The sequence below is a fragment of the Sediminispirochaeta bajacaliforniensis DSM 16054 genome (assembly GCF_000378205.1).
GTDB classification, from domain to species: Bacteria; Spirochaetota; Spirochaetia; order DSM-16054; family Sediminispirochaetaceae; genus Sediminispirochaeta; species Sediminispirochaeta bajacaliforniensis.
Map to the genome: position 1 here is coordinate 56811 of NZ_KB899408.1, position 57671 is coordinate 114481.

Genomic DNA, 57671 nt, shown 5'->3' on the forward strand with positions numbered 1-57671 from the left:
ACCTACCTCATCGAGAAAGACGCTCCCCCCATTTGAAGCTTCAAAATAACCGATCTTTCTCCGATCCGCTCCGGTGAAGGCCCCTTTTTCGTAGCCGAACAACTCACTTTCCATGAGGCTTTCGGGTATTCCTCCAAGATTGACCGCCTGAAAATTGTTCTTGCTGCGATCGGAATGATTATGGAGAAAACGGGCCATTACCTCTTTTCCCGTGCCGCTTTCACCGGTAATGAGAACATTTGAAGCCGTGGGCGCCACCTTTTTTGCCAGAGAAAAAAGCTGTCGCATGGCAGGACTCTCCCCTGTGTAATCATCGCTGTCGATGGACAGCTTGGTAAGGCTTTGAAGCTTCCGTCGTTCCAACTCTCTTCTCAACCGCAGGATAAGTTCTTCGGGATCGAAGGGCTTTACTACATAGTCGACGGCCCCCTTTTTCATCGCCTGGACGGCATCTTCCACCTCTCCAAAGGCGGAGATCATAAAAACAGGAATATCGGGGCCGCTTTCGCCAATCCACTCAAGGAGTTCGAGTCCGTTCATCCCTGGCATTTTCAGATCGGTGATGACCGCGTCAAAGTGGTGTTTCATGAGAAGCTGCTGAGCGGCAAGACCGTTGCTGGCCTCTTCGGTTTCTATGCCTTCAAGGGAAAAAAAGTGCGCTATTGATGTCCTCAGGTTTTTTTCGTCATCAACAAGAAGTATGCTATACATAGCTCGTTATCCTTTCTGGTACAGGGGAAGTGTGAGACGAAAGATGGTACCCCCCGTCTCTCGATTCCTGCATTCTATCGATCCCCCTGCGTTCTCCGCGAAGCTCTTTACCAACGATAATCCCACCCCGAAGCCGTTTTGCTTGGTGGTGAAAAAGGGATGGAAAACCTTATCTTTATCGTCGTAGGGAATCCCTTTTCCAGCGTCTGCAAAGGAGATCACGACACTGTTGCGAAGAAGCGATACATCGACGCTGAGAGGGGGCGTGTCACTGCCCTGAGCCTCCCTGCCGTTTCTGAGGATGTTTTCTACGGCGGAGACAAAAAGCGTTTTGTCGCAGAATATCCTGGGTGACCTATCTTGTGTATTGTCATGGATTGTAACGGGAAAGGGTAGCCTTTGTGAACGCTCCTCAAGAAGAGGAACGGGTTCTATCGGTTCCGGCCTGCCTTTCGGTTGCTTAAGAAGCAGACGCACTCGATCGATCATATCGGAAATTCGTTCGGTTTCCTCTCCGATGATATCGAGAGAGGCGGTGAGGTCCTTATCCTTGCCGAACTGACGGCGAAGGATTTTTTCCTGCATGCTGATGACCGCAAGGGGGTTTTTCAGTTCGTGAGTCAAGGTCCTTGCCGCAGACCCTAGTTCGGTGAGGATCTTTTTCTCTTCGAGTTCCCGTTCATAGGAACGTACTCTCCGATAGAAAATCCAGCTGCTTGCAGATGCACCGATAAAAAGCAGGGCCCCGAAGAGAAGCAAAAACACACGCGCCCTGGATTGGAAGAGAAAGACTCCGGTGTCGTAATCCAAATAAAGGAACAGACGCCCCTGCGATTGCATGCCGGCTCTTGCTCCCCGCCCCTGGCGATTGCCTGCTCCGTTCATACCGGCTCCCCCCAGGGCCCGGAGAAGCAGAAGGGATCCCTGTTTTTCCCGTATCCACCGTTCCTGCGGTATTCCACTCGTCCTTCCGTGGAGGGGAGGGATGAAACGTGTTGTATCCAATTCGGATGGATATATTCCCCGGCCGGTCACTGCACGGCCGTTGCTCCCGTATAGGGCAAAGCCTCTCACATGATCCGGAAGCGGCGGTGTGTCGGATACCGAGGATGTGAGCATCTGTTCCGTCAGAAAGGAAGCGACTTTTCCGACCTCTGATTCTACCAAAAGCCTGTCGTGGCGTATGCTTTGTCTGATGAGAAAACCAAAGCTTCCAAGTGCCAGGATCAGGGCGACAGCGGTGGTTAGTATCGGTATGATAAATCGTTGCTGTTTCATCGTGGGAACATAAAGTTGGGTTCGCTCACTACTCCTCGTTCGTTTTCGCTTTCTATAATAGCACGGAAAAGCTGCTGGTCGATGTGTTTCGGAATATACCGTTTGCCTATTTGATGAAGTTGGGCGTTGAAGCTTCTCAGGTGGTTACGGCTTCCCTTATTGAGATTCTGATAGACTATCCTGATGTCTTTGTTATCACTCTCCTGAAGCAGTCGTTCAAGATCGAAGATATCAAGATCTTCGACGGTGGCACCGACCTCAAATGCAGAGGCAAGGGATAGCTTTCCTGCCTCGAGCAATTCCTCATAGAGCTGCTTGAGCTGTGTGTTGCCGAATTCTCCCGGAGCCTCTGAGCCGGGTTCCTCAAGAGCGTAGCGTGTGATAAGTAGCTCCACCCATTCCATATGACTTGCCTCGCTTTGAGCGATATTTGCAAAAATGGGGATATTCCATACTTCATACAAGGCTACGTAGAGATCATGAGCCAGCTTCTCCTCTTCGCGCATCAGTAAGATTCCCTCTCTTTCCGACTGGCTTAAAGGGGCTGTTTCAATCGTTCCGAGAAGCTGCGGAAGTAGGGGGCCCGCTTGAGAAGGTCCCCCTCGTTGTGCGTGGAGGAGTGGTGGAAATAGTGTGATAGCGATGCAAAGTAAGATCCCTGCAAGGTTTGATGATCGTTGCTTCATTAATTGCCTCCCTTCTGAACGTTGTCGACCTTCTCCTGAAGCAGGGCCTTGTACTGGGAGAATTCAAGGCCTTCAGCCTCAAGATGGTCTTTGATCGCCTGGTCGCGGTTGCCTACCTTGATACCGATAACCTCTTCAATAGTTGCAGCGGTTAGTCCCGCATCAAATAGCTGTCCATAGGTGGTGTTCCCTTTTATTTCCAGTATGCTTCCGCTCTCACTGGTGGGTGCCTCGGACATTCCACTTGGGCTCCCCATTTCGACGCCGTAACGATCTTTCAGTTCGGCCCATCGTTCCTCGTCAATCTTGCCTTCACGCCTGAGAAGAGCAAGCGCGGAATAGGGAAGCCTGGTATCCTCTTCAGCCTCATAGGGGATGGATGTGTAGAGACTTACAAAGAGGCGTATGCTGTCTGTTCCCACTTCTCCTTCGACCGGTTGTGGATAGGCCTCGAAGCTTTTCGGCTGAGTCGTTTCGGGTTCTCCACTCACCGCAAAGGCGAAGGCCTCCGCCAATTGTGTCACGGGTATCTTGAAAGCCGATTCAATGTCTTTGAACGTATATGATCCTTTGATTGCTGCCGGATCATAGGCTCCTGCGAAGGGGCCGCCTTCTATTCTTGTCGGGATCTTACTGCTTTCTGTTCGCCAGTAGCCGATAATCATGGAACCGCCGATACTGAGGCCGAATAAAAGGACGATCGATAGGGCGAGAATTTTTCCCGATATGTTGAACTGCCTCATGCTTCTTTTCCCCCTCCTGCAAATTCTACCGTCCGGGGAACCGGGCAGGATGCCTCGCTTGTGCATTTCAGACAGCTGATACACTGATGATTGCGCACACTTTCCGCCGTTGAGACGGTGATGTTCATGGGACAGGCCTTGTCGCAGGCCTTACAGTTTATACAACTTGAATTACGCCGCCGTATTCCGAAAATCCTTACAAGGTTGAAGAGGCCCAAAAGCGCTCCATAGGGGCAGGCGTACTTGCAGAAGGGGCGTTCAACCAAAAACGACAGGAGCAAAACAATGAGTAGAATGATTATTCCGCTCATGGCGACTTCTCCGCTCCAGAAATTAAAAAGTGCATAGTAGGGATCGTAATCGGCAAATATCAGTTTACCTGTCACCGTTGTGCTATAGAGAACCCAGAGAAGAACAACATAGCGAAGAAAACGAAAGGGTCGATCGATTTTCGAAGACAGGATCCTGTTGTACCTATTCCCAAAAATCTTCTTTCCCATCTTCCCCACGAACTCCTGAACGGTTCCGAATGGACAGACCCAGCCGCAAAAGGCAGGTCCGAAAAGAATGGCGATAAGAAAAGCGGCGATCATCAGTACAATCGACGATTCATGAATCTTGGAGACAAAGGTCCCACTTGTGAAAAGCTGTCCCAGGGTGACTACCCCGCCGAATGGACAGACCGCATGGGTGGATGCCGAGGCAAACAGGGGGATGGTGGCTATCCCCTTCTCTTCAAGAGCATGATTAACAGTAATAAGGGCGATCACAATAAAGAAAAAGATTTGGATGAGTACCCGCACACTTTTTTTTCTCTTTTTGACCTGCTTCATCCTGTTTCTCCTTTTTGAAGATGGTTATGACCTGAACAAGGAAAGGCGGCCCCCTCGTAGCCGGGCCGCCCCCTGAGCTTCTGTTTCTTCGCTCTAGTTTGCCCGGTACATTCCGTAACCCCTACCGCTTCGACCATAACCTCCGGATCGGCCTCTTGATGGACCAACCCAGCGAGAAGCTGTCATAAGGTCATATTCCCTCCCATCTACCGTTGCTTTCCGTACTATCAGGTGACCGTCACTTGCCACAGGGCAGATATCAAGAGGGGCGTAAAGATCAGCCTCTATCTCCATTGTCGTTCCTTCTTTGGGTAAAAATCCACTACGGGGATAACCGGGAGCACTAATCGTGTAAAGTTTTCCTCCTGATCGAAAGAGATATTGCCCATCCTCTATGACCAAGGTTCCTTCGACGTCGAGTTGCTCGAGCGGGGCTGCAAAACGTAAGCCGCTGCCTGGGACGCCTCTCACGGGAACGGTCTCTCTGGTTCCGTTTGCGAACAGTGCCACCGACATGAAAAGTAAGCCGACGGTGATGATTGCCATTCTTCCGAATATCTTCATGATTCCTCCTTGCCGCATTGCGGCTTCGTATGATTTCCACAATTGTATAAGCAGGAAACATGCCAATATTGATGTTGCTTTCTGGTAAAATTCCGAGAAAATTGGGGGTTCATATGGGAAAAAATTTCCCATCGCAAAAAAGTGGGAAATTTTTTCCCGGTGAGTTCGTCAACCGAGGATATGAGAGGCGGTTTGCTCCAAGGCGTCGGCCATTGCCGTTATTTCTGCTTTTTCGATAATTAATGGAGGCTGGAAGGCAAGCACGTTCCTGTTGACTCCGTTCTTGCCGATGAGGAACCCCTTTTCCTTCATAGCCTCAAGGATGTCGTCGGTTATATCCGCGGCGGCTTTGCCTTGATAATCCCTTACCTCCATACCCACCATCAGGCCCAATCCCCTTGGGGCGTTCAGAAAGGGGGCAGTCTTTGCCACCTGACGAAGTTCGCTCATGAGCAGGTCTCCGTATTCCGCAGCCCGGGACACAAGGTTTTCCGATTTGATGAAATCAAGTACGGCAAGACCTGCCGTGCATGATACGGGATTTCCTCCGAGGGTGGATGCCGAGGGCTTTGTAAAGGCGTTGGCGATTTCCGGCCTTGCAGCGAAGAATCCGATGGGAAAGCCGTTGCCGAGGGCCTTGGCCCCGGTAATCATGTCCGGCTCCACCGGGTAGTGTTCTATGGCAAACATCTTACCGCTTCTTCCAAAGCCGCTTTGAATCTCGTCGCTGATCAGGAGTACCCCCTGGCGTTTTAATTCGACAGCTATGCGGTCGAAAAAGGATGGGGGAAGCGGTCTGATCCCTCCGTTGCCCTGAATGGGTTCGACGATTAGGGCGGCCGTTTCCGCTCCCTCATTGCGGAGCAGTTCCATCACCGCCGCCTCATCTGAGGCGAAACTGACGGGTACCTCGTCTACAAAGGGATCGGTTCTCCACATGGGGATTGCCGTTACCCCTGTTGTGAGAAAGGTACGACCGTGAAGGGATCCCTCCATGGCGATGAATTTTCGTTTCTGGGTAAACAATCGTGCCGCCAGCAGGGCGCTTTCGTTGGCCTCTGATCCGGAATTGCAGAAAAAGCTTCGACTTATAGTTCCCGGAAGTATTTCTGCGAGACGACGGGCAAGCTCGACAACCGGTTGGGTAAGGTAGATGGAGGTGGTATGCTGAAGGGTGTTCAGCTGCTGTATAACACGATTGTTGATCTGCGGATTGCAGTGTCCGCAGCTCATGACCGAAACCCCGGCGAAGAAATCGGTGTAAACCTTGCCGGTGCTGTCGTAGACCTTGGTCCCTGAAGCCTGCACGATTTGGGGCGGCCTTCGGTAGAAATGATAGGAACAGGGAATCAAGTATTCTTGCTTCAACCCGATAATCTTTTCCGGACCAAGATACTCACTGTTTTTGTCAGAATTGATATGCGCCATAGGTATATCCTTTCGATTGAGTTTGTAATGATTCCAGAATGAGATCTCCCTTTTCGGGATGATCCATACAGGTGAGGGCGGCTTTCATGATACTGCTTGTCTCTTCCGGCCCATAGGCCTGCAACTCCAACCTCAGCAAGTCGTATCCCGACTTCATGAAGATATCCGTAAGGGGCATCAGCGTCAGTTCCTTTACCGGTAACAGGTGATAATGGTTCCAGCAATCTCTCTTGATCCGGAGTCTTCCGGCCTCTGTCTCCAAGAACCAGGAGTCCGCTTTACGACCGCTAACGTCATGATCAAGATACATGACGTCGGGTAATCCGTGATAGATAAGTTCGGCCTCACCTGTGCAACCGGCTGCGGCAGCCTGGGTCGGCAAGCGTATCAGGGAAAGGGCGGGCAGCTCTATCGAAGAGGTCCAGCCCTTCGCTCCCGCTTTTTCATAAAAGGCGACAGCCTGTGGGTTGTATATATTCATCGAACTGTCACAGGTTAGATGATACTCTTCTCCTTCGAAAAGGCGGAAGAGCCCAAGATTGCTCAAAAGAAAACCATCGGCCGAAGGCTTTTGGGCAAGATAGGCTCTGAAAAGAGAGAACTGGCTATCTGTTACCATTCTGGGAAAGGCAAGAAAAAGCGTGATGTCACTCTTTCCGCACTCCTTGCGAAAGCCGTCAAGTTCGGCTAGGGTAAAGGGCATCGCCGGTGCAAAGGGCTCACTCGAGAGGTAGATCCTTCTTATCCCGCTCCCCGATTTGAGAACACGTCGTCCCTGTTCGATAGAATTGACCCGCACCGATAACCCCGGCTGCTCCGGGGAGGGCTTTAGAGCCCCACGTATTTCGAGGAGCCGTGCACGGAGTTTTTCGGTTTGTATCGCATCTACCTCCCGCTCCTTTGTCGGGGTACTGAACATCTTTTTTGTAGAGTAGAAATCTCCTGTGCCTTCTCCCCTTGTATTGATATTCTCCAAACCCGGAACCCCGAAAGCATAGCCTGTGGAAAAATCCCGCTTTTTAAAGGGCTCGACAGCGGAGCTTTTCGGCCGCATCTGCCCAAGAGGATCGGCAAGAAATGCATCAAGGGCCCTGCCGTAGACATCGACGAGCCCCGTAATAAACTCCTTTGAACGCATCCTTCCTTCTATTTTAAAGGATACGACTCCGGCATCCAGAAGCTCCCACAGATGGGCGTAGAGGTTCATATCCTTAACCGCAAGAGGGAAAGGATGGCCGGAGGAGGTCCCTTGTGACTGTGCAGGCTGTGCATAGGGCCATCGACAAGGCTTGAGGCAACGGCCCCTGTTACTCGACATCCCGAAGAGATAGGAGCTGTAGTAGCACAGTGAGCCATGTGCAACACACATATCACCATGGGTAAAATATTCGAGTTCCACATTTGTCTGCCCGGCTATGGACTTGACCTCGAAGAGCGGCATCTCCCTGGAGAGCACAACCCGTTTGATGCCATGTGCTTCAAGAACATTAATCATTTCGGTGTTGTGGACATTCATCATCACCGATGCATGGAGTGGTATACTAAGCTTCAGGCGTTTGATAAGTGAGAGAATCGCCGTGTCCTGAATGATAATGGCATCGGGGTCGATCTCTTCCAGAAAAACCAGATATTCTTCTGCCTCGGCCAGTTCGCTTTCATCAAGTAAGCTGTTTACCGTGATGTATATGTTTTTACCGGCTTCCCGTGCCAAAAAGACGGCCTCTCTTAATTCTTCCCTGGAAAGGTTGTAGCCCTTCCGTATCATTCTCATATTCAGCTGACTTCCCCCGCAATAGACGGCATCGCAGGAAGTGTGAATGATTTCCTTGAAAATATCGAAGGTTCCGGCCGGTGCAAGAAGCTCTATCTGTTTGTTGTTATACACTCTGCTCATAGCGGTAGTATACCGAATCGAAGCGGTTTCTTCTTCCCCTCCCTAAGGGAGAGGCAACCAGCCGACGATAACCGCCCATGTATGGAGAAAAGGCCTGCTTTATCAGTAACGGAGGTATCCGATCGGCGGATACCTCCTATCTGTTCAATGCAATCTGATTATTGTAGCGAGGGCGGTGTAAAGGGGATAATCCACCCTTCGGCGTCCTGGGCCAGAGCCGGGAAGGAGAGCAAAAACATCTCTCCTTTTTCCTTGATATGAAAACTGAGCTTTTTAGCGGCTATCTCATTGTACTGCTTATCGTAGATGGTAACCGTTGCCTTATGACCTTTCCCCGGAACAAGGACCATATCACGATCCCGGGGATAAAGCTCGACAGGCTCGTGATGGTCTATCCGGACCGTTACCATCTCCAGTGCCTGATAGCTGATACCGTCGATCTCCATATCTTTATTATCGAGCAGGAGGGTGTAGCCTTTGCCGTTTGTATACAGCAATACGGCAATAAGTACGACTATGATGAGCCCCGCCGAGCGGACGAGAAGTTTTCGTTTTATCACGCTTCTGCCTCCTCTGTAGGGCTGTCGCCTCCTTGCAGGCCTGCCCTTGCCCGTTCCTGCTCTTTCAGCCGTTTCCATGCGTGCAGTACCAGGGCTATGGAGATGACACCGTAAGAGATAAATACCCTGAAATACTCACCGAGCATTGCGGAACCGATGAGGTTCTTACCTGCCATGGGACTGACGATGAACATCAGGTGGAAAAGAATAACGCCGAGAAAGACGTTTCCGATTTTCGCTTTGCTCACCGTTGCCCCGCCGATAAGAATGGCTGCGATGGAAAACATGCCGATCTGCTCATGGCTGTTATAGGTATTCATGGTTCCGATGTTTTGCAGATAAATGACCTGCCCGATCCCCGCCAATACGGTTGAGATGATAATAGCGGTGATTCTCGTCTTTTCCACGGCGATTCCCGCGGCATCGGCCACGGCCATATCCTGACCGATGGCCCTCATGTCCTGGCCAAGTTTTGTCTTCTTGAACCAGAGGATGAAAAGACAAAGCAGGGTTATAAACATGAAGGTTGCAAGCGGAACATTAATGCCAAATATCTTAAGGGGAATGAGATTATCCATTACCTGCCGCACATTGATCAGGTTTACGGCATTTCTGATACCGTAGCCCCTGCTGAGCACTAAGGCATTACTTCCGATCTTAATGACACTTCCCATGCCGTAGAGGACGATCAGCTGATAAATGCCGTTTGCAAAGAAAGCAAGAATGAAACTGGTGACCATCTCCCGACCTTTTGCCTTGTTCAGGATTTGTCCCGTGGCATAACCGAAGATAAGGGACATGGGGATCGAGAGAATCATAGCCAGGAAAAGTCCGTTTAGGCCGATGATGTTCCAATCTGTGACGAAGATCAGGGCGATCTGGCCTGCCATGGCCCCGAGGGTCATCCCGAAATTGAGCCCCATACCGGCCATAATGGGAATGATCAGGCTCAAAACAAGGAAGCTGTTACGAACCAGTCTGGTTATCAGTTCCTGGATAAGATATCCTGCGGAGAATCCTGAAGCCGGAATGGCCAGTATACTGATGATAATAAAGAGTGTGGGAACCGGATATTCGGAAATGAGAAGCTTCGCCTGTTTGAGGAGAGATCCTTTGGGAGCGCTTGTCGTTTTTCTTTCTTTCATCATCTACCCCCTGCTTCCGCTTCGAGTGACTCTGGTGAGAGCGTAGAGGATCATGCCGTTTGATACGATGATCCTGATTACTTCCGACATATCGGTGTTGATGATGCTGTTCATGACCGACGGCGTCATGGTAAGTATCCCCTGAAAGAGAAAGGTTCCGATCAGGACATTGTAGATGGATGCCTTATGGACGCTGGCTCCGCCGATGAGGATGGCGGCCACAGCCGGAAATGCCATATAGAAGGGGCCCATGTAGAGCTGAATGAATCCGAAGCTTTGCTGGTAAACCAGGATGCCGACGCCTCCGAGCCAGGTGGACATCATGACGCTTATGGTCCGCATTTTATCCACGCTGATGCCGGCTGCCCGTGCATAATCGGGATTGGAACCGACGGCTGTCATCGCGGTACCGGTTTTTGTATGAAAAAAGGCCCAGACAAGAAGACATATTACGGCAAGAAAGAGGATCATGCCTGTGGGAAAAGAAAAGTCCTGTCCGATATGAACGGCAAGGAAGTTATTGAGAACGTGAAGGTAGAATCCCTCGGTGCTGATGGTGGTACGAAGACCTTCTCCTCCGTAGCCCCACACCATGGTGGGACTTTTGAGCGGCAAAAGAAGCCACATCATGCACATAAATGCGACCGAGGAAAAGCCGACGTAGGTGGCGATAACCATTTCGTTCCCCTTAACGCGGTTGAGGAGTTTGCCATAACCAAAACCGAACAGCAGGGCAAAGGGGGTTGTAATGGCTATAGCCGTCAGAAAAGCGGGAAACCCGGTTATCCCGAGCTCGATGGTGAGGACCGCACCGAGTAGGCCGCTGATAATTCCTAAAGGAAGGCCGAAGTTGAGGCCGCAGCCCGACTGTACCATGGGAACCATGGCGAGAACCATAACCCCGTTCATGCCGAAACGGATCAGCGTGTCGCTGATAGAGGTCGATACCTTGACCTCTACAAAGGGAGCGGCAATAAAAAGGGTAAACAAAAAGATTGCAATAATGATGCGTGGCCATCCGACCCGCTCTATAAATGTTCGTATCGATTCCATAGTGCTATACCTCGGCTTGTGCGCGTCGACTGCGGCCGATCATCATCAGCCCGAACTCTGTCGATTTCTCGGTAGCCGGCTTGATTCCTCCGATCCGTCCTTCATCGACAATGGCAATACGGTCGCAGAGGCTCCGAAGCTCTTCGAGCTCCGAAGATACCATGACAACGGTTATTCCGTTTTCCCTGTTGTAGCGGCGAATGGTGTCGAGAACCAATTTTTTCGCTCCGACATCGATGCCTCTGGTGGGTTCTGATACAAAAAGCAGCTTCGGTTTCACTGCAAAGGCCTTTGCAAGGCAGACTTTTTGTTGATTCCCACCGGATAATTCCACCGCATGTTGCCATGGGCCTGTACAGCGAATCTGGAGTGACTCTATGTATTCCTGGGCAAGATCTTCGATTGCCTTGTCGTCACGCCATTTTATGAGCCCCCCCAGGATCGGTTTGATGAAGCGATCCTGGGTCTGCATTGCCGTAAAGGCAATATTCCAGTCCAGCGGCTCTTCGAGCAGTAAGCCGACTCCTCGTCTGTCTTCACTGACGAAGCTCATCCCCGCCATCAAAGCCGCGTTGGGATCGTTGAGAACTACCGGCTTCCCTTCGAATGTAACGATACCGCCGGCTTTGTAGAGGCCCATGATCCCGTTCGGGATGCCGAGTTTTCCCTGACCTGCCAGGCCTCCTATTCCGAATATTTCACCGCTTCGTACCGAAAAGCTCACATCCCGGACCGTTTCTCCCGGCATGTCGACCCAGAGGTGCTTCACCTCCAGGACCGCTTCTTCCTTGAGTTCCGACTCGCGCGACACCGGTGCATAACCTTCGAGACTTCTGCCTACCATTGCCTCGGCAATCTGTTCGACACTTGTTTCTGTTACATGTTTCTCTTCTACGATTTCTCCGTCCCGCAGGATCACGACTTTATCACAAAGGGCGATGATTTCATCCAGCCTGTGGCTGATGAAGATGACTGAAATTCCTCGTTTTGCAAGGTTGCGTACCGCCGAGATCAGAATTTCGGCCTCCGATTCGGTGAGGACAGCCGTAGGCTCGTCAAGTACCAGAAGTTTAATCTGCTTACGTGCGAGTTCTCTGGCGATTTCGGTAAATTGTTTGTGTCCGACAGGCATTTCGCTCACAGGCATATCTTCGTCGAGGTCGATTCCCAGAAGCCTGATAGCTTCCAGTGCCCGTTTTTGCATATCCTCTCTGTCCAGAGTCCTCATCCTGTCGTTAAAGATTTCAACAAGAAAATTGTATCGGGTTGATTCTCGATTAAGCAGAATGTTTTCCGTTGCGCTGAAGCCGGGAATGAGGCTGAACTCCTGGTGTACCATACCAATTCCCGCCTTGAGGGCGTCAAAAGGGCTCTGGAAGGAAACCTCTTCACCTTCAAGAAGTATTTTCCCACCGTAGCCACCGGTTTCACGGATGACACCCATTCCGAAGATAATCTTCATCAACGTGGTTTTTCCTGCCCCGTTTTCTCCAACCAGCCCGAGGATTTCTCCCCTTTCAAGATTGAAGCTGACATCGGTGAGCACTTGGTTACCGAAAAAATCTTTCGTTATCGAGCGCAGCTCAAGAAGCGGCGTAGTGTTCATTGGATTGCTCCTATAGGAAGAAGCGATATCCCGCCGAAGCCGACGAGATATCGCATTGCATTGTTCCACATGCAAGAAAGAGAACTTACTTTACTGTAAAGTATTTTTCCGGAACCTTGATATCGGTCGTATGCATGTAACCCCTTCCCATGACGTAGGTGTCCTGGTAGATGAGAACATGGTTTTTGGCCCGAACCCCGGTGTTTGCGTCGGTGTAAAAGGAACCGTTCCACTGTGCGTCGGGTGTATACTTATTATAAGCACTCATCAGATCGGGGAGACTCGTGAGCTTGGCATCGCCTTCGATGACGCGCTTTGCCAGTTCGCCGAGGCCTGCGGTCGTCGTATAGCCGTAGGAGTAAGCCCACGTTCCGAAGCGGCCGGCTCCTCCCTTCTCGACGATGGTCTGTTCAACCTTTTTGAGAATGGCGGGGAAATCACCCTGTTCGGCGGAAAGGTCGATTCCGAGGGCTCCGGGATAACCCATCAGGGGACTCGGGAGGTCTGCCTCGACGAAGTACCCGCCGTACTCGATCAGCTGCTTAAGCAAAGGTTCGGTATGGGCATCGTTTGTACAGAAAAAGGCGGTGTCCTTTCCGTATTTATCAACCCAGGCCGGAACTTTTTCAAGAATGAACTGCTGCGCACCCGCAACACCGACGTCGCTGGTCGGATCGGGAGCGGTCTCAAAGACGAATTTCAGACCGAGATCGTTACAGGCCACTTCCATGATGGCCCGGCGACGTGCCAGGGTCTCATAGCTCATGTGGCGGGGAAAGGAAATGTGGACGAAGGTTTTCGCACCCATCTCCTTGGCCGTGTGGATAATGAGGTATCCACGGGCGACAAAGTCGTTGTTTACCGCAAGGTCTGCAGCACTCTCGATAACAAGAGGGTCTTCGTGGGCTTCACCTGCGATCAAAAGGATATCGGATCGCTTTTCCTTTACCCGGCGGAAAGCCTCGGTGGTTCCAGGGATGGCCTGGTTAACCACGATTGCTTTCATGAGCGGATCATCCGCCAATCCCACGATCTGGGTGATGGTGGTTTCCATTTCCTGCATGAAATTGTCGGGGTAGGTGATGTGCTGAATCATTCCGCCGTCGGCGACGGCACCGTACTCCTCGATGAGCCGTTCGGCCCCGCGCAGGTCGTCCTCTGACTGGGAAACCGTTCCCGTTACAACGCCGATATGAAATGCGGCGCCTTCGCTGCCTGTTGCGGCAGCCTGCTCCTGGTTCCCGCCGGCAAATAGCATACCGGTCGCCAGAAGTAAGCAGGCAAGGATAATAAGACTTTTCTTCATCCTCTCCTCTCTCCTTTTTCTATTCTTTGATATCTGCGTCGAACCGACGCACCTTCGTAAAACGAAGTAATACGCAGACTTAAGGTTCATTTTACCACGGGAGTAGTGTCCGTCAAGAAAAAGGAGAATATTATGAGCACCGTGGCTATGTGCAGTTTGTCCTTACTTCGTCCCAAATTGTATGCACTTGTACATTGAGAAATCATTTTTATGCAGATAAAATGAATCAATATACAATTTTATTTGCAAGGTTGGCAGGAATGTTGATTCGACAAATCACGGAGCTCTTCGATATTCTCGATGCTCCAAGTGCTTCTGGTGAAAGGGTTAAGGCTCTTTTTTTAGATCACGGAGCCCAAGATGTTAATGTGCGCCGGGTCCAGGGCGAAAAGGGACATACTGACTGTATTTTAATTACAATACAAGGCCATAGGGGAAAGAGCCGAGGGGGAAATATCCCCACATTGGGTATAATAGGCCGCTTGGGAGGGCTTGGCGCTCGCCCGGATATGACCGGCTTTGTGTCCGATGGCGACGGAGCTTTGGCTGTTTTGGCTTGTGCTCTCAAATTGGTTGAGATGAAAAGAAATGGTGATGGCCTTGCCGGAGATGTTATGATCTCCACTCATATCTGTCCCAATGCGCCAACGCTTGAACATTTTCCCGTTCCCTTTATGGATTCTCCCATCAATATGGATCAGATGAACGATGCCGAAGTGAATGAACAGATGGATATGATCATTTCTGTCGACACTACCAAGGGCAATGAGATTGTAAACCATACCGGCATTGCACTATCTCCCACGGTAAAGGAGGGCTACATCTTGCCGGTCAGTAACGATCTCCTTCAGGTCTACAAACGTGTTACAGGCCATCTTCCGGTGATACTGCCGCTCTCTATTCAGGATATTACTCCGTATGCGAATAATCTTTCCCACATAAACAGTATCTTGCAGCCGTCTACTGTTACGAAAGCACCTGTTGTAGGGTTGGCTATAACCTCACAAACAGCGATTGCCGGCTGTGCAACCGGAGCATCGCATGTTTCCAGCGTCGAACAAGCGGCCCGTTTTTCTGTTGAGGTGGCAAAAGATATCGGTAAGGGAATATGTCACTTTTATTCAGAGGAAAATTTTCTGAGCTTGCATGAAAGGTATGGCAGCCTGAGCAGGTTTCAAACAAGTGGTGATAGTCATGATTGAAAGTCCGTAAAGGCTTGCAAATAAAAGGAGGAAGAACAAATGAAGAAAAGGTTTTGGCTGGCTTTGTGTATTCTTATGCTTATGGGTGTGCACCTGCTTCTGGCACAGGGCAACGGGGAACATGCGAATACCGAAACACAACCCCCCAAAGGTTCATCGATTTCCAGAGGAGATAGAGGGAATGTCTTAACTATTGCCCTTTCTGCTTCTCCCAAGAATCTTGATCCAATAAAGTATACAGGAGTGTATGAGGGCAACATCATTCGTAATGTTGCCGATACCGTTGTACGGTACAATAAAGACTTGTCTGCAATCGTACCTTCGCTGGCCACCGAGTGGTCGGTGAGCGATGACGGTACCGTGTATACCTTCAAACTTAGAGACGATGTCTATTTCCAGCCTGGTACCTATCAGGATGGGAAAAAGATGACCGCTGCCGATGTGAAGTTTTCTTTGGAACGATCGGCCGAGAAATCGGCGATGAACCGCCTGGGGATGCTCAAATCTGTCGAAATCGTAAACGATTATGAGATCAAATGCCACCTCGACCACCCTAATGCCGCTTTTCTGACCGTACTGACGGATGCGGGAAACGTTATCGTTTCTCCTGAAGATGCCAAGGGCTGGGGAGAAAGCTTTGGTGCTCATCTTGTAGGTACAGGGGCATTTTCCCTTTCTGAGTTTAAGCCTGATCAGGAAGCAATTCTCAACAGATTCGATCATTATTGGGGGCCTAAACCGAACCTCGACGGTGCTATTTTCAAATTCATTACCGATGCCGCTCAGATGACCAACGCCTTACGGAGCGGTGAAATCGATGTTGCGACCGATCTCGGCGGTGAGAATGTGAAGGTCGTTTCCGATGACCCCAATTTGGTGCTTGATGCTGTTCCGGGACTCCACGTTGCATATGTTTACATGAATCTGATGCATGGACCTACCGCCGATAAGAGGGTCAGGGAGGCCATCATAAAGGCCATCGATATTAATGCATTGATTAAGGGGGTATACCCCTACAATGAGGCTCAGCGTGCCTATCTGCCGCTGCCTCCTGGATCCTGGGGATACGATGCTTCTCTGGAAAAATTGATTCCTTCCTATGACCCCGAAGGGGCAAAGAGCTTATTGAAAGATGCCGGTTATCCCGATGGTTTTCATATCGATGTTTATGTTGCCAACAAGCCTGCCAGGGTGAAGATGTGTACCATTCTTCAGGCCTATCTAAAAAAGAACCTGAACGTTGATTTGGAGATAAAGACTGCTGAATGGGGAACGTTTAGTGAAGTTGCATCCAGTGGAAAGGCCGGGATGTACGCCATGTCATGGACCTGGTATCCTGATCCCTTTTTCTTCCTTAACAAGATGTTCCACAGTTCGGAAATCGGAGCGTTAGGGAATGGACAGGGATTCAACAACCCCGAGGTCGATATGCTCCTCGATAAGGCCCTCACGGTGCCGGATCTTGAATCACGAAAGGTTCTGTATCAGAAGGCCCTGAAACTGATCGTCTCCGAATATCCACGGATAGATTACTCCAACGAGAAGGTTATCTATGGTTTCAATCCGTCGGTTAAGGGCTTTGTTGTAACGGCTGACAATTCAATTGATCTTGTTTCACCTGAGGTGAACGTCTATCTGGAAGATTAGTACATCATGATCGGAATAGTTTTAAAAACTTTCGTTCGGCGTTTGTGGCAGCTCATTCCGATCCTTCTTATTGTTGCTACCATTATCTTTGTTATTACAAGGATGATTCCCGGAGATCCTGCGGTTACCATGTTGGGACCGCAGGCCTCCGCGGAAGCTGTACAAAATCTTAGAGAAGAACTTGGTTTGGATCAGAATATTTTTGTTCAGTATGCAATCTATTTGAAGGATGTTGTACAAGGTGATTTTGGGACCTCGTATGCATATAATGAGCCTGTTACCACACTTATTTGGAAGCGATTTCCCAATACCGTATTGCTGAGTCTTTTTGCCCTGGTATTGGCATTGCTTATCGGTATCCCTGTGGGAGTAGTTTCTGCTACGCGACAGTATTCGATTTTTGATTATGTATCGATGGTTCTCGCCCTTGTGGGGGTATCGATGCCGATATTTTGGCTTGGTTTGATGCTTGTTCTTGTATTCAGCGTCAACCTCGGATGGCTACCTTCTTTGGGGATGGGAAGCCTCGCAAAAGGCCTCGGTGATGTTTTTCGGCATCTGCTTCTTCCTGGGTTGTGCATTGCGACGATTCCCATGGCAACCTTTGCAAGGATTACTCGTGCGAGCATGCTGGAGGTGGTGAACCAAGAGTATATCAAGGCTCTCAGGGCGAGGGGTATCCGTGAATATTTGGTTATCTGGAAGCATGGCCTCAAGAATGCCTTACCACCAATCATCACCGTCATTGGACTCCAGGTTTCCTACTTGCTGGCTGGTGCAATCTTGACTGAAACGATTTTCAGCTGGCCGGGTATGGGAAGGTTGATCTATGACGCAATAGAAAATCGGGATTATCTCCTTATCCAGGGCACCGTTCTCTTTGTTGCTTTCATTTATGTAATGATCAACCTGTTCGTTGATATTGTGTACATCATCGTAAATCCAAAGATCTCTTATGCGAAACAAGGCTGACCTGCTATGAAAAAGAGTATGAAAAGGAAAGAAGGCAATGCAAACAGTGTATGGAAGATGCTTTCTAGAAACAAAACGGCCCTGATCGGACTTGTCATAGTTTTGATGGTAGTTGCAATGGCCCTGTTTGCTCCATGTATCAGCCCTTATGACCCCGATGCGATGGACCTTTCCTATATGTTTTCCAAGCCGGGAACGGCTGGCCATCTTCTTGGTACCGATGAGTTTGGACGTGACCTTCTCAGTCGTATGATTTACGGAGCCAGAGTTTCCATCGCCGTTGCGTTTGGCGGGACCATAGTGGGAGGGGGGCTTGGCATTATTCTGGGGCTCATATCCGGTTTTAAGGGAGGGGTAGTCGATTCTGTGATTATGCGTTTTATCGACGGTATGTTTGCCTTCCCCTTTGTCCTTCTTGCGATTGTACTTATGACGGTCTTGGGAAGCGGACTGCGCAATGTGATACTGGCCATCGGAATTGCCAATATCCCGGGTTGTGCAAGGCTTGTCAGAGGACAGGTCCATGTGGTTAAAAACGAGGAATACTGTAAAGCGATTGAAGCCCTCGGCGGATCGGAATGGCGATTATTGTTTCACCATATCCTTCCCAATATTCTTTCTCCCGTTATTGTTTTCATCACCTTAAATATTGCCAGTGCCATTATTTCCGAAGCGGCTTTAAGTTTTCTTGGGCTTGGTATCCAGCCTCCGCAGGCCTCCTGGGGAAATATATTGAGAGCGGGGAAAGATTATCTTAATACGGCCCCCCATATTGCCACGATTTCCGGGCTTTTTATCCTGCTGAGTGTGCTTGGATTCAACCTTTTAGGGGATGGAATTCGTGATGTGCTCGATCCGAGAATGAAGAGGTAGGGTATGGAGACAAACGAGAAAGATCCGTCGGTCGTTTTATCCGTAGAGGAGCTCCGTACCTACTTTTTTATGATGGCCGGCGTTGTAAAAGCGGTAGATGGCGTGAGTTTTTCTTTGCGAAAGGGTGAAACTCTCGGCATTGTAGGAGAGTCCGGTTCCGGAAAGAGTATGACGGCTCTCTCCATCATGAACTTGATCCCAAAGCCTTCTGCAAAAGTTGTGGGCGGACGGATCATGTTCGAAGAAAAGAATCTACTTGAACTTAAACAAAAAGAGATGGAAAAAATCAGAGGAAAAGATATTTCCATGATTTTTCAAGATCCTATGACCTCCATCGATCCTGTTTTTCCGATCGGTAAGCAGATGATCGAGGTGATTCGATCGCATATGAATCTCACTCCTGCACAAGCCAAGGAGCGTGCATTGCATGCTCTCCGGCTGGTGGGTATCCCCGATGTCGAAAAGCGTTTTTATTCGTATGCCCATGAATTTTCGGGAGGAATGCGACAAAGGGTTATCATTGCTATGGCGATTGTATGTGAATCAAAGCTTATCATCGCCGATGAGCCCACTACCGCTTTGGATGTGACGGTCCAGGCACAGGTTCTTAATCTATTGAAGGAACTTCAAAAGCGGCTGGGAACTCCGATGATTCTCATCACCCATAACATCTGTGTGATATGGGAGATGTGCGATACCGTTATGGTGATGTACGCCGGCAAGACCGTGGAGCATGCCTCCGTTGCTTCCCTCTATGAGACTCCCCTTCATCCATATACCTGGGGGCTATTGGATTCGGTCCCGCGGCTAAATCAGGATACAAGTAAGCCGCTGGCAGTCATAGAAGCCATTCCCTCTGAAGAAGAAAGTACAGGTGATTCCTGCTGCTTCTATGATCGATGCCCGTACAGAAAAAAAATCTGTCTTGAGAAAAGTCCACGTCTGAAAGAGCTTTCGAAAGGACATTTTGTGGCTTGTCATTTACAGGAATCTCAAGAGGTGATGCTGAAAAGAGAAGGAGGCTCGAATTGAGAGATGCACTGTTACATATCGAGCATCTAACTACCGCATATACGTTAACAAGTAAAAATCTTTTTGAAAAGAAAAAGGTGCTGAAGGCTGTTAACGATGTTACTTTCCAGATTTTTAAGGGGGAAACCTTAGGGGTGATCGGAGAATCCGGTTGCGGAAAATCCACCCTTGGGAAGACTATTTTACATATCGTCAAACCGGCTTCCGGGACCGTGTCGTTTCGTGATGAGAATATTACGGCCAAGACAACGGCCGAGATGAAGCCCTTCCGAAAGAAGATGCAGATTATTTTCCAAGACCCCTATTCTTCCCTTGATCCCAGAAAAACGGCCTTTCAGTTGATAGAAGAACCGATGATCATTCACCGGATGTATAATAAAGCGGCTAGGAAAGAACGGGTTTTTGGGCTCCTGGAAGATGTCGGCCTTAAAAAAGAGCATGCTTTCCGTTATCCCCACGAATTCTCCGGGGGCCAGCGGCAGAGGATTAATGTGGCCAGGGCCCTTGCTCTTGAGCCTGAATTTATTGTCTGTGACGAACCTGTATCGGCCCTTGATGTTTCTGTTCAGGCCCAAGTCCTGAATTTATTAAAAAATATTCAGCAAAAGTATCATTTTACCTATTTGTTTATATCTCACGATCTTAGTGTCGTGAAGTACCTAAGCGATAGGCTCCTCATTATGTATTTAGGATATATCGTGGAAGAGGGGACCGCGAGGGCCATCTATCAGGAGCCTTGCCATCCCTATACCAAGGCCCTTTTCGCCTCGATTCCTCCGGAAAGTCCTTTTGAAAAGAAAAAAGAGGCTGCCCTTTCTGGAGAGCTTCCCAGTCCCTTAAACCTTCCCGCTGGCTGCCCACTGTCGACGCGTTGCCCGCTCAGTAGGGATATTTGTCGCGAGAAAAAGCCTGAATTGCTTGCCATTGATGAGGAGCATCGAGTGGCCTGTCATTTTCCAGAGGAGGGAAAAGTATTATGGGCATAGAAGATCAAAAGAAAGCTGTATGGATGCTTGTGCAGGAAAGGAAAGAGGAGCTTATCGGCCTTTGTTCTGACCTGCTTCAGATCCCCAGCGAGAATCCACCGGGAAATGTAGCCGCTATTGTATCGTATATAACGGCCTATCTCGAGAAAAGTGGAATATCGTTTCAGATTGTTGGCCCCGATGAAGGTCATCCCATTGTGATTGCCCATATCGGAGATACGGCAGGAAATGAGCTTGTATTTAATGGCCATTGCGATGTCGTCCCGGCCGGTGATCGAAGCCAGTGGGATTTCGATCCCTATAGTGGCGAGGTGACGGAGAAAAGGATACGTGGACGAGGTGCCTCGGACATGAAATGCGGTCTTGGTGGGGCCCTGTTTATCATGAGACTTCTGGCGGAAAAGAATACCAAGCTGAAGGGGACATTAACTCTCCATATTGTTCCCGATGAGGAATCTGGCGGACGATTGGGTACAAAATGGCTTGTGGATCAGGGCTTTACTCAAGATACCTTTGCCTGTGTCGTGGCAGAGCCGACCTCTTCCGACAATTGCGAGGTGGGACAGAAGGGGTCTCTGCAAATACGTATCAAGATAAAAGGCAAATCTGCCCATGGAAGTCTGGGGAAATACAAGGGTGATAATGCGATACGCAGAATGGCCGACCTTGTTACAAGACTCGGTGTCCTTGAAGAGATGACAGGACGATACACTGAGGAACAGCTACCGGTCCTCGCCGATTCAAAGCGGATTGCTTTTACGGCCCAGGGAGGAAGCCCTGGTGTTGAAAATATTATCGACCACGTTACCGTTAACCTTGGTACCATTAAGGGTGGGACAAAAACAAATATGGTTGCCGATTATTGCGAGGCCGAGATAGATGTTCGAGTCCCCATCGGCCTTCCCGTGCAGGAAGTTCTGCACACATTCTATTCCATTGTAGAGGAGATCGGAATTCCTGAGATCGGATATGATATCAATTGGAATTCTGAAGCAAATTACACAGATGTTAACGAACCACTTATTCAAAAGGTAGTTGATAACGCCAACGCTGTGTGGGAAAGTTCCATTACTCCTGCCTACCAGTGGGCATCCAGCGATGCCCGCTATTACCGAGAGGCCGGTATCCCGACTGTCCAGTATGGTCCTGCAAATACCGTTGGAATCCATTCTTATAATGAAGATGTAGATATTGAGGATGTGGTGAATTCGGCTAAGGTTTATGCAGGAGTGATCCTTGATTTGATTGGCTGTGAGGAATAGAAAATGGATACGGTAATCGAGGGCGGGCTTGTTTTTGACGCCGAGCATGGGAGCTATGCTAAGCAAGACCTGGTAATACGGGAAGGGCGTATTGCTTCGCTTTTGCCTGAGGGAGAGGGGCCATCCTCCCTTGACGGAAAAGCGGTCAGGATTGTAGACGCCAGGGACCGGTTTGTCCTTCCCGGACTGATTGATGCCCATAGTCATATGGGCATGTGGGTCTCTCGTCCCCTTGGAAATGATTGCAATGAGTGTTCCAATCCCATGACACCTGGGGTACGTGCCATCGACGGGATTAATCCCAGAGATCCCGATTTTCAAAAGGCTCTGCAGGCCGGTTTTACCACCATGATGCTCACTCCCGGAAGCGGTAACCTGATCGGGGGGCAGGCGGCCACCCTTCGGCTCTGCGGAAAGACGGTCAGGGATATGACATGGCAGCCCTACAGTGCTTTGAAGGCGGCCCTTGGAGAGAACCCTATATCCGTTTACGGCCCTGTTGGAAAAAGTCCTGCAAGTAGAATGGCCAATGCCGCTCTTCTGGAAGAAACCTTGGCTTGTGCCTGGGAATATAGCAAAATATCCGAGGCGGACCAAAATGATGCCTATTGGGATATATTTCTTCCGCTTTTTCAGAAGCTTGTCCCTTTAAAGATACATGCCCACAGGGCAGACGACATTCTGACAGCCATACGAATCGTGGAGAAGTTTCCCATCCGGTATACCCTCGATCATTGTACCGAAGGCTACCTGATTGCCGATGAATTGGCAGCCCGGAATGTCCCGCTTCTTGTCGGACCTCTTTTTATGTTCAAAACAAAGGATGAGTTGAAGAACAAATCTGAATATAATCCCGTCAGCCTTGTCGAGCGGGGATGCTCTGTCTCTCTTATCTCCGATCATCCTTTTGCAGGGACCATGTTTCTTCCTGCTCAGGCCGGACTGCTTGTAAAAGCGGGACTTCCTGAACAGGAGGCGTTAAAGTTGTTGACCATTAATCCGGCACGGGCCTTGGGGCTGGATCATGAAATCGGAAGTCTGACTCCTGGAAAGCGGGCCGATGTCGTTCTCTATCAAGGGAATCCCCTGGAGATCAGGTCTTGTTGTACCATGACCATGATGGATGGCGTTGTCATTTATAATGCCGAGGAAGAGAGAATACGATGCTGTTAAAAAACGGAAATATTTACACTGCTGAAAATGATTGTCCTATCGAGGCCGATATGGTGATAAGCGATGGTAGGATAGAAGAAATCGCCCAAAAGATTCCTGATAATGGTACCTATGGGGAGGTCCTTGACCTCCAGGGAAAGGCTCTTCTTCCGGGATTCATAGATATCAGCACCTGCCTTGGCATTGTGGAGGCCGGAAAGCGAATAGAAGAAACGAACCAGACGGATAAAACCAACCGCTTCACACCGAATTTTCGGATGATAGACGGTGTGTACTGGCAGGACGACTATTTTAGAAAAGCCGCTGAGAACGGGGTGACCACCGTGGTCGTAAACTCAAAGTATGAAAGCCCGCTCGGCGGACAGAGCTGTGCAGTTAAGACCGGAGGGGAAGGCGTAACTTGTAATCGGATACTATCATCATATATAGACATGCATGGCACCCTGGGAAATCGTGTTAAAAACAATTACGACACCTTACGGGTTTCTCCTCTTTCACGTATGGGAATTATGCGCGGAATTCGCGATGTGCTTTTGCAGAAGAATACCCGGGAGCCCGGTTCTGTACGGCAAAGAACTTCGGCGACGAGTGATGTTGGAGAAGATGGTCCAATTCGTTCTCTTATGACGAAGGATAAACCTCTGAAAATGACGGCTTCTTTATTTCAGGACATCCAGGCGCTTATTGATCTTTCCGATGAATTGGGGATACGTGTTATATTGGATGAGGGTACCGAATCCTATATGCTCATTGATGAATTAAAGGAGCGTATGATTCCGGTGGTCCTTGGTTCTCTTTTGGAAGAAACCTCTCGGGAGGAACTTTCCAATCGTCGTGACGATATCGGTGTTATGTTGGAAAAGGCGGGGCTCCCTTTCTGCTTTTCTACCCACCATCCTCACGTTTCGATAGAGTTGTACCACATGTCTGCTTGCCTTCACATTCGTAACGGTGTATCTGAAACGGCGGCATTAAAGGCCATGACTATACATCCCGCCGCTGCCTTGGGACTAAGCGACCGCATTGGTTCTTTGCGCAAGGGTAAAGATGCCGATATCCTTGTTTTTGATGGCGATCCCTTTAGGAGTTTGACGCCCCTTTTGTTGACCATCATTAATGGTCGGGTCATCTATGAGAACCGAAAAAGGGATTGAGCGAATGATGATTATTCTTGCTTTAAAAAGCCCTTCATGATGAGATCTAGGGTTTCTCCCAATTGTAAAACAAGCCTACCCCTGCTGCTTCTGAGGGAGAATCCTAGAATTTCTTCAATCTTTTCTATGCGTTGATAAAGAGTGTTTCGATGGATGTTCAGTGCGTTTGCTGCCTGTTTCATGTTGTAGTTGTGCTCAATTAAGGCCTTGATTGTTTCTCTCAGGAGATCATCCTTGTCTCTGTCATGGATGTCGATAAGTTTTATCGTATTTGCAAATAGGCGATGAAGGATTGGATTATCGACCTGATCGTAGAGTAAGTGGTAGATCAACAGATCATCATAACTGCAAAATTTCTTGTTTTCTTTAAAGATCAGTCTCGCCATTCGTACACTGAATAGGGCATCGTTATAGGCCTTTTTTAGGTCGTAAAGGTTCCCGTATGCCCTGCTGACGCCTATCATGCAGGAGAAACCTTGAAGATGTTCCTCTATTCTTCTGATAAGCTTATTATACTTTGTTGTCAGCGATTCATCTTTTTCATTGTCTTTGACATGAATGCAGATAATTTGTGTGTGATCATAAATGGAAACATCTTTTGGAAAAAAGGCCGCGATGATATTGGTAATACGATTTACAAAGACCTGGGGAACGGAATAGTTTGTTGTTGCATCTATTCCGTCGGGAAAAATGCGGAGGATCCAGACAAAACGATTGAGGGTATATTGAATATCATAAAGGTCGGCTTCTCCTACCAGGGTCCTGTCATTATTATAATAGCCGAACAAAACTCGCCAGAGAAACTCTTCCTTGCGCCGTTTTGAATTTATCCTCTTGTCGATTTCGACGGTGAGGTTCATGAGAATAAAGGGTATGATATCAATATATGTTTCCGAATTCAGATACATGGAAGGAAGTTCGGTTCGGAAAAAGATAACGCCCTGGCAGAAGGAATGTACAAAGAGGGGATATCCGAAATAATGATTTCCTCCGAAGCTAAAGCTCCTCGGACTGTAAGAATCCGTTTCCTGACTGGGGAGATTTTGGATCTCCCAGGCCCATTCTGAAAAGGGAGGCTCATGCTGTAATGGTTCCCTTCGATACCCTGGGCTGATCAGTGTTCCCAAAGAGAAAGAGAATATTTCACTCTCCGTCCCCAGCGTAAAATCAATCATACGGAGAATATTAATAAGTGAGCAGTTTTCATTTCGACTCAACTCTATGAGGTTTTCCTTGAGCTCTTTCATGAGTGCTGAAGGGGAAAAAAGTCCTCGAACATCCTCAATGGAGGCATATGCCCCGGGAATCGCAATATCATGTATGTATTGAACTATATCTTTGGATATCTCACTTCCCGGTTGTATAAGGATACAAATCCCCATTACCTTTTTTCCCCTCAGCGAAGTCAGGGAGGGGATAACATCATCCTCAGCGAGGAAGAGGGGGGGGAGAAAAACAATATCGCCTTCTTGTACCCAGTGTCCACCTTTGGGAAGGAATACTATGTGAAGATGTTTTTGGATGATGGTATCTGGGTCGAATGCACGTGCCGGATCGAACCAGTGTATTTTCGCCTGTTCCATCTGTTCCTTTTATGGGCAGATTAAATCAACGATGATCCTCATGATCATTGTCCGTGGCAAAATAATATGTTTCCTTGTTACCTCCTGCACTATCTGCCGCATCGCTTTAGAATACCCCATACAATCCATGATAATATAATGAATATCACTTTTTTTCGCTAAAGGTGTTAGGGCCGTTTGCCAGTGACCTTTTTCTTTTTGATAGGGTGACAAGGCAATCGGAACAGCTTTCACACCTGCTTGGGCCCATCGTGAAAGGGCCTCTTTTTTTTGCTCCTCCTCGGGAACAATAACACCAACAGGAGAGCCTGCACTCAAGGAACCGACAAGACCTTGTATAATGGGCTGGGGGACAAGTACGGGGACAGATGAAACGATATGAGGGAAAGGGGCAGTACACAAGATGAGGATGATATCGAGTTTTTTTTCTTCACGGGAAACGACTTCCTGCATCCTTATTTGGATTTTTTCATCGCTCAATTTTATTCCGCGACCGTCGCGCATTCGGGAAACCAATATAGACTCGTGGTTTGATGGGCCGTAACGCTTTTCAGCCTCGTCATAGGAGTACTCGTCCAAAAGACCAATTTCCCGAATGGTGATCGAATTACCGGTTATCTCTTTGATATCACCGCTTACATCGGTACGTGGAGCTTGTCCAATAGTAATGATGCCAAGTGTTGCCTTCATTATTCTTCCTCAAGGGACTTGATCAAAATCTTAATCATGGCTACATAACTCCACCATAGTATGTCCTTTTCTTGCTGGATATGCAAGAAACAGCAAACTGGTTTATAAGCTTGCCAGCCTAGCTAATTTTAGGTACTCTTTCTTCATGAAATTGGAAAAAGAGCGGATCATTTCCACAATCATGGATCAGGTCTATGAGGTACTCAAAGAAAACATTGTAAACGGGACCTTGGAACCTGGACAGCGTATTCAGGAACTTCAGATTGCCAAGGAACTTAACGTCAGCCGTTCACCGGTTCGCAGTGCTATTACGCGCTTGATTGGAGAGGGGCTTCTGGAAAGTATTCCGAACAAAAGCGTCTGTGTACGCAGATTGGGCGAACGCGATATCATTGAAGCCTACGAATTTCGCCTTATCGTTGAGCAGTATGCTGTTAGAAAGGTTATCGATCACTTCAATGATGAAATTAAGGGTCGCCTTAGCCAGTTTCGAATCGCTTTCAAAACTTATTCGAATATAGATCAGTTAGGTGACTATATGAGGATTGATTCGGAATTCCACGAATATATTGTGGTAGTATCCGGTAACAAGGTGATAAAAGAGGCCCTGGATAAGGTTTCTATGCTCATTAATCCCTTTCGTGTTTTTGCATTATCTAGTCCAAATCGTTTTTACGATTCTATCGAAGAACATACCGATATCGTTGATGCTATCCTGCGTCTCGATTCCAAAGCAGCGGTGGAGTTGTGCAGTAGACATCTCACGCTTGCCAAGGAAGCGATCCTTCGCCATCTGAAAGAAAAAAAAGAACCGGCTTCCATCTCTTCATAACCACTGCAACCCCCTTATTTTTGCGTCATTTGCTGTTTTGAACAGTTTTTTCCTGCCTTAATAAAGACCTTTATTGTGCATGGGTGGGGCAGGCGGAAGGTCGTAACCGGTGCTCAAGATAAAATTCCTGTACGGTTCCATGGTCCGTATCACGTTTTGTGTTACGGTTTCTATCTCTTCCGACGGGATTGATGTTCCTAACTGGAATCGAAGAGCATGTGTGAGTAATGCTGCGCAATGGTAAAGGCTAATTCGAGGGTTTGCTTAGCAACATCCTTTTTCAGGATTCCGAACACTACAAAAAGGCCACTCATCATTTTTATTTTTGAAATTTCTTTCGTTTTGTAGATCTTTTTTGAGAAAAACTTTGACAAAATAGAGATTACATGTATTATGTATACATAATACATTATAAATAATACGCATCGAGGTTTTGTGTGCATGAAAACGATTCATCTTCCATATGATAAGAAAACCCTCAAGGTCGACGTCTCGGATCTTCATATAAAGGCTCTTCTTACTCCGCAGCACCAAGAAGAAGGAAGTGTTATAAATGAATCGGAGCTTGTGAAACGTGCTTTGGAGCACCCTATCGGGACAAAGCGCCTTTCCGAAATGGCCGAAGGGAAGGACAGGGTTGTAATCATCACCAGTGACCATACCAGAGCGGTACCGAGTGGGATTACCATGCCTCTTCTTCTTGATGAGATACGGAAGGGTAATCCCTCGGCCGATATCACGATCATTATTGCAACGGGACTTCACCGAGGCATGACGAGGGAAGAAATGATCGACCGCTTTGGCAAAGAGATTGTGGAGCGTGAAAAGATTATCAACCACGATGCCTTTGAGAAAACGCAGTTTGTGAATCTCGGTACCCTTCCTTCGGGGAGTAAATGCGAGATCAACAGAATTGCGGTGGAGGCCGACCTTCTTGTGGCCGAGGGCTTTATCGAACCCCATTTCTTCGCCGGCTTTTCCGGCGGCAGAAAGAGTGTCTTGCCTGGGATCGCCTCTCAGGAGTGCGTCAATATCAATCATAGTGCCAAGGCCATCCAGCATCCCATGAGTGCCACCGGTGTGCTCGACGGTAATCCGATCCATGAGGATATGATCAAGGCGGCGAGACTTGCCGGCCTTGCCTGTATCCTCAATGTTCTGCTCGACGAGAAGAAGAAGGTGAGTGCCGCATTCTTTGGAGATGTGGATCAGGCCCACCGGGCCGGTTGTGCCCATTTGCTTTCAAGTTGTGGGGTTGATGCTGCCCCTGCCGATATCGTTATTACAAGCAACGGCGGTTATCCCCTGGACCAGAACCTCTATCAATGCCCTAAGGGGCTTGATGCGGCACGTGCCTGCGCGAAAGAGGGGGGCGTTATCATTCTCGTCGCCGCCTGTTCCGAGGGATTGGGAGGTGAAAATTTCGGTCGTCTTATGCTCTCCGCGCCACCTTCGCAGTTGCTTGAATCGATACTGGCGACCCCTCCGGAGAAGACCATTTCCGAGCAGTGGTGTGCACAACGCTTTGCCGATGCGCTTATCAAATACGACATCATTCTGGTAAGCCAGGGACTGGAACGGTCCCGGGTTGAGCAGATGAATTTTATCTACGCAGGAACCGTCGAGGAAGCACTGGATAAGGCCCTTGCCCTCAAGGGAAAGGATGCCTCCGTTACGGTGATTCCCGATGGCGTCGGCGTAATTGTAAGGAGATCTTAGCAATGCAGGAACAGGTAAAAGCGATTCAGAATCATCCCTTGGATAATGTGGCAACGCTTTTCGATACTGCCAAGGCTGAAACCCTTGTCATGGTCATAGACAAGAAAGGCGGCAGCAGCGAGGTGAAGGTACTGAATGATATTCCTTTCGGGCATAAGATTGCCCTCTCTCCCATCAAGGTGGGTGAACAGGTGACCAAGTATGGCGAAGAGATTGGTATTGCCACCAGGGATATCGCCGTGGGGGAGCATGTGCATATACACAATATCGACAGCATCCGGGGCCGTGGCGACTGGACAAAGGAAGGGGCAAAAAAATGAGTAGTTATATGGGATATCGCAGGAAAGACGGAAAGGTCGGTGTTCGCAATCATGTCGCCGTTATTCCTTCGGTGGTATGTGCAAACGAGGTTGTTGAGAGCATCGTACACAATACCGTTATGACTCAGGGGATCATCCACCATCAGGGGTGTTGCCAGACACCTCCCGACCTCGAGCGGGTGACCAATTGTCTTATCAAGATAGGCGAAAACCCCAATGTAGGTGCGGCCCTGATCGTGAGCCTCGGTTGCGAAGGTGTGGATACCGATCGCTTAGAAGCGGAAATTCGCGCTACGGGAAAACCGGTGGAGCGGATCAATATCCAGGAGCTGGGAGGCACCAGTGCGGCGATCCAGGCCGGGATCGACAAGGCTCAGAAGCTTATTAGGCAGATTTCCGGTTGCCAGCGGACCGAAATCGATATGTCGAATTTCGTCATGGGGATCAAATGCGGCGCCTCGGATACCACTTCCGGCGTTGCTTCCAATCCTGTTATCGGCTATGTCGCCGATAAGATCGTGGACCTCGGTGGTACCGTCATCTTTGGAGAGACCACGGAATTCATCGGGGCCGAGCATATTCTCAAGCGGCGGGCAAAGGACGAGAAGGTCGCTTCCGAGATCGATCGAATCGTTACCGAGATGGAAAATCGTGCAAAGGCGATCGGGGTCGATATGAGAAAGGGGCAGCCGACGCCGGGTAATATTGCCGGAGGTTTGAGCACCATCGAGGAAAAATCCCTTGGTGCAATCGTGAAGTCAGGAACGAAAACGATCGAAGGGGTGATCGGCTATACCGAAGCTCCCACGGGAAAAGGGCTTTGGATCAAGGATTCACCGGGCCGGGAAATCGAACTATTATCCGGTATGGCGGTTGGAGGAGCCCAGGTGATACTCTTTTCCACCGGTAGAGGGGCTCCTCAGGGGTTCCCTGTCGTTCCGGTGATAAAAATATGCGGTAATCCCGTTACCTATGATCGCATGGACAAGGATATGGATATTAATGCAGGAAAGGTTGTAACCGGTGAAAAGTCCATCGAGGAGGTTGGAGAAGAGACCTTCGACATGCTCATGCGTGTGGCTTGCGGGGAAACGAGCAAGGGTGAAGCAATCAAGTATACAAAGTCCATGGATTTCTATTGTTTAGGCCCGGTTATCTAAAAAGTTTTTTAGAAGGCTCTGTACAAAAGATGCGTACGACCTTTGTCCGGGGCCTTCTTATCATTACTAATTCATGGGAGTGTCCAACATGACAGATGCAAACGTGTTACGGGTGGTAATTGGTCTTGTTGTCGCCATCGGACTCATTCTTTACCTCGTAACAAGAACGAAAGTTCATGTCTTTCCGTCGATGATTATAGGTGCCCTCATTGCGGGCCTTGTTGCCGGACTGCCGCCTGCCGATGTACTTTCTGCGATCCAGAGCGGTTTCGGGGGGACCCTGGGGAGTATCGGTATTATCATCGGCTTCGGCGTGATGATGGGAGCCATTTTCGAAATCAGCGGCGCGGCCAAACGTATGGCGGTAACCTTTATTAAGCTTTTGGGAAAAGGAAAAGAAGATGTGGCAATGATGATTACGGGTTTTATTGTTTCTATTCCCGTATTTTGTGATTCCGCCTTTGTGGTTCTTTCTCCTTTGGCAAAATCACTCGCGAGGAATACCGGGCGCAGCCTTATCACCATCAGCTGTGCCCTTGGGACGGCTTTGCTCGTTACCCATTCGTTGATTCCTCCTACACCTGGCCCCCTGGCCATAACGAACTACTTCAAACTGGATATCGGGGTCTTTATGCTCTACAGCCTCATCGCGGCGATCCCCATTTCGATAGCCGGCTTGTTCTATGCCAAGTGGATCGGCAAAAAACTATTCAAGCTTCCCAGCCCCGAGGATTCTGCAGTATTGATCGACCGGCCCTATACCGAGGCTGAAATGGCCGAAGAGACCGCTGTTTCCGAATCTGACCTGCCTGGTACCTTTGTCTCGTTTGCCCCGATTCTTATTCCGATCGTCCTCATCCTGTTGAATACGGTAGGAAAGATGGTCGGCTTTAGCGATGGCATGCTGACGGTCGTCGGCACCATAGGCCATCCTGTTGTGGCCGTTGGTATTGGTGTCCTCATTGCAATCTACGGCCTTGCAGGCAAAATGGAACGAAAAAAGGTTGTCGATGTCCTTGATGATTCCATCAAACAGGCCGGTATTATTGTGTTTGTTACCGGAGCTGGTGGGGCCCTCGGTGCAGTTTTGAAGGCAAGCGGTGCCGGAAACCAAATCGCACAGGCCCTTGTCGCCGCCCACATCCCCGGCATCGTACTTCCGTATCTTATGGCGTTTCTCCTAAGAATAGTGACAGGATCCGCTACCGTGGGGATGCTTACCGCAGGTTCCATTTCTGCGCCTATTCTTCTTAGCATGGCCAATGTGAATCCCTATATTGCAGGACTTGCCTGCTGTATCGGATCCATCGGTATCACAAACCTTCACGACAGCTACTTTTGGGTGGTTAACCGAACAACCGGACTTACCGACGTAAAGGAGATGTTGTGGAACTGGTTTGGCGCGGTTCTTTCGCTTTCCGCAATGGGGGCGGTTGTGCTGTTTGTCATGAACGCAATCGTCTGATTAGGAGATCCTAAACGTTCTGTTTCGTATCAAAGCAATGAACATCGGCCCTCTTCTTATAGGGGGCCGATGTTTGTGTTCATACCTTCTTAAAACTCTTCGAAGTCATCATCGAGCTTATCTGGCCCTCCGGGGACGGGTTTGTCTCCCAATATCGCCGACATTGGAATACCTTTTACCGGCTTCGTCTCCTGCTTATCCTTCGCTTTTTCTTTCGCCTGGGAAGGCTGTGGTTTTGCCGGGACAATGCCTGTTTGCTCTCTTTTAGTAGTTGCAGGTTTCTTTATTTTCTTGGGTGCGGGAATAGATTTAGGCGGCGAAGGCAAGGCTTTCTTCTGCTCTATCCTTGTTTCGGACCGATTCTCGGTAAGTGAGAAAAAGGAGATCGTGTCCGAAAGATTAACAGCTTGTCCGGCAAGCTCTTCGCTCATGGATGCCAACTCTTCGCTGAAGCTTGCATTTTGCTGAATGACCTGATCAAGCTGGATAATTGCCTGGTTGATCTGGCTTGCGCCCGAATCCTGTTCTCCCGAAGCAGCACTGATCTCCTGAACAAGATCCGCTGTTTTTCTGATTTCCGGCACGATCTGTTCGAGGAGTTTTCCCGCATCTTCTGCTACGGAAACACTGCTCTTTGTCAGAGTGATAATTTCCGAAGCCGCACTCTGGCTTCTTTCCGCCAGCTTGCGGACCTCGGCGGCAACTACGGCAAAGCCTTTACCCTGTTCTCCTGCCCTTGCTGCCTCAATCGCTGCGTTAAGGGCAAGAAGATTTGTCTGGCGGCTGATCTCGTTGATAACCTGGATCTTTTCGCTGATTTGCCGCATTGCAGCTACCGTTTCGAATACTGCTTTCCCACCGGTCTCCGCATCTTCGGCAACTTTCTTCGCAATCTGTTCGGTCTGGGTCGAATTATCGGCATTCTGTTTAATACTGGAACTCATCTCTTCCATTGAGGAAGAGACCTGTTCGGCGGCTGATGCCTGCTCCGTTGCTCCCTGACTCAGCTGCTGAGCCGCACTGCTGATTTCTTCACTTCCGGTTCGCACGCCCACCGATGCAGAGTTTACATCCTGAACAATGTCCCTGAGTTTGGCCACCATTTCTCTCATTGCATTGGCAAGAGCACCAATTTCATCTTTGCTGTTATAAGATAGCCTCGCGCTAAGGTTCCCCTTTGCGATCTCCTTCGCAAATGCCACACCCTGAGCCATTGCCGTGGTTATTGAACGGGTGATGAGAATGGCTAGAATAACACCGAAAAGCAGGACAATAATGAGAAAGGTTAGGATAAGCGAACGGGCCTGGAGTCGTGCATTGGTTCTGTCGGCCTCGAGATTATCCAATGCCTTTTGGATCAGATCCTGCCCTGATCGTGCAGCCTCTACAAGGCTTTGTTCCAACTTTCGTTGGGTTAATGACTCGTTTCTGAAATTCTGGGAGGCCTCCCGGTAATCGGCTAAAGCCTTTCTGATAACCGTAACGGCCGAGCCTATCTGCTCTTCGCCCGTGCTGATCTCTTCCCATCTGGTAAGATTTGCCTCGAATTCATCGATGACCCTATTGAATTGTTCCCACTTTTCGTCGCTCTTGTCTGTGTATGCGTAAGCCAGGGCGTGATAGCGTACCTGCCAGAACTTTGAAATAACGGAATTGGCGAGATAGGTTTCAATGCGTTGCCATTTCATGAGAGTGTCGAAGTCTCTGGATTGCATGGCTTCGGCGACACTCGGAGCTATAGTCGACTTCTGTATCTTGCCGGTGGTATCGGTGAAAATACTACCCACATCGACCCACACACCTACTGCCTGGTTTTCCCTGCCGATACTGGCAGTCATCTCATCAAACGCCTTTATATAAGCCTCCCCGCCGGTGCCAACTTCACGCATGAGTGCTTTGTTTTCTTTATCCGCCAGTATGGCAGTGGTTTCCTCGGCGAGAGAGGTAATTCCCTGCATCTGTTTTTTCAGCAGATCAATATCCGAACTGTTTTTTCTTAGGAGGTAATTCTTTTCCGTTTTGCGTACTTCGAGAATCATTTCATTGATCATATGCGCATTCGTAGCCGCTTCCACGCTACTACGGTAGCGTTCGAGTGAGAAAATCCCGACTCCCCCCACAATGAGCGCTAATAAAATTATTATGGCAAAACTACCGCCGATCTTGGTTGCTATGCTAAGTTTCATGGCCACCTCCTATCCCTAACACTATAATAGTAGATAAGGGTACGGTTCTTTTCAATAAAAGACAATGAAAAAGACTAATAGCTTTTATACTTTGCCTACTGCTGCTGTCTGAAATGTTCCTCCAAGGAATCGGCACTTTTTATGCTCTTTCTGAGCCAGGTAAGCAGAATTTGGCCTTTTTCTTCTTCATTAAGTTTCCAAAGGGATGGATCAAGCTCCCGGAGTTTCCAGCTGAGATGGTGAAGCACAATGGCACAGGAGACACTGATATTGAAGCTTTCTACAAAGCCGCGCATGGGGATTTTCATGAATTCGTCGGCAAGGGCCATTGCCTGCTGACTTGCTCCTTCAAGCTCATTACCGAAAAGGAAAGCGCTCTTTCCAGCCGATATGTCAAAATCTTCCAGATTGATATCTTGGGCGTGAGGGCTCGTTGCCACAATCCGATATCCTTTTGCCTTTAGCGCTTGAACGGCTTTAAGGGTGTTCTCTGCTCCATCTTCCCGATAGCGGTGGATGTCGAGCCAACTGCTTGTGCCGAGTGCCACCCCGCTGGAAATAGTAAACCGGTTTCGGTTTTCGATCACATGTACATCCTGGATTCCGAAGCCTTCACAACTGCGAAGGACCGCACTGGCGTTGTGCGGCTGATAGATATCTTCAAGCACGACGGTGATATATCGAGTACGCTCTTCAAGAATCGAGGTTATTCGTTCCCATCGCCTGGTGGTGACGAACTGTTTGAGATATGCAATAAGGGCTTCGTCGCTTTTTGCTTCGCTCATGGCTGAACACGTTATCGTATCTTTCCCATATGATGCAAGACGGGAGGCGGTGGATTGACGCGGGGGCCTTTGAGAATTAGGCTTTTCACATACATGATTGGCAAAGGAGCGCGGCGATGTATAAAGAAATCGGCCATGTAGCGGGGGGAGGTTTGTATCTCTATCGATTACGATCCTCACGTCGCCTCTTTTCTCGCATCTATTGTTCGTTCATTTTGTGGTTTTTAGGGCGGGCCCTTGCCTCTGCCTCCCTTCGTGATAGGGAAATCCGACAGGAATTGGAGTTTCTTCCGGAGAACTTTGGCTTTGCGCTTCAGGTTGCCGGGAATGGGCCGGCCATGGTTGTGACGAAAAACGGGGATGGAACGGCATCCTACCTCGGAGGAGCTGCTGCGATGCGAGGGCGGAAGCTTGCCTTGACCATGCGGGTGAAAACCCTTGCCTCTGCTGTTTTGCTTTTTACCTTCAGGGAGGGTACCGCAGTCAGTATGGCCAGGGATCGTTTTGCAACGGACGGACCGCTTCCCGAAACCTGTACGATTGTGCGTGCCCTGAACCGTCTCGAGACGCTGTTGCTTCCCGGCTGCCTGGCCAGGCGTGCGGTCAAGCGTTATCGGAAACCCTCCGGGCTCTTTTGGTTGAGAGTATCGATCTATCTGGGAACTTTTTTCGGAAGAAGGGGAAAGAGGTGAAGGATTTTTGGAACCCGACAAAACTCAATGCAGGCCTAAAAGCTCTGGACACTCTTGCTGGAGAGCTGGCCTCCAGAAGCTCTTTTCGTCCCCTGTTCCTGCTTTCTCCCGAGCTTGGGGCCTCTTTCCGACGTCTTCTTCGCAGAGGAACGGAGCTCCGTGAGCTTTTGCTGGTATACGTGCCTGAAGCGGTTGGGGATACTGATCTGGTACGATTGAAGGATATGCTCTTGGAGCAGGAGTGCGATGGGTTAGTTGCCGTCGGTGGTTTTCCTGCACTCTCGGCCGCACGCCGTGTTGCCCTTCAGGGGACGGATGCGCTTCCCGTTGTTGCGCTTCCTTGCGGGAGCTATCGCGGAAGTGGTGTCGGACATATGAGTGAGGAAGCCGTCGCCGATGTCGATGTGGCGATCCTTGATCCCCGTCTGTTTCGGTATGGGTGCGGAAATAATTTATCTGCAGAACAGAACCGATTGACCGATACCTCTTCCGGTTCCTTGCATGGCCAGGTGTGGGCACACGTCGGAAACGATCTCTGGGTCGGTTCTTTGTCGGCCCGTTCCTCCGTTATGAAGCGCTACCTGCAGGCTCTCTCCCTTGTCGTCCGGGAACTCTCCTCTTGTCCTATTGCCGCAAACGGCGCCCCTTCTTCTATCCTCCCGGCCAAGCGGGTTCCTGCATACTTCGAATTTACCGGCCGGGGCAGGGTTGTTTCGGGGCAAGGGGCTCTCTCCCGACTGCCTGAGCTTCTTGTGGACGCAGGAGGGGCCCGGCCCATGCTGCTTTCGGATCCGGGCGTGGCAGCCGCCGGTTTGACTACACGGGTGGAGAAGCTTCTTTCCGGAGCAGGCATCCCTCCTGCTGTTGTCGATACCGCCATTCCGAGCGACTCCGACATAGAGACGGTACGCAGGCTTGCCAGCCTCTACCGTGAACGTCATTGTGACGCCCTCGTTGCGGTTGGCGGTGGCTCTGTTATTGATACGGCAAAGGGGGTGAATATCCTTGCCGGCTATGGTGGGGAAAGTCTCTCCGATTTTGCCGGAGCGGGTAAGATAAACCGCCGCCTGCCCCCCCTTGTTGTCCTGCCTAGTACCAGTGGGACCGGGAGTGAGGCAACCCTGGTTGCGGTCATTGCCGATCATGCCGAAGGGAAAAAGTTACTTTATACCAGCCCGTTCCTCCAGCCCGATATCGCCCTGCTTGATCCTGAGATGACCTTATCCTTACCGCCTTTTCTTACCGCTGCTACGGGGATGGATGCGTTGACCCACGCCGTGGAGGCATGGTTTTGTCTGGGGCACAATCCTGTCAGCGATCGCCATGCCCTGACGGCGATCTCGCTTGTAGGAGAACATCTTTTACATGTGGTTGCCAATCCCGACGATGTTTCCGGCAGAACGGCATTGGCGCAGGCCAGTAACCTGGCGGGGCTTGCCTTTTCCAATTCCATGGTCGGTATGATCCACACTCTGGGGCATTCGGTAGGGGCTGCATGCGGAGTACATCACGGAATGGCTATGGCCATACTCCTGCCCCTGGGAATCGAGTACAACCTCTCTCGTATCGGAGGTGATTTGGGTCCTGTCCTGGAAGCCCTGACCGGAACCTCTTCATCGCCGGCCGGGCCTGCCCTTATTGCCGAGGTCCGTCGCATGAACGAAGAGCTTCATCGCATAACGGAAGGCCTCCATCCCCGTTCCTTTTCCGAAGTCCGGGACAGGAAGGGCAATCCTTTGGTAAGGGAGGAGGATCTTCCCCGCATAGCAATGCTCTCGCAGGGGGATGGATCTGTGCTCTATAATCCTGAGGAACTTGATTACGATGACGCCCTTCGCGTTCTCAAGGCTGCCTATGAGGGCGTTTCGTTGCACGCTTCATAAAAAAAGACGAAGATAGGGATATGAAGAAAACCTTTCCGCGGCCGAAGTTGTTTGTTTCCCGGTGCCTTGGTTTTGATGCCTGTCGTTACAACGGTTTGAAGATTATCGACAGGAGCGTCGAATTATTGAAATCCCACGCCGATATCGTGACGGCTTGTCCCGAACTTGCCATCGGGCTGGGAGTCCCTCGTAAACCGATTCGAGTTGTCGAGGAGGAGGGCCGACGGATGCTCTATCAGCCTGCAACGGAAAATGACTATGCCGCCGCTATGGAGACATGGCTTGGCGACTATCTCGATGCTCTGGGCCCTGTGGATGGTTTTATCCTTAAGGCGAAGAGCCCTTCCTGCGGCCCCTGGGGTGTCAAACTCTTTACGAACAGATATCAGCCTGGAACTTCGAAGATCGGCACCGGTTTTTTCGGTGGCGAGGTTGTCCATCGTTTTATCGGCTGTCCCATAGAAGAGGAAGGGCGACTGAGGAACTTCACTATTCGTGAACACTTTTTGACATTTCTCTTTACCCTTGCATCCTTTCGGGAATCTGTGCTTCGTCCTGGAGCCGGAGCGAAAGATCTTGTGCGTTTTCATACAACAAATAAATTGCTTTTTCTTGCATATAATCAGCGCATCATGCGGGAGATGGGAAAACTCGTGGCACGGGCGGGATCGGAAAGCTTTGACCGCTTGACCGAAGAATACCGAGTTTCCCTTGGTCGGCTCTTTTCCAAGCCTCCGAAACCGAATGCCATGATCAATGCCTTTGAACACGCGTTCGGCGGTCTTTCCGACAAACTTTCTCCGTCCGAGCGGTCATTTTTCATCGACACACTGGAAGAGTATCGTGACGAACGAATACCGGTAAGTACGATCGTCCATCTTCTTGTTGGATGGGCCCTCCGATTCGGCAACGATTATTTGTTGGAACAAAGCCTCATAGCGCCTTTTCCCTCAGATCTTGTAGAGATAACAGATAGTGGAAAAGGGAGGAACCGATAATACTGCATCTGACATCCTCTCTGCCTGCAGCATGACATCATCAATATTCGGAACACTCCCCTTTCTTTTCCCTGTATGCCAGTGTACAATGGCCCAATAACGAAAAAACCATCAGCCGTTTTCCGGAAGGAAGGAGCCATGGGCGATTGTATCCCTCGTAAAGCAAAAAGCCTAAAAGAGCAGTGCATCGATTACCTTGAAGAACGTATCATCTCAGGCGACTTCCCAAGCGGCCATCGCCTTCCCTCCGAGCGGGCGCTCGCCGATATGCTCCGGGTCAGCAGGCCCGTCGTTCATGAAAGTGTGGTGGAGCTTTCCAACCGGGGATTGATCACGATTCTTCCGAGACGGGGCTGCATCGTGAATGATTTTCGAACCACTGGATCCTCAGAGCTCCTCTCTTCCCTTTTTCGGTACGCAGGCGGTTCTCTGCGGCCCGATATCCTCAGCGGCATGGCAGAGATGCGTCTTCTTTTTGAAACCGAGATGGCTCGTCTCGCGGCCCTGCGACGAAGTAGCGAAGGCATAGTCAGACTTAAGGCCGCTCTCAGGCAGGAAGTCAAGGCCGCCGAATCGCTTGATTGGAGGGGGAAAGTCATTGCTGAAGCAGATTATGCTTTTCATCACGCCATAGCCCTGGCCGGGGAAAATATCGTGTATCAAATGCTGATGAACAGTTTCAGAACCCTTTTCCTCAATGTTCTTTCCCGCTTTTATGGCAAGCGTTTTGATCTTCGTCCGATCCTCGACAAACATCGGGCTTTGTTGGCGAACATTGTCGAAGGGAAAGGGGAAGATGCAGCCTGGGAAATGAAGGGGTTATTGACGATGAACAAGGCAGTGTAGGCGCCTTGATAGGTGATCGTCGGAAAACCGGTATGTATACCAGGAGAATCATTGCGCATCGACTGTACAGGGTGAGGAGAATCTTAGGTTCCGGTATCGCCATGATCCTGGCCATTGCCTTGAATATCCTGCTGATCCGTCTCAATCTGCTTTTTGATTCTCCGCTCTATCTCAATACCATAGGATCCTTTTCAGTCACTTTGCTATATGGAGTAGTCCCCGCCCTTTTTACGGCTTTTTTCACCCATCTTATCGGAGCCCTCTTTTTTTCATGGCAGGTAGCTTTCTTTCCCTTTCTTTTTTCTCATCTTGTGGTACTTGTCCTTTTTTATGTGCTGCTTCGGCGGAACAATTTTGTCACAGTTGTCGATGTTGTCATTGCCGTAGCGATCATTGCCTTCGCAAATACCTTGACCTCTTCTATCATAGCGGCGCTACTGTATCATGGCATAAGCGGTCACTCCAGCGACTATTTGATAATAGGTTTCATGTCCGCCGGAGTAGGCCCTTTCTGGGCAGGTTTCTGGGGGCGGTTTCCGATCAATCTTGTTGATAAAGGGCTTACCCTCTTTCTCGTTTACGGTCTGAAACGGATGATTGAATCAGGACGGGACCGGGAAAAGAAGGATATTCTGCCATAGAAGATCTATTGCTCAAGTTGTTCAATCTCGCTGGCACAGGTTGTTCGATTTCTTCCGTTCCGTTTTGAGTAATAGAGAGCAACATCCGCTCTATGGATGCAGGCTTCGATGTTTTTATCCACGGATGGACGATAGTGGGCCACCCCTGCAGAGATTGTTACCTGCTCGGTACATGCCATAAGCTCCTCGTGGCAGGTCCCCACTTTTTTTCTCAGCCTTTCGGCGATGTCGTAGGCTGTCGTTTCGGGAATCTCTTCCAGAAAAACAAGAAACTCTTCGCCCCCGTAACGTACCCCCATATCCTGCTGGCGGAGATTGTCTCGTATGATTCTGCTCACACTTTTGATTACCTCGTCTCCTGCCGTATGGCCGTAGGTGTCGTTAACCTTCTTAAAATGATCGATATCCAACATTATGATGGAGAATGAATAGAAATCACCCTTTTCCATGAGTTTATCGGAGACGACTGTGGTGAAGTAATGCCTGAACCTAAGGTGGGTCATCATATCGGTGGTAGACATTTCAAAAAGGATGGCATTGTAAAGGGCGGAAGAGGCTAATCTCGAAATGTCCAGGAGGTAACGCTCCTCTTTTGGGGTATAAAGCCCTCCCTCAATGCGTTCTCCAAGCAAAATGATACCGATAAGGTGGCCTCTTGCGATAAGGGGGATCAAAAGAGTTGGAGAGAGAAGGCCGATTATCTGTAAAGCTGGTGCCGAAGGGCAGAGATTCCTGCTCTCTTCCAGGGTATAGCAGCGCGGTTCGTGAAGAAATTGAAAGCTAAGAGGATCATCGATGCTAATCTGATAATCCCTGTTATGCTCGAGGAGGAAACCTTCCTGATTTCTGGTCAATCGTAAACTTTTCGAGTCAAGATCGTTTCTTGCGAAAAGAGCGGCCTGTGTGACCCTCATTTGGCCCATGCAGATATAAAGAATCGAGTCAAGAAGGCTTGAGAGATCCAGCTGGCTGCTGAGGCTTTTACTAATTTCCAAAAGCTGTCGGATATCAAAGAGTTCTTTTTCTAGTTCTTCATTGCTTTTCGGCTGATTCTGTGCTTCGGTCATCTGTATTCCATTGCCGTAATTGTAATCCGGAAAGGGGTGCTTCTTCAAGAAAAAATGTGATATCGTTTTTCATAATGGAAATGAATCGGAATATACGACAACATTTTTTAGATACCGGCCTGATGTGGCTTACACGTCCTCGACTTGAATCGGAAGCGCTTCGAAAACTAACGCCCGAGTTTATGCTGAGCCTCGATTACTTTTTGGAAAACCGGGAGGAATTTCTTGCTCTTGAGCGACTCTATGGAGATGACGTTCGAAATGGTGTACTTGCTTCCTTCGGTATTGCGCCTGTTGATAAGGATATAGGTCTCGGCCTTTTTGCTGCAGAATCCCTGAAACGTGGAGACTTTGTTGGCGAGTATACTGGTATCGTTCGGGAAGCTAGAGAGATTGATGCCGATGAAATTGATGAGGCTGGCCATTATCCCGACGATTGGGCATGGGATTACCCCGTCGATATTCCCGGCCTTCCTCCCCTGGAGATTGATGCTGTGGCGGAGGGAAATCCCCTTCGCTATGTAAATCATTCTCTGTTTCCCAATCTTCATCCCGACCATTTCCTCCTCGATGGCGTCTGGGTTATTATTTTTGTTGCCGACAGGGATATCGAAATAGGAGAAGAGCTGACTATCGATTATGGAGATGCCTATTGGAGTGACGGTTTCCGGGAACTTGTGCTACGGGAAGACGAACTTGAAAAACTTGGCCTCCGTGATCACATCGACCATATGGAATAGTGATCGCGGGGCCTGGTGCCGCCCATGGCTGTTACCGGTACACAGGTACAGGTGACTTGCCTATGCATCCGGCGGCAGGATTTGTCTGAGGAAGGCCTGGGTTCTCTCTTCGACGGGGTTTGAAAAGATTTTTTCCGGAGTACCCTCTTCGAGGATGGTTCCTTCATCCATAAACACGACCCGATGGGCCGCCTCTTTTGCAAACCACATCTCGTGAGTGACGACTACCATGGTCATTCCTTCCTTCCCTAACTCTTCCATAACGCCGAGTACCTCGCCGACGAGTTCAGGATCAAGGGCGCTGGTCGGTTCATCGAATAACATCACCTTAGGCTGCATGGCCAAGGCCCTGGCAATTGCCACCCGCTGTTTCTGTCCCCCGGAGAGCATGGCAGGGTAGGTCTCCGGCTTGTCTTCAAGACCGACCTTTTCCAAAAGATGCAGTCCCAGTTCCCGGGCTTCTTTTTTTGGCATGCCTTTTACATGGACCGGTCCCTCAATCACGTTTTGCAAGACCGACATATGGGGAAAGAGGTTGAAATGCTGGAACACCATTCCCATATCCTGCCGCACCCTGTTGAGCAACTTGTTTATTGGCTTTATATGCTCTCCGTCGAGGTAAATTTTTCCTTGCTGTGCAATCTCAAGAAAATTCATGCAGCGGAGCAGCGTGCTTTTTCCGGAGCCGCTGGCCCCGATGATGACGACAACCTCACCTTCAGCCACATCGAGGCTGAGGCCCTTCAACACATGCAGCTCTCCGTACCATTTGTCTATCGCTTCGACACGGATGAGCGGTTCTTTAAGTCTGGTCACGGTCGCTAACCCTCAATCGTTTTTCCAAGCGGTGAACACCGATGGTGAGCACGCTTGTCATAATCAAATACCAGATGGCGACAATGATCAGCATTTCCATGTACATGAATGTGGAACTGCCGAGTTGCCGCCCCTTAAGAAGCAGCTCAGGAACCGCGATGGTACTGGCCAGGGAACTGTCTTTCAGGGCGATGATAAACTGGTTGCCCAGCGACGGTACGGCCCGTTTAAAGGCTTGAGGAAGGATGATCCTTCGCATTGCCTTTCGCCTGGGCATTCCAAGACTTCTTGCAGCTTCCATCTGGCCATAGTGGATCGACTGAATGGAGCCCCGGAAGATTTCGGCTATATAGGCACCGTTATGAACACCGAGGGCAATGATAGCCGACGGGAAAGGGGGGATGGTCACCACCGTAGTGAGGCCGTAGTAGATGATGAAAAGCTGAAGCAGCAGCGGTGTTCCCCGAATAAGAAAGATGTAGGCCGACGATACACCTTGAGCCACCTTGTTTCTCGATATTTTCCCAAGCGCGGCTATCAGCCCGAGAACCAGGCCTGTGAGAATACCAAGTGTCGTGATTTCCAACGTGAGGAGGGCGGCATCCCGGAAAAATAAAAACTTTGCCGGGATGACCGAAAAATCCCAAGGGAAGATATGTTCCACGATCGTTTCCGCTTATTCTACGGTGATATCTTCGCCGTTAAACCATTTTTCGCTAATGCGTTTCAATGTTCCGTCCGAGCGCATCTCTGCAAGAATCGTATTTACCTTTTCACGTAGCTCGTCATCATCGGCTTGGAAGGCTATACCCATTTTTTCGGTTCGGAGAACAGAGCCCACCAGGGTCAGCTTATCTCCTTCCTTGAGTTTACCGATGGCGTTTAGTCCGACGATACGATCGGTGAGGACTCCGTCTACACGGCCGTTGAGGAGTTCCATAAGGGTCTGATTGTCGTCTTCGTACAACTTAACCTTTACACCGAGGGCATTGGCATCTTTTTCAAAGGTTGTTCCTGTCACAAGCCCGATGGTATTGTCGGCACTTAGTTCGGAAGGGTCGTTGATACCGCTGTCTTTTCTTACGATCAGCTGTGGACCCGAATAGTAATAGGGATCGGAGAAGTCGACAACCTTTTCCCGCTCTTCGGTTATGCCCATGCTGCCGAGAATACCATCATAGCGGCGGGCCCGCAGTCCCTCAATGATACCATCCCAGGCAGTTGTTTTGTATTCTAGGGTTTTCCCCATCCTCTTTGCAATTTCTGCTGCGACGTCGACGTCGAATCCCTCTACATCACCATTTTCAGTGATGAAATTGAAGGGAGGATACCCACCAGAGCCTGCAAAGCTTATCGTGTTGTCCGATGATTCCTGTTTTCCCCCGGCAAAAAGGGTGGCTGCCGGAAGCAGCAATGCAATCATAAGTAGCACGCTAGTAATTCGTTTCATGTTACCTCCTGATATTTATAGTACTTATATTTAGTATACTATGAATATAATAACCACATTTCATATAATCATCAAGATGCTAAACACAATTTAGCCTTAATTTATTGTTTATAAATGATATATGAATCGATATGGAGTTGTTTGTGTTGGTATTTTCATTATACCAGTAATTATATCTCTTGAGTTGATAATGAATTTATTTGCTATTTATTTGATCAGTAAACCAAGAGGCGCCTTTGTACCGTGGGTAGAAAAACGCTTTCGATGAAACTTGAAAAAGATCACCGAAAGCGCGAGGAGGAAGTGAAGAGCCAGCAGGATGTGTTCCCCCCTGATGCTGCGCGAACTACATGACTCTCTTCTTTGATACTACAGTATTTATAAGGGAAATGCCAGCGAGAGAAGGGATTATAAGGAACTATTTGCCAGATCCTCTTCCTTCGGATAGAGTAAGGGGAAATACCATGGAGCAGATTCGTTGCAGTATCAAGACAAAACTGAATCTTAGCATCGGTAGTGCCGTGCTTTTTTTTCTGGTGCTTCTTCTTGTCATTAGTTATGGTCTTTTCAAGGATAGTGCACTGAAAAGTACCGAAGCGTTGAGCCTTGCCCTTCTTGACGGTACGGATAAGCAGATTGATGCCTTTTTCGGGGAGCTTGAGAGAATCACCCGCTCGGTGGCCGAATTCCCATCGGTCCGAGGGGTCGAAACGGAGCGCATGCGATTGGAATTTCTCGCTACGGTTCGTGCACGGAAGAGGATGTTGAGGGCCGTCTATCTCGGAACGGCGGAGGGGCAGATGTATGAATGGGGCTACGGTCCCGGTTTTGTCGATAATGCCCCGGTTTTCCCCTCCGATTACGATCCAAGAGAGCGACCGTGGTACAAGGCGGCATTGACTGCCGGGGATTACACCATAACCCGTCCCTATCTGTATGCCAGTGTTCCGGCAATTGGTATTACCGCGGTCATTCCCGTACGTACGGAAGGGGGGCGTTTTGTCGGGATTCTCGGCGTAGACGTCATGCTTTCCGACCTCCAGCAAATCGTCGATGAGATGGATATGCATCACATCGGCAAGGTTGTATTGCTCAACAAAGATCAGATTCCCATTGTCAATCAATTTGCGGAAGGGGTTTTTGATCCTTCGGTGGTACCGAGTGAAGGGGACGGAAGCTTTATCCATACCTTCGGTGATCAGCTTTTCTATGTGGCGAGCAAGCAGAATACAAGTAGCGGCTGGACCTTGCTTTTGGCGCTTCCCTATCGAAACATCATGGAACGACCAATGGCGACGATTCGCTTGATGATTATGCTTGATGTTATGCTTATGCTTTTCCTCTTTGTTGCCCTGGGGGTAATTGTCAACGGCTTTATCATTCATCCGTTACTCGCCATTGTAAAGGTGATACGAACCGTTGAGTCGGGAAAACAGGATATTTCAATGGCCGTTGATACGGGAGATGAGATTGCCCTCCTCGCAGATGAGCTCAATGCCCTGGTCGTTCGTGTGAATGATTATTCTCGGAAAATGGAGGAGGAGGTTCGACGCAGGACAAAACAATTGACGGCATTACAACAGGAAAATCTTCGGCTCAGAGTCATTGAAGAAAAAGAACGAATTTACGGTTACCTCCACGACTCCCTTGGGGCACGGCTGACAAATATTTTTCTTTCCAACAGTGTCGCCCAAAATTCTCACGACCCGGAACTCTTGAAAAACATGCATGAACGGATAGAAGATAATACCCAGCTTGCCATAGGAGATCTGAAGGAAATCCTTGCCGGGGCGGATACGGACACCAGGCGGATTATCGACTTTCGGCGTTTGGTCACCCACACCCTCGGCGATCGTCTGAAGCTGCGGTATATTACTTTTCAGTGCAACATCGAAGATTCCGAACCCCTGAACGAGCTTCCCTATGCCTTACGTTTCGAGTTTGAAAATATCCTGCAGGAGCTGGTCAGCAATGTGTTAAAGCACTCGGGAGCCAAGTCCGTTACCCTCGATATCTCGGTTCATGATGGAGCGGTCAGAATCGCTTTTGAAGATGATGGAAAGGGCTTCGATCCTTCGGAGGCCTCCATTGGTTTCGGGATCAGAAATATGATGAACAGGGTCCGGGGAATGGGCGGCCGTTTTTCCCTCGACAGCAAGCCGGGAGGTGGCACCAGGGTGACCATTGAGGTAGAGGCAAGATGATCAGGATCATGATATGCGAAGATGAACGGGAGGCGAGGGACGGTTTTCGTTATCTCTTGGGGCTTGATGAGGAGATACGAGTGGTCGGGGCCTTTGCTTCCGCCGAGCAGTTAATCGATTCGATTCGTGAGGTGGGAATTCCCGACGTGGTAATGATGGATATCGGTCTACCCGAGATGAGCGGCATCGAGGCAACCAGGATCATCCATGAAACGTGGCCTCAGATTAATATTTTGATTCTTACCATCTTCGAAGAGGAGGAGAAAATTCTTTCCGCCATTCAGGCCGGAGCATCGGGCTATGTACTAAAGAATACCAGGCCGGGCGAGCTGACCAGTCAGATAAAAGCACTCTATCGGGGCGGCAGTCCGATCAGTCCGCAGATTGCACGGACCCTTCTCGGAGAGCTTCGAAAAGAAAAATCTCCAGCCGGCCATGTTGATTATAATTTAACTCCTCGGGAGCTTGATGTAGTAAAAGGGATTGTCGCCGGTTACACCTACAGGGAGATTGCCGATCGCTACAATATTTCCGGTTCTACGGTGAAAAAGCATATCCTGCATATCTATAAAAAACTCAATGTAAGCAGTAAGGTCGAGTTCATGAAAAAGATGTATGGGCCAAATGGCCCATTGTCTGCTTTATAAGCTCCCCACCTATCGATTCTTTAAAAGAAAAATTCTCCTCCTGGCCCCTGGCCCCGTTCGATTTTCCATGATGAAATGATAACTAAGGAAAATACACAAATAAAGGAGGCTTGTGCCTATGAGCGCACAGGAAAAAAAGGGCGTAATGGACTGGTATTTTAAATCAAATCTTCTGATGAGGATCTTGATTGGCCTAGTCCTTGGTGCCATTGTCGGGATTATTTTCGGCTCATCAATTCTCTGGATCTCTCCTTTCGGTGATCTGTTTGTCAGGCTTCTTAAGATGATCGTGATGCCGGTGATCTTTGCCACCCTGGTTGTGGGGGCGGCGAGTATCAGTCCTGCTCGGCTCGGGAAGGTCGGTATCAAGATTGTACTGTTTTATCTGCTGACCTCAGCCTTTGCCGTGGCTATCGGCCTTATTTTCGGGAACCTTTTTCATCCTGGTACCGGACTTGATCTTGCTTCGGTAGCCAATGCCTCTGGACGTGAGCTTGTGAAGCCTTCGCTGACTTCGACACTGCTTAATATTGTTCCCACCAATCCCTTCAGCGCCATTGCCGGAGGCGATGTTCTACCTACGATCTTCTTTGCCATTATCTTCGGTATTGGGATCAGCTATCTGAAAATCAGCGAGAACGACAGAATCAAGCAGGCTGGAGATGTCCTGTTCCGCGTCTTTGACGGAGCCGCCGAGGTTATGTACATGGTGGTTCGCTGGGTGCTGCAGTATGCCCCCGTCGGAGTCTTTGCCCTGATAGCCGTGGTTTTCGCCAAACAGGGAGCCGCTGCGGTCGGCCCTCTTGGAAAGGTCACCCTTGCCGTCTATATTGCCTTGGCTGTGCACGTGTTTTTGGTGTATGGCGGCCTGCTCACGGCAAACAAATTTAATCTTTTTCATTTCCTCTCCGGGGCCAAAGAGGCGATGTTGACCGCCTTTGTCACCCGTTCTTCCAGCGGTACTCTGCCGGTAACCATGAAGTGCAGTGAGGAAAACCATGGGGTTGACCGGAATATTTACTCCTTTACCCTCCCGCTTGGTGCTACCATCAACATGGACGGTACTGCCATCTACCAGGGGGTCTGTGCCCTTTTTATCGGTTTTGCCATCGGCTTACCGCTGAATTTTACCCAGCAGATTACCATTATCATTACCGCTGTGCTTGCATCGATCGGTACGGCAGGAGTTCCCGGAGCCGGTGCCATCATGCTTTTGATGGTTATGGATTCGGTCGGTCTTCCCATTACCGAAGGAAGTCCGGTTGCTGCCGCATATGCCATGATCCTTGGAATCGATGCCATCCTTGATATGGGGCGGACCTGCATCAACGTCACCGGCGATATGACCGGAACCTTACTAATCGCCAAAAGTGAAAAACAGGTTGATATGACTAAATGGCAGAAAAAATAGTACGCTGACTCTACCTGATTCAGAGGCCGCCCGAATGTGGGCGGCCTTTTTCATCGCTTTATTCAGCGGCGTTTTTTATAGTTTGAGCGGGCAACAAAGGATGCAAGAAGAAGAAAGCCGGACATCGCCACAAAGACCGAGGGGATGGAGAAATGAATGGAAAGCACGGATCCGATTAGCGGGCTTATGGCCCATCCTAGGCTTCCCACCGTTGTTTGTATGCCGAAAAGGGTACCTCGATTTTCTGCGCTGGTTAAACTGGTAAGATGACTTTGCATCAACGGCTCAAGACCTCCGGCAAAGAAAGAGCCTGCGACGAAAAATACGGTGAATCCCATTATACTGTTCATGACCGAAGCAGGCAAAACCAGGATTGATGCCGCCAGAGCAAAGATCGATATAAGTTTTAGCCGGGGATGACGATCACCCAGTTTACCGAGCAGAATTCCGGAGATGGCGGTTACCAGTCCTATGACTCCCGAGATGGCCCCCATAATGGCAGCAGCTCCCTCTACCTTGCCCCGAAGCAGTTGAACCTGGATCGGCAGAAATGGGGTAGGCATACTTCTTGCGGCCCTGAGGAGAAAAAGGATGATGAGGAGGGGGGCTATTTGTTGCCAGGGCAATGCCCTGACCGCTTCGCCGAATGCGGAAATACCCCGTTTCCCTTCTTCTTTATCCCTCTGTTTTCGTCCCTCTTTCGGTTCCCGTACCAGAAAAAGAACGAGAATAAAGCTGGTAAGCATGACACCGCTGCCGATCAGAAAGCTTACCCGATAGCCCAGATATTCGGCAGAGAGTCCTCCTATTGTGGGCCCGATGATATACCCGATGAAGGTACTGGAGGCAAGAAGGCCAAGAGATGAGGATAGCTTATCCGAGGGCGTTCCTGCCGCAACTAAGGTTGCGGCTGCGGTTACTGTTCCCGTAAAAAAGCCTTGACAAAGTCGGAGTAAGAGGACCGACATGGGGCTATGAACGGTACTCATAATCGCGAGAATGATGGTTCCCGTTGCCATCGCGCGAAGCATCATCAGTTTTCTTCCGTAACGATCCGAAAGTGCTCCCCATATCGGAGCTGCGATTCCCATGGAAATACCGGGAACCGCACTGATCCAGCCAACCCACTGTTTCAACTCAACGGGATCGGTGACCCCCAGTTCCTGAAGAAAAAAGGGAATAAAAGGAAGTACGAAGCCAAATCCCGTGAGACTGAGGATCTGGGTGAACCAAACTGTATAGAGATTTCGTTGCCAGTGTTCCATTTATGTGAGATTATCATGAAGAATCAAAAGGGTGAATCTATCTGACTGCATCTTGCGGTTTTTTTGCAAGGACAAGGAGAGGGATGATGTCGCCACAAAACGAACGGGAAGCGTTCCGGGGTCTTGCGGTCAAGCGGCGAGGCACAAAGCCGTGGGCGCGGGATCTGAAACGATATATCAGGGGGCCGCGGCATCGCTGGATCGTAACCGCTCCTTTCTCATTTCGTCCTTCTCTTCGCCGAGAGCTGGAGGAGCTGGCTCTGCAATCGATTGAGAAGCATGGAGCCGGTTTTTGCTTCGAGGCAAGGATTTCCGAGATATATTCCGTTTTGATGCGCCTTCAATGTGCTTCGAGGCTCTTTCTTCTGGTCGACAGCTTTCGTGCGGGGGCAGCGGAAGAACTTTACCGAAGGATCGTTACCATTCCCTGGGAATTACTGCTCCACGACGGAATCGCTCTTTCTGTACATGTCTCCCTGCGTCGCTGCAGAATCGAGCACGAAGGAGCTGCTGAACATACCCTCTACCAGGCTCTGGAACGACGTGCTGAAGAGGCTGGAGTCTTCCTTTCCGTATCCACTGATGCTCCTTCTCAGATGATTGAGCTCTTCGGAGAGGATAACCATTTTGAACTGCGCCTGGATGCCTGCGGGGATCAGCTTTATCGCCGCGGTTATCGTCCGCTGGTCGGTCCTGCTCCGATTCGGGAGAATGTTGCCGCTTCGCTTCTGCAATGGTACCGCATAGAACGTGGTCCTTTTTCCCTCTTTGTCGATCCCATGTGCGGATCAGGAACCTTTCCTATTGAAGCTTGGGCAATGGCCGCCCGCTTTCCTCTTGCCGGCCACCGCCGTTTTTCCATCTTTTTGTGGCCGGTTTTTTCCAAGGCTGCATGGAACTGGGAAGCGCAACGACTTTATGACGAGGCAGATACCACCGCGACGGATGAACCGTTATTCTGGGGCTGTGATAGGGACCAGAAGATGGTGCACATCAGCAAGTTGAATGGAGAGCGGGCCGGGGCTGCCGGGAATGTAGGTTTCTTGCATGAGGAGTTTTTTCATCTTAGCCCCCAGTCCCTTTTTTCTTCAAATCACTTATCTCGGATCGGAGGGAAAGGAGGGGCCCTCTTGGCCATCAATCCTCCCTACGGTGTGAGATTGAAGGGAGGTGATAATCTGTTTGTGCGTATTATCGATAGAAAAGAGCAGGTATGGGAGGGGTGGGACCTTCTCCTTCTTGCCCCCCGTTCTCTCTCTCTGCCTTCCGGGAAAAAGAGCATAGATTTCGAGAACGGCGGAATCCCGATGAAGTGTATACTTTTCTAAGCATCTATGCCGAAGACCGTTCTTACCAGTGCTGCCAGGGCAAAACTAATGGCGGCAACACCAAAGCTTAAAGAGATCATCTCAAGAAAGCGGCGCCGGAATGGAAGCTCCTTCGCCACCGAGATGTAGAAGGTAAAGCCGAGAATAATAAGTGCCGCCACCAGCAGTGTTACTCCAAGACTTACATAGCTGTTCGAGAAGATGAAAAAGGGAAGAATCAGCAGCGTCACTGTCACAATGTAGGCGATACCCGTATAAACGGCAGAGGTTAATGCCTTTTCATGATTACCTTCGGACTGATTGGAAAGATATTCGCTTGCCGCCATTGAAAAGGAAGCGGCAATTCCGGTAATAAGACCTGCAGCTGCAATCATGCTTCCGTTTCGAAAGGCGAAGGTAAGACCGGCCAAGGCCCCGGTCAGTTCGACCAATGCATCATTAAGCCCCAGCACGATGGAGCCGACATAATCCAATCGTTGTTCATTCAAGAGCCGTAACAGTTCTGCTTCGTGCCGCTCTTCATCGTCTACAATATTTTTTGCTTCAGGAACCGTTTCGGCCAACTTGGTGTAAGCCTGGACAGCGGAGGATTCGCCGAGTTCCATCAGTTTTACCGCAAAGGTAAGACCGAGAAGCCTCGCCAAAAAGGGAAAAAACCAGACCTTAAACCGTTTCGGCTTTGCATTGCCCCCTGTATATCGTGCCCAGATATCATGATGTCGCTTTTCTTCTTCGGCAATCCGCAGAAGCACCTTTTGGTTTTCCGGATCCTTCTCTCGCTTGGCGATTTTTCGGTAAACCTCGTATTCGGTGATCTCGTTCCGCTGCATCTCGGCTATCATGTCCATACTTTTCTCCTTGACACTATCGAAAGTATATACTTTTTTGGGCAAGAAGAGAAGCTGAGGTCGGAAACTATGGGCCTGTCTTCTCCAGCAGATGTTCGATTTCCTCGATATCCAGTTCGTCACAGGCCCTTTCCAGCTGGTTCGCAAAATCTATCAGTTCGGGGTGCTCTTCTTTCGATGCCTCACGCTTAAGGAGTTCGGCAAAGTCGGCTATTTCATCGATGGCCCTCACCGATCTGACCGCTTCCCATTGCTTTTGCAGCGATGCCGGCAACACTATACTGGATTGTCGCTTGGAATAGTGTTCCTTTGCAGGCCCCTCATCCGGCTGTGCCGCCTCTTCTTCGTCATCTGCCGATCGCCATTCCACCGAATCGAAGGAGAGGGTGAAGGTCGATCCAAAACCCACATTACTCTTTATATCGATACTCCCTTCCATCCCTTCCGCGAGATTTTTCGAAATTGCCAAACCAAGGCCGGTTCCCCCGTATTTTCTGGTGCTTTGGCCTTCCTGCTGACGAAAAGCCTCGAAAATAACATGCTGCTCTTTCTCCGGGATTCCAATACCGGTATCTATTACCGAGAAAGTGAGATCACATCGTTGGTCCCTCTGCTTTATATAGACAGCATGAATTTCAAGGCAGACGCTGCCTTCTTCTGTGAATTTTAGGGCATTACTTAGGAGATTAATAAGAATCTGGCGCACCCGGTCCTCATCAAGTTTTATCTGCTTGGGAATGGGGTTTCTCTCTTTTGTGACAAGGTCGATCCCTCGTTTTTTTGCCTCCATCTCGAAAAGTGCGGTAACTTCCCGAACAAGATGACGAGGAGAGAAAAAGTCGTAATTGAATTGAACTCCTCCTGCTTCTATTTTTGAAAAATCAAGGATATCACCAATAAGAGTAAGAAGATTTTTTCCCGAAAGATCGATCTGTGCAGCATACTCTCTTAGTTTGGGATCGCTCGTATTTCTTGCTATCAGATCATTGAAACCGAGAACTGCATTCAACGGCGTACGGATTTCATGGCTCATATTGGCAAGGAACATGCTTTTTGCTCTATTGGCTTCCTCAAGTCCCCGCTCCATGGCGATGCGTTCACTGATATCCCGGCTGATGGCGATGATTTCCCGACTGTCCGTTCTCCTGCTGTGGGTTTCAAACCAGGTATATGATCCATCTTTTTTCTGAACGCGGTAGACCATGGTCGTGATCCTTTCGCTGGGACTACCCAGATGGCTTTTCCCGACTTCAATAACCCTGTCTATATCATCCGGATGTATCATTTCCACGAGACGTTTTCCTACTAACTCTTCCTGTTTATAGCCAAGCAATCGTATACAGGCGGGGCTTGCGTAGAGATAGACCCCTTGGGGATCATGCAGGCTGATCATATCGGAGGAGTTCTCGGCAAGCATACGATATTTTTTCTCACTTTGCTGTATGGCAAGCTCGGCCTGACGATGCTCGGTCACATCGTGTATAATTGCCAGCAAGAGCTTTCGCTGGTCGAGATTAAGAAGCGTCATATGCACGTTGACTTCTCGTATGTCTCCCGTCATTGTTGTATGCTGGGTATCAAAGGTTATCTGATCGAATTCGGAAACACCTTGTATCAGTTCTTTCACTCGTTGTTGGTGGTCGAAAGGCTGTATGTCGAGATAGCTTAACTGTTTTATCTCGTCTTTATCGTATCCGAGGGATTCGATAGTGGCCTGGTTACATTCGCTGATCCCTAATGTTTCCGGATCAATAAGGAGAATCGAATCGGCTGCCGTCTCAAAAAGATTACGATAGAGAGTCTCCGATTCCCATAGCCGCCGTTCCGATTCGCGTTGTTGGGTAACATCATTTTGGATTGCGACAAAACTCATCACCATGCCAAAATCGGAGAAAATCGGTGCTATGGTTTGATGTGCATGATAAATCGTCCCATCTTGTTTTCGATTGATGATCTCCTCTTCCCAAAGCTCTCCCGCAAGGATACTTTCCCAGAGTCTTGCAAAATAGCTCTCGGGCATCATACCGCTGTTCAGGATGTTTGGGGTCTTGCCCTTTGCCTCTTCCCAACTGTATCCGGTAATCCTCTCAAAGGCAGGGTTTGTGTAGGTAATGATCCCTTCCCTGTCGGTCATGTAGATTGCGTGTCCCGCCTCCCGAACCGCCCGCTTGAACTCAATTAATGACAGGGTCTTCTGCCGTATTGTTTTCGACAATCTATTGAATACCTTTCGCATGGTTTCGAGCTCTGAAAAGCTGTTTGCTATGACACCGATATTCTGGGGCGTTTTCTCGATAACCGACTGTTCGATGATATGCTGCATCAGGGTGAGGGGCCGTACAATGTTGTTTTCTAAGGTCCTTTTGAGAATGATCAGCATTGATCCAATGAAAAAAAGGAAAAGGAGGGTGGTAAGGACCAATGAACCGATTATTTCAAGGGCGGTGGTCGCTGTCGGTACAGCATAGGTAAGTATCCAATGGGTTTCGGGGATGGAGCGGGCCACTGCTATGTAGAATCTCTGGCCAATAGAGACGAAAGCACTTGTTTCGCCGCCATTTTGCCTGATGTCGTGAATAACCGAAAGATCACTCCAATTGGCTTTTTGCCGGAGAAGTTGAGGATCGGGGTGGAGCAAAAGATTTCCTGACTGGTCGGTCACAAAGACAAGATTTTCGATATTCCCCATTCCAATGGTCTGCATCATCTGATCGAAAAGATAACTGTTGTTAAGCTCGGCGACGATGTTTCCTTCTCCTTCAAGGGGATGTACCAAAAAAATGCAAAGCTTTCCTGTGTGAGGGCTGATGATCGGCCCCGTACACAAGGAGGCAAGCCCGGGAGTTGGGGTTGCAGTGAGCAATAGATTGGAGACATTCTGGTGGGCTTCTGTTTTTGAGCTTCTTGCTATAATGGTTCCGTCTGTATCGGTAAACGCAATTTTGCTGAAGATCTTAAACGATTCTTGAAACGAGGCAAGAAGGTCCTGCATATTCTCTTGGTGTTCTTTGGAGAGAAACGTGAGAGAGGTATCGGCCAGCGTCAAATACTTTTGAATCGTTGATGCTATGGTTGCCGTTACTATCTTTTGCTGGTCCCGATGAAAACGATAGGCGGTAAGTGTTTGAAGCGGAATGATCGTTACAAGGAGCGCCAGAATAGAGCCGAAAATAAAGGGATATAGTGACTTTCTTAATGTGATAATCAAGGGCTTTGGCATACTCATGTGACCATAAGTAACTATATGTTTTTTTTAGTCGATTGCAAGGTGGCGTCCGAATGGCTACAATGACGAGATGGAGAATGAGAAGCCCCCAGCTGGTATCTTTGACTATATTGAGCCTGACGGAATCATCTCTGCTGTTGAGATGTCTTACGGCATTAATCTGGACGGTACATGGAGTGCGTTTCCCAGCTACGTAAATCGTGTATACGGACTTCGTGATGAAGATGGTAATCGGTATGTGGTGAAACTTTATCGTCCGGGGCGCTGGTCCGTTTCGGCGATAGAGGAAGAACACGGCTTTTTGCTGGAGTGTGTCGCAGAAGAGGTTCCTGTCGTTGCACCTCTTTCGGGAGTAGATGGAAGGACACTTCATTTTCTGGAGTGTTCTGCCATATCTGGTTCCTATCCCTTTGCTCTTTTCCCTCTTCGGGCGGGACGACTTTTCGAAACGGATCGTGATGAAGATTATCTGCGTATCGGCTCCCTGATCGGGCGCCTTCATCGAATTTCCCGCCAGAGGAAAGCTCAAGCCAGGCAGGAATGGCTTCCCTCTCTTAGTAAGAAGCACCTTGAGATGCTGCTCGAACAAAACCTGGTTCCCTCTTCTTTACGTCGGCATTTCGAGGAATTATGCCTCCACTGCATTGAAACAATCGAACCGCTTTTCTCACGGCAGCCCCTTTTGCGTCTTCATGGTGACTGCCATAGAGGTAATATCCTGGAACGGCCGGGGGAAGGCTTGGTGCTTATCGATTTTGACGATATGTCAAACGGCCCGGCGGTACAAGATCTTTGGTTGCTGCTTCCCGATCGGATTGGGGCTTGTGAATATCAGTTTTCGCTTTTGCAGGAAGGCTACGGTCAGTTTTCGACCCTTTCCCCTGGTTCCACGCTTCTCATAGAGCCTCTGCGCTTTATGCGAATGCTTCACTATCTCGCATGGACCGCCCATCAGCAATGTGACCATGATTTTTCCCTGCGTCACCCACAGTGGGGAAGCGAGGCATTCTGGATTCGTGAGCTTGCGGATTTTGAAGAGCAATTCGACTATGTCCGAACGATTCTCGATTCTTCTTACACCGGATAGCTTTCGATAAAGCGCTGAAGATTTCCTCTGATATAGCGGAAAATTCTAAGCCGTTTCTCTCCATCGGTGGATTTAGGATCGAAGAGAATAACATGCACCCTGCCATCGTCTTGTCTGGTCCCCATAACGATGGCATTGAGCATGATTCGTGCTCCCCGTAGTTGCAACTGGATATCACTCAGGTAGCTCTTCGGAGAAAAGAGCCCTTCCTGGGGAAAGGCGCAGGCCGCCCCGGCACTGCTGATGTCGAGTAGCTTCCCCTGAATGATGGAACCGTCTCTCGAAACGTTGATCGTCGCCTGAGCATCCTTGGCACACAATGCCCTTACGAATTTTCTTCGTCCCTTTGCCTCATTAGCCTTGAGAACGTCCAGCAATATCTTTTTTGTTTCCGCGAAGCCCAACTTCAGCCGTATAAAGCCTGCGGGAAGCGAATATTCAATCAAATATTTTCTTGCCAGTTCCTGGTTCTCATCGTAGGTAAAGATACCGATTCGAGGATCATTATATTGGTCGGAGTTTTTCATTTCGAGTATGTAGCGTTCCCATTCCGGTTCTTTCATGGTCGAATCGATGTTGATGAAGAGCACCGATCCCGGGAAGGCCTTCATGAGGCGTGCTGCCCGATTATGATCTTTTAGAACATAGGCCTCGTATTCCTCCGAGACAATTTCTTCAATCATTTCATCCTTGATGACACTGTGTGGATATAAGAAAAAGACTTTCCTTCCAAGCAGGGAGGGATTACTCATGATTCTATGATAGTAACTTTACCTTTAAAAGAAAAGTTCCTACCTTATAAAATAAGGAGGAAATGCCATGCTACATGTAGTATCACTGGTACATGACCAATTTGAGGATCTGGAACTCTGGTATCCTGTTTTGCGTCTTCGGGAGGCCGGCGCATCGGTCTTGCTTGCCGGAGAAAAAGCGGAAGCCGAGTATCATGGAAAATATGGAGTTCCTGCACGCGCAGACATCTCCTTCGATGAGGTCGATCCTGATAGCATTGATGCCCTACTGGTCCCCGGTGGTTGGGCTCCCGATAAGCTGCGGAGATTTCCCAAGGTCCTCGATGCGGTCAGGGCGATGTTCAGGCAGGAAAAAGTCGTCGGCCAAATATGCCATGCCGGATGGGTGCTTGTGTCCGCCGGAGTTCTCAATGGCTACCGTGTAACATCAACCCCCGGAATTCGGGACGATATGACAAATGCCGGAGCCGTCTGGCTTGATGAACCGGTGGTTGTCGACCGGAATCTTGTTTCAAGCCGACGACCTCCCGACTTACCGGACTATTTGAAGGCCCTTGTAAAGCTTCTGCAAGAAAAGACGGTTCGATAGGCGATCCGTTATTCTCTAACTGATAAGCTTACCCCCGAAAGGACCAATACGCTTCCAATCGCAAGGGGCATAGTCACCTCTTCGCCAAGGAGGACCATACCGAAAAAGAGGGCCGAAATCGGTTCGAGATTCATGAAGATGGCCGATTTGCTGGGGCCTATTTTGCTGATTCCGTAATAGTAAAAAACGTGGGCCACTCCGGCGGCTCCGATGCTCATGTAAAGGAGTCCGGCCCAGGCAGAGGGAGAAGCCGTAAAAACACGGGGAAGACCTCCCTCGAGAAAAGCGGGAATCGCCAAAAGCAGGGCTCCGAAAAAGCTGCTGTACATGATA

The 57671-nt window shown here is 49.4% G+C and carries 52 protein-coding genes (2 of these 52 cut by a window edge); 26 read left to right on the forward strand and 26 right to left on the reverse strand.

Translation table 11 applies throughout. The annotated features are described in order from the left end of the window. From F459_RS0103570 to F459_RS0103635, 13 genes are all read right to left on the reverse strand, one after another. On the reverse strand, nt 1-711 hold the 5' portion of the coding sequence (locus F459_RS0103570; RefSeq protein WP_020611363.1) for a sigma-54-dependent transcriptional regulator. Its footprint begins 603 nt before the window's first position; 711 of the gene's 1314 nt are visible here — the first part of the coding sequence; it begins with the start codon at nt 709-711; the stop codon falls past the left edge of the window. A gap of 6 nt (nt 712-717) precedes the next feature. Next, nucleotides 718-1989 carry a sensor histidine kinase gene (locus tag F459_RS0103575; RefSeq protein WP_020611364.1) on the reverse strand — a complete coding sequence of 424 codons (1272 nt, stop codon included), beginning with the start codon at nt 1987-1989 and terminating at the stop codon, nt 718-720. After that, nucleotides 1986-2675, reverse strand: coding sequence for a DUF2202 domain-containing protein (locus F459_RS0103580; protein ID WP_020611365.1), 690 nt, complete (start codon nt 2673-2675; stop codon nt 1986-1988). The genes F459_RS0103575 and F459_RS0103580 overlap by 4 nt, the downstream gene beginning before the upstream one ends. Beyond that, nucleotides 2675-3418: a hypothetical protein gene (locus tag F459_RS0103585; RefSeq protein WP_020611366.1), complete on the reverse strand. Its 744-nt coding sequence runs from the start codon at nt 3416-3418 to the stop codon at nt 2675-2677. Before F459_RS0103585 ends, F459_RS0103580 begins: the two co-directional genes overlap by 1 nt. After that, entirely contained in the window at nt 3415-4251 is an 837-nt protein-coding gene (locus F459_RS0103590; protein WP_020611367.1) for a 4Fe-4S binding protein, read from the reverse strand. Before F459_RS0103590 ends, F459_RS0103585 begins: the two co-directional genes overlap by 4 nt. 93 nt (nt 4252-4344) lie before the next feature. Continuing rightward, nucleotides 4345-4815: a hypothetical protein gene (locus F459_RS0103595; protein ID WP_020611368.1), complete on the reverse strand. Its 471-nt coding sequence runs from the start codon at nt 4813-4815 to the stop codon at nt 4345-4347. Nucleotides 4816-4983: 168 nt separating this feature from the next. Next, nucleotides 4984-6243, reverse strand: coding sequence for an aspartate aminotransferase family protein (locus F459_RS0103600; protein WP_020611369.1), 1260 nt, complete (start codon nt 6241-6243; stop codon nt 4984-4986). After that, nucleotides 6224-8137, reverse strand: coding sequence for a U32 family peptidase (locus tag F459_RS0103605; protein WP_026294869.1), 1914 nt, complete (start codon nt 8135-8137; stop codon nt 6224-6226). Before F459_RS0103605 ends, F459_RS0103600 begins: the two co-directional genes overlap by 20 nt. Before the next feature lie 158 nt (nt 8138-8295). Next, nucleotides 8296-8697, reverse strand: a complete 402-nt coding sequence (locus F459_RS0103615) for a DUF6672 family protein (RefSeq protein WP_020611371.1) — start codon at nt 8695-8697, stop codon at nt 8296-8298. After that, on the reverse strand, nt 8694-9845 hold the full coding sequence (locus F459_RS0103620; protein WP_020611372.1) for an ABC transporter permease: 1152 nt from the start codon (nt 9843-9845) through the stop codon (nt 8694-8696). The genes F459_RS0103615 and F459_RS0103620 overlap by 4 nt, the downstream gene beginning before the upstream one ends. Then, the gene (locus tag F459_RS0103625) at nt 9846-10895 is read right to left on the reverse strand and encodes an ABC transporter permease subunit (protein ID WP_020611373.1); all 1050 of its coding nucleotides are present in this window, start codon (nt 10893-10895) and stop codon (nt 9846-9848) included. It abuts the gene before it with no gap. A 4-nt stretch (nt 10896-10899) separates the two neighbouring features. Beyond that, nucleotides 10900-12501, reverse strand: coding sequence for a sugar ABC transporter ATP-binding protein (locus F459_RS0103630; protein WP_020611374.1), 1602 nt, complete (start codon nt 12499-12501; stop codon nt 10900-10902). Nucleotides 12502-12586: 85 nt separating this feature from the next. Beyond that, a complete protein-coding gene (locus F459_RS0103635) occupies nt 12587-13807 on the reverse strand; it encodes a DUF3798 domain-containing protein (RefSeq protein WP_020611375.1) in 1221 nt (406 codons plus the stop codon). Nucleotides 13808-14067: 260 nt separating this feature from the next. On the opposite strand from F459_RS0103635, the gene F459_RS0103640 reads away from it, so the two are divergent. The 9 genes from F459_RS0103640 to F459_RS0103680 are packed head-to-tail and all read left to right on the forward strand — an operon-like array spanning nt 14068 to nt 24108. Beyond that, complete coding sequence (locus tag F459_RS0103640; protein ID WP_026294871.1) at nt 14068-15009, forward strand: DUF1177 domain-containing protein; 942 nt, start codon at nt 14068-14070, stop codon at nt 15007-15009. Nucleotides 15010-15048: 39 nt separating this feature from the next. Next, complete coding sequence (locus F459_RS0103645; RefSeq protein WP_020611377.1) at nt 15049-16656, forward strand: ABC transporter substrate-binding protein; 1608 nt, start codon at nt 15049-15051, stop codon at nt 16654-16656. Nucleotides 16657-16662: 6 nt separating this feature from the next. Continuing rightward, a complete protein-coding gene (locus F459_RS0103650) occupies nt 16663-17628 on the forward strand; it encodes an ABC transporter permease (RefSeq protein WP_020611378.1) in 966 nt (321 codons plus the stop codon). An 18-nt stretch (nt 17629-17646) separates the two neighbouring features. Next, on the forward strand, nt 17647-18501 hold the full coding sequence (locus F459_RS0103655; RefSeq protein ID WP_020611379.1) for an ABC transporter permease: 855 nt from the start codon (nt 17647-17649) through the stop codon (nt 18499-18501). Nucleotides 18502-18504: 3 nt separating this feature from the next. Then, nucleotides 18505-19533 (forward strand): ABC transporter ATP-binding protein, encoded by a 1029-nt coding sequence (locus tag F459_RS0103660; RefSeq protein ID WP_020611380.1) that lies wholly within the window; start codon nt 18505-18507, stop codon nt 19531-19533. Further along, nucleotides 19530-20519, forward strand: a complete 990-nt coding sequence (locus tag F459_RS0103665; protein ID WP_020611381.1) for an ABC transporter ATP-binding protein — start codon at nt 19530-19532, stop codon at nt 20517-20519. Before F459_RS0103660 ends, F459_RS0103665 begins: the two co-directional genes overlap by 4 nt. Next, complete coding sequence (locus F459_RS0103670; RefSeq protein WP_020611382.1) at nt 20510-21781, forward strand: ArgE/DapE family deacylase; 1272 nt, start codon at nt 20510-20512, stop codon at nt 21779-21781. The genes F459_RS0103665 and F459_RS0103670 overlap by 10 nt, the downstream gene beginning before the upstream one ends. A 3-nt stretch (nt 21782-21784) precedes the next feature. Beyond that, on the forward strand, nt 21785-22954 hold the full coding sequence (locus F459_RS0103675; protein ID WP_020611383.1) for an amidohydrolase: 1170 nt from the start codon (nt 21785-21787) through the stop codon (nt 22952-22954). Further along, a complete protein-coding gene (locus F459_RS0103680; RefSeq protein ID WP_020611384.1) occupies nt 22945-24108 on the forward strand; it encodes an amidohydrolase family protein in 1164 nt (387 codons plus the stop codon). The genes F459_RS0103675 and F459_RS0103680 overlap by 10 nt, the downstream gene beginning before the upstream one ends. 11 nt (nt 24109-24119) lie before the next feature. Here the strand turns inward: F459_RS0103680 and F459_RS0103685 are convergent, their stop codons facing one another. After that, nucleotides 24120-25691 (reverse strand): PucR family transcriptional regulator, encoded by a 1572-nt coding sequence (locus tag F459_RS0103685; RefSeq protein ID WP_020611385.1) that lies wholly within the window; start codon nt 25689-25691, stop codon nt 24120-24122. A gap of 9 nt (nt 25692-25700) precedes the next feature. Further along, the gene (locus F459_RS0103690) at nt 25701-26381 is read right to left on the reverse strand and encodes an AroM family protein (RefSeq protein ID WP_020611386.1); all 681 of its coding nucleotides are present in this window, start codon (nt 26379-26381) and stop codon (nt 25701-25703) included. Nucleotides 26382-26526: 145 nt separating this feature from the next. Here F459_RS0103690 and F459_RS0103695 point away from each other — a divergent pair, with 145 nt between their 5' ends. From F459_RS0103695 to F459_RS0103720, 5 genes are all read left to right on the forward strand, one after another. After that, nucleotides 26527-27213: a GntR family transcriptional regulator gene (locus F459_RS0103695; RefSeq protein WP_020611387.1), complete on the forward strand. Its 687-nt coding sequence runs from the start codon at nt 26527-26529 to the stop codon at nt 27211-27213. Between the two features lie 441 nt (nt 27214-27654). After that, nucleotides 27655-28932, forward strand: a complete 1278-nt coding sequence (gene larA / locus F459_RS0103705) for a nickel-dependent lactate racemase (RefSeq protein WP_020611389.1) — start codon at nt 27655-27657, stop codon at nt 28930-28932. Between the two features lie 2 nt (nt 28933-28934). After that, nucleotides 28935-29252 carry a UxaA family hydrolase gene (locus F459_RS0103710; protein WP_020611390.1) on the forward strand — a complete coding sequence of 106 codons (318 nt, stop codon included), beginning with the start codon at nt 28935-28937 and terminating at the stop codon, nt 29250-29252. Then, nucleotides 29249-30412: a UxaA family hydrolase gene (locus tag F459_RS0103715; protein WP_020611391.1), complete on the forward strand. Its 1164-nt coding sequence runs from the start codon at nt 29249-29251 to the stop codon at nt 30410-30412. Before F459_RS0103710 ends, F459_RS0103715 begins: the two co-directional genes overlap by 4 nt. A gap of 88 nt (nt 30413-30500) precedes the next feature. Beyond that, nucleotides 30501-31877, forward strand: coding sequence for a GntP family permease (locus F459_RS0103720; protein ID WP_020611392.1), 1377 nt, complete (start codon nt 30501-30503; stop codon nt 31875-31877). A gap of 89 nt (nt 31878-31966) precedes the next feature. On the opposite strand, the gene F459_RS0103725 is transcribed toward F459_RS0103720, so the two are convergent. Further along, nucleotides 31967-34063: a HAMP domain-containing methyl-accepting chemotaxis protein gene (locus F459_RS0103725; RefSeq protein WP_020611393.1), complete on the reverse strand. Its 2097-nt coding sequence runs from the start codon at nt 34061-34063 to the stop codon at nt 31967-31969. 95 nt (nt 34064-34158) lie between these two features. Next, complete coding sequence (locus F459_RS0103730; RefSeq protein ID WP_020611394.1) at nt 34159-34848, reverse strand: TrmH family RNA methyltransferase; 690 nt, start codon at nt 34846-34848, stop codon at nt 34159-34161. A gap of 116 nt (nt 34849-34964) precedes the next feature. Between F459_RS0103730 and F459_RS0103735 the strand changes: the two genes are divergently transcribed. The 5 genes from F459_RS0103735 (at nt 34965) to F459_RS0103755 (ending at nt 39908) form a co-directional block, all read left to right on the forward strand. Next, nucleotides 34965-35540, forward strand: coding sequence for a hypothetical protein (locus tag F459_RS0103735; protein WP_020611395.1), 576 nt, complete (start codon nt 34965-34967; stop codon nt 35538-35540). Then, nucleotides 35537-37423: an iron-containing alcohol dehydrogenase gene (locus F459_RS22075; protein ID WP_020611396.1), complete on the forward strand. Its 1887-nt coding sequence runs from the start codon at nt 35537-35539 to the stop codon at nt 37421-37423. The genes F459_RS0103735 and F459_RS22075 overlap by 4 nt, the downstream gene beginning before the upstream one ends. A 20-nt stretch (nt 37424-37443) precedes the next feature. After that, a complete protein-coding gene (locus F459_RS0103745; protein WP_020611397.1) occupies nt 37444-38421 on the forward strand; it encodes a YbgA family protein in 978 nt (325 codons plus the stop codon). Nucleotides 38422-38559: 138 nt separating this feature from the next. Continuing rightward, nucleotides 38560-39267 carry a FadR/GntR family transcriptional regulator gene (locus tag F459_RS0103750; protein ID WP_020611398.1) on the forward strand — a complete coding sequence of 236 codons (708 nt, stop codon included), beginning with the start codon at nt 38560-38562 and terminating at the stop codon, nt 39265-39267. A 32-nt stretch (nt 39268-39299) separates the two neighbouring features. After that, complete coding sequence (locus F459_RS0103755; RefSeq protein WP_026294874.1) at nt 39300-39908, forward strand: hypothetical protein; 609 nt, start codon at nt 39300-39302, stop codon at nt 39906-39908. Nucleotides 39909-39913: 5 nt separating this feature from the next. Here F459_RS0103755 and F459_RS0103760 read toward each other — a convergent pair whose 3' ends face one another. Then, nucleotides 39914-40975: a sensor domain-containing diguanylate cyclase gene (locus F459_RS0103760; RefSeq protein WP_020611400.1), complete on the reverse strand. Its 1062-nt coding sequence runs from the start codon at nt 40973-40975 to the stop codon at nt 39914-39916. A 74-nt stretch (nt 40976-41049) separates the two neighbouring features. Between F459_RS0103760 and F459_RS0103765 the strand changes: the two genes are divergently transcribed. After that, entirely contained in the window at nt 41050-41715 is a 666-nt protein-coding gene (locus F459_RS0103765) for an SET domain-containing protein (RefSeq protein ID WP_245540066.1), read from the forward strand. Between the two features lie 60 nt (nt 41716-41775). Here the strand turns inward: F459_RS0103765 and F459_RS0103770 are convergent, their stop codons facing one another. From F459_RS0103770 to F459_RS0103780, 3 genes are read right to left on the reverse strand one after another with little or no spacing between them, the layout of a single operon-like run. Continuing rightward, complete coding sequence (locus F459_RS0103770) at nt 41776-42531, reverse strand: amino acid ABC transporter ATP-binding protein (RefSeq protein WP_026294875.1); 756 nt, start codon at nt 42529-42531, stop codon at nt 41776-41778. Further along, on the reverse strand, nt 42518-43195 hold the full coding sequence (locus tag F459_RS0103775; RefSeq protein ID WP_020611403.1) for an amino acid ABC transporter permease: 678 nt from the start codon (nt 43193-43195) through the stop codon (nt 42518-42520). The genes F459_RS0103770 and F459_RS0103775 overlap by 14 nt, the downstream gene beginning before the upstream one ends. Before the next feature lie 12 nt (nt 43196-43207). Then, a complete protein-coding gene (locus F459_RS0103780) occupies nt 43208-43981 on the reverse strand; it encodes an ABC transporter substrate-binding protein (RefSeq protein WP_026294876.1) in 774 nt (257 codons plus the stop codon). 464 nt (nt 43982-44445) lie between these two features. Here F459_RS0103780 and F459_RS0103785 point away from each other — a divergent pair, with 464 nt between their 5' ends. From F459_RS0103785 to F459_RS0103795, 3 genes are all read left to right on the forward strand, one after another. Continuing rightward, on the forward strand, nt 44446-46185 hold the full coding sequence (locus tag F459_RS0103785; RefSeq protein WP_020611405.1) for a sensor histidine kinase: 1740 nt from the start codon (nt 44446-44448) through the stop codon (nt 46183-46185). After that, a complete protein-coding gene (locus F459_RS0103790) occupies nt 46182-46832 on the forward strand; it encodes a response regulator (RefSeq protein WP_020611406.1) in 651 nt (216 codons plus the stop codon). Before F459_RS0103785 ends, F459_RS0103790 begins: the two co-directional genes overlap by 4 nt. Before the next feature lie 118 nt (nt 46833-46950). Further along, nucleotides 46951-48243 carry a dicarboxylate/amino acid:cation symporter gene (locus tag F459_RS0103795; RefSeq protein WP_020611407.1) on the forward strand — a complete coding sequence of 431 codons (1293 nt, stop codon included), beginning with the start codon at nt 46951-46953 and terminating at the stop codon, nt 48241-48243. A gap of 62 nt (nt 48244-48305) precedes the next feature. On the opposite strand, the gene F459_RS0103800 is transcribed toward F459_RS0103795, so the two are convergent. Next, nucleotides 48306-49508 carry an MFS transporter gene (locus F459_RS0103800; RefSeq protein ID WP_020611408.1) on the reverse strand — a complete coding sequence of 401 codons (1203 nt, stop codon included), beginning with the start codon at nt 49506-49508 and terminating at the stop codon, nt 48306-48308. Nucleotides 49509-49594: 86 nt separating this feature from the next. Between F459_RS0103800 and F459_RS0103805 the strand changes: the two genes are divergently transcribed. Continuing rightward, complete coding sequence (locus tag F459_RS0103805) at nt 49595-50836, forward strand: THUMP domain-containing class I SAM-dependent RNA methyltransferase (RefSeq protein ID WP_020611409.1); 1242 nt, start codon at nt 49595-49597, stop codon at nt 50834-50836. Here the strand turns inward: F459_RS0103805 and F459_RS0103810 are convergent. Both F459_RS0103810 and F459_RS0103815 read right to left on the reverse strand, forming a co-directional pair. Continuing rightward, nucleotides 50833-51684 carry a VIT1/CCC1 transporter family protein gene (locus tag F459_RS0103810; protein WP_020611410.1) on the reverse strand — a complete coding sequence of 284 codons (852 nt, stop codon included), beginning with the start codon at nt 51682-51684 and terminating at the stop codon, nt 50833-50835. The two genes, F459_RS0103805 and F459_RS0103810, sit on opposite strands and share 4 nt — an antisense overlap. A gap of 67 nt (nt 51685-51751) precedes the next feature. Further along, nucleotides 51752-54910 (reverse strand): PAS domain S-box protein, encoded by a 3159-nt coding sequence (locus F459_RS0103815; protein WP_154651613.1) that lies wholly within the window; start codon nt 54908-54910, stop codon nt 51752-51754. A gap of 70 nt (nt 54911-54980) precedes the next feature. On the opposite strand from F459_RS0103815, the gene F459_RS0103820 reads away from it, so the two are divergent. Beyond that, nucleotides 54981-55997, forward strand: a complete 1017-nt coding sequence (locus tag F459_RS0103820; protein ID WP_020611412.1) for a serine/threonine protein kinase — start codon at nt 54981-54983, stop codon at nt 55995-55997. On the opposite strand, the gene F459_RS0103825 is transcribed toward F459_RS0103820, so the two are convergent. Then, complete coding sequence (locus F459_RS0103825; protein WP_020611413.1) at nt 55985-56749, reverse strand: PilZ domain-containing protein; 765 nt, start codon at nt 56747-56749, stop codon at nt 55985-55987. The genes F459_RS0103820 and F459_RS0103825 overlap by 13 nt on opposite strands. A 67-nt stretch (nt 56750-56816) precedes the next feature. Here F459_RS0103825 and F459_RS0103830 point away from each other — a divergent pair, with 67 nt between their 5' ends. Next, a complete protein-coding gene (locus F459_RS0103830) occupies nt 56817-57338 on the forward strand; it encodes a type 1 glutamine amidotransferase domain-containing protein (protein WP_020611414.1) in 522 nt (173 codons plus the stop codon). A gap of 8 nt (nt 57339-57346) precedes the next feature. On the opposite strand, the gene F459_RS0103835 is transcribed toward F459_RS0103830, so the two are convergent. Further along, nucleotides 57347-57671, reverse strand: the final stretch of a protein-coding gene (locus tag F459_RS0103835; protein WP_033301203.1) for a DMT family transporter. It continues 557 nt past the right edge of the window; the window shows 325 of its 882 coding nt (coding positions 558-882); the start codon falls outside the window, past its right edge; it ends in the stop codon at nt 57347-57349.

Excerpts from the sequence above, each read along its gene's own strand:
- F459_RS0103635 (WP_020611375.1), bottom strand. The coding sequence starts at position 13,807 with ATGAAGAAAAGTCTTATTATCCTTGCCTGCTTACTTCTGGCGACCGGT.
- F459_RS0103760 (WP_020611400.1), bottom strand. The coding sequence starts at position 40,975 with ATGACCGAAGCACAGAATCAGCCGAAAAGCAATGAAGAACTAGAAAAA.
- F459_RS0103795 (WP_020611407.1), top strand. The coding sequence starts at position 46,951 with ATGAGCGCACAGGAAAAAAAGGGCGTAATGGACTGGTATTTTAAATCA.
- F459_RS0103710 (WP_020611390.1), top strand. The coding sequence starts at position 28,935 with ATGCAGGAACAGGTAAAAGCGATTCAGAATCATCCCTTGGATAATGTG.
- F459_RS0103605 (WP_026294869.1), bottom strand. The coding sequence starts at position 8,137 with ATGAGCAGAGTGTATAACAACAAACAGATAGAGCTTCTTGCACCGGCC.
- F459_RS0103580 (WP_020611365.1), bottom strand. The coding sequence starts at position 2,675 with ATGAAGCAACGATCATCAAACCTTGCAGGGATCTTACTTTGCATCGCT.
- F459_RS0103725 (WP_020611393.1), bottom strand. The coding sequence starts at position 34,063 with ATGAAACTTAGCATAGCAACCAAGATCGGCGGTAGTTTTGCCATAATA.
- F459_RS0103640 (WP_026294871.1), top strand. The coding sequence starts at position 14,068 with ATGTTGATTCGACAAATCACGGAGCTCTTCGATATTCTCGATGCTCCA.
- F459_RS0103645 (WP_020611377.1), top strand. The coding sequence starts at position 15,049 with ATGAAGAAAAGGTTTTGGCTGGCTTTGTGTATTCTTATGCTTATGGGT.
- F459_RS0103575 (WP_020611364.1), bottom strand. The coding sequence starts at position 1,989 with ATGAAACAGCAACGATTTATCATACCGATACTAACCACCGCTGTCGCC.
- F459_RS0103680 (WP_020611384.1), top strand. The coding sequence starts at position 22,945 with ATGCTGTTAAAAAACGGAAATATTTACACTGCTGAAAATGATTGTCCT.
- F459_RS0103650 (WP_020611378.1), top strand. The coding sequence starts at position 16,663 with ATGATCGGAATAGTTTTAAAAACTTTCGTTCGGCGTTTGTGGCAGCTC.
- F459_RS0103590 (WP_020611367.1), bottom strand. The coding sequence starts at position 4,251 with ATGAAGCAGGTCAAAAAGAGAAAAAAAAGTGTGCGGGTACTCATCCAA.
- F459_RS0103825 (WP_020611413.1), bottom strand. The coding sequence starts at position 56,749 with ATGAGTAATCCCTCCCTGCTTGGAAGGAAAGTCTTTTTCTTATATCCA.
- F459_RS0103810 (WP_020611410.1), bottom strand. The coding sequence starts at position 51,684 with ATGGACATGATAGCCGAGATGCAGCGGAACGAGATCACCGAATACGAG.
- F459_RS0103730 (WP_020611394.1), bottom strand. The coding sequence starts at position 34,848 with ATGAGCGAAGCAAAAAGCGACGAAGCCCTTATTGCATATCTCAAACAG.
- F459_RS0103655 (WP_020611379.1), top strand. The coding sequence starts at position 17,647 with ATGAAAAGGAAAGAAGGCAATGCAAACAGTGTATGGAAGATGCTTTCT.
- F459_RS0103625 (WP_020611373.1), bottom strand. The coding sequence starts at position 10,895 with ATGGAATCGATACGAACATTTATAGAGCGGGTCGGATGGCCACGCATC.
- F459_RS0103595 (WP_020611368.1), bottom strand. The coding sequence starts at position 4,815 with ATGAAGATATTCGGAAGAATGGCAATCATCACCGTCGGCTTACTTTTC.
- larA (WP_020611389.1), top strand. The coding sequence starts at position 27,655 with ATGAAAACGATTCATCTTCCATATGATAAGAAAACCCTCAAGGTCGAC.
- F459_RS0103630 (WP_020611374.1), bottom strand. The coding sequence starts at position 12,501 with ATGAACACTACGCCGCTTCTTGAGCTGCGCTCGATAACGAAAGATTTT.
- F459_RS0103805 (WP_020611409.1), top strand. The coding sequence starts at position 49,595 with ATGTCGCCACAAAACGAACGGGAAGCGTTCCGGGGTCTTGCGGTCAAG.
- F459_RS0103780 (WP_026294876.1), bottom strand. The coding sequence starts at position 43,981 with ATGAAACGAATTACTAGCGTGCTACTTATGATTGCATTGCTGCTTCCG.
- F459_RS0103660 (WP_020611380.1), top strand. The coding sequence starts at position 18,505 with ATGGAGACAAACGAGAAAGATCCGTCGGTCGTTTTATCCGTAGAGGAG.
- F459_RS0103820 (WP_020611412.1), top strand. The coding sequence starts at position 54,981 with ATGGAGAATGAGAAGCCCCCAGCTGGTATCTTTGACTATATTGAGCCT.
- F459_RS0103745 (WP_020611397.1), top strand. The coding sequence starts at position 37,444 with ATGAAGAAAACCTTTCCGCGGCCGAAGTTGTTTGTTTCCCGGTGCCTT.
- F459_RS0103785 (WP_020611405.1), top strand. The coding sequence starts at position 44,446 with ATGGAGCAGATTCGTTGCAGTATCAAGACAAAACTGAATCTTAGCATC.
- F459_RS0103620 (WP_020611372.1), bottom strand. The coding sequence starts at position 9,845 with ATGATGAAAGAAAGAAAAACGACAAGCGCTCCCAAAGGATCTCTCCTC.
- F459_RS0103585 (WP_020611366.1), bottom strand. The coding sequence starts at position 3,418 with ATGAGGCAGTTCAACATATCGGGAAAAATTCTCGCCCTATCGATCGTC.
- F459_RS0103720 (WP_020611392.1), top strand. The coding sequence starts at position 30,501 with ATGACAGATGCAAACGTGTTACGGGTGGTAATTGGTCTTGTTGTCGCC.
- F459_RS0103685 (WP_020611385.1), bottom strand. The coding sequence starts at position 25,691 with ATGGAACAGGCGAAAATACACTGGTTCGATCCGGCACGTGCATTCGAC.
- F459_RS0103715 (WP_020611391.1), top strand. The coding sequence starts at position 29,249 with ATGAGTAGTTATATGGGATATCGCAGGAAAGACGGAAAGGTCGGTGTT.
- F459_RS0103790 (WP_020611406.1), top strand. The coding sequence starts at position 46,182 with ATGATCAGGATCATGATATGCGAAGATGAACGGGAGGCGAGGGACGGT.
- F459_RS0103735 (WP_020611395.1), top strand. The coding sequence starts at position 34,965 with ATGTATAAAGAAATCGGCCATGTAGCGGGGGGAGGTTTGTATCTCTAT.
- F459_RS0103675 (WP_020611383.1), top strand. The coding sequence starts at position 21,785 with ATGGATACGGTAATCGAGGGCGGGCTTGTTTTTGACGCCGAGCATGGG.
- F459_RS0103600 (WP_020611369.1), bottom strand. The coding sequence starts at position 6,243 with ATGGCGCATATCAATTCTGACAAAAACAGTGAGTATCTTGGTCCGGAA.
- F459_RS0103765 (WP_245540066.1), top strand. The coding sequence starts at position 41,050 with ATGGAAATGAATCGGAATATACGACAACATTTTTTAGATACCGGCCTG.
- F459_RS0103670 (WP_020611382.1), top strand. The coding sequence starts at position 20,510 with ATGGGCATAGAAGATCAAAAGAAAGCTGTATGGATGCTTGTGCAGGAA.
- F459_RS0103800 (WP_020611408.1), bottom strand. The coding sequence starts at position 49,508 with ATGGAACACTGGCAACGAAATCTCTATACAGTTTGGTTCACCCAGATC.
- F459_RS0103750 (WP_020611398.1), top strand. The coding sequence starts at position 38,560 with ATGGGCGATTGTATCCCTCGTAAAGCAAAAAGCCTAAAAGAGCAGTGC.
- F459_RS0103815 (WP_154651613.1), bottom strand. The coding sequence starts at position 54,910 with ATGAGTATGCCAAAGCCCTTGATTATCACATTAAGAAAGTCACTATAT.
- F459_RS0103690 (WP_020611386.1), bottom strand. The coding sequence starts at position 26,381 with ATGAAGGCAACACTTGGCATCATTACTATTGGACAAGCTCCACGTACC.
- F459_RS0103830 (WP_020611414.1), top strand. The coding sequence starts at position 56,817 with ATGCTACATGTAGTATCACTGGTACATGACCAATTTGAGGATCTGGAA.
- F459_RS0103695 (WP_020611387.1), top strand. The coding sequence starts at position 26,527 with ATGAAATTGGAAAAAGAGCGGATCATTTCCACAATCATGGATCAGGTC.
- F459_RS0103755 (WP_026294874.1), top strand. The coding sequence starts at position 39,300 with ATGTATACCAGGAGAATCATTGCGCATCGACTGTACAGGGTGAGGAGA.